Source organism: Bradyrhizobium sp. Gha, from assembly GCF_900113735.1.
Taxonomy (GTDB): Bacteria; Pseudomonadota; Alphaproteobacteria; order Rhizobiales; family Xanthobacteraceae; genus Bradyrhizobium.
In genome coordinates this window covers 1-56,499 of record NZ_FOQM01000013.1, presented here as the reverse complement: position 1 = coordinate 56,499, position 56,499 = coordinate 1, and the positions used below count along the sequence as shown (strand labels likewise).

The 56,499-nt window shown below is 64.4% G+C and carries 52 protein-coding genes and 1 pseudogene (1 of these 53 only partly in view); 22 read left to right on the top strand and 31 right to left on the bottom strand.

From position 1 onward, the window contains the following. Both BM222_RS17575 and BM222_RS17570 read right to left on the bottom strand, forming a co-directional pair. A protein-coding gene (locus tag BM222_RS17575; RefSeq protein ID WP_092229708.1) for a phosphotransferase family protein crosses the window boundary here: on the bottom strand, positions 1-72 show its start. The gene continues 915 nt to the left of window position 1, outside the view; 72 of the gene's 987 nt are visible here — the first part of the coding sequence; its start codon is at positions 70-72; the stop codon falls past the left edge of the window. After that, positions 69-857 (bottom strand): enoyl-CoA hydratase/isomerase, encoded by a 789-nt coding sequence (locus tag BM222_RS17570; protein ID WP_092229861.1) that lies wholly within the window; start codon positions 855-857, stop codon positions 69-71. Before BM222_RS17570 ends, BM222_RS17575 begins: the two co-directional genes overlap by 4 nt. A gap of 179 nt (positions 858-1,036) precedes the next feature. Here BM222_RS17570 and BM222_RS17565 point away from each other — a divergent pair, with 179 nt between their 5' ends. From BM222_RS17565 to BM222_RS17555, 3 genes are all read left to right on the top strand, one after another. Next, complete coding sequence (locus BM222_RS17565) at positions 1,037-1,816, top strand: SDR family NAD(P)-dependent oxidoreductase (RefSeq protein WP_092229706.1); 780 nt, start codon at positions 1,037-1,039, stop codon at positions 1,814-1,816. Positions 1,817-1,848: 32 nt separating this feature from the next. Then, a complete protein-coding gene (locus BM222_RS17560) occupies positions 1,849-2,229 on the top strand; it encodes a VOC family protein (protein WP_092229704.1) in 381 nt (126 codons plus the stop codon). 283 nt (positions 2,230-2,512) lie between these two features. After that, on the top strand, positions 2,513-3,790 hold the full coding sequence (locus BM222_RS17555) for an acyl-CoA dehydrogenase family protein (protein WP_092229703.1): 1,278 nt from the start codon (positions 2,513-2,515) through the stop codon (positions 3,788-3,790). Between the two features lie 65 nt (positions 3,791-3,855). On the opposite strand, the gene yghU is transcribed toward BM222_RS17555, so the two are convergent. Continuing rightward, a complete protein-coding gene (gene yghU, locus BM222_RS17550) occupies positions 3,856-4,728 on the bottom strand; it encodes a glutathione-dependent disulfide-bond oxidoreductase (RefSeq protein WP_092229701.1) in 873 nt (290 codons plus the stop codon). Between the two features lie 292 nt (positions 4,729-5,020). Between yghU and BM222_RS17545 the strand changes: the two genes are divergently transcribed. Both BM222_RS17545 and BM222_RS17540 read left to right on the top strand, forming a co-directional pair. Then, on the top strand, positions 5,021-6,154 hold the full coding sequence (locus BM222_RS17545; protein ID WP_092229859.1) for a nitronate monooxygenase: 1,134 nt from the start codon (positions 5,021-5,023) through the stop codon (positions 6,152-6,154). A gap of 151 nt (positions 6,155-6,305) precedes the next feature. Further along, positions 6,306-7,832, top strand: a complete 1,527-nt coding sequence (locus BM222_RS17540; RefSeq protein ID WP_092229699.1) for an acetyl-CoA acetyltransferase — start codon at positions 6,306-6,308, stop codon at positions 7,830-7,832. Between the two features lie 114 nt (positions 7,833-7,946). Here BM222_RS17540 and BM222_RS17535 read toward each other — a convergent pair whose 3' ends face one another. The 5 genes from BM222_RS17535 to ltnD all read right to left on the bottom strand — a co-directional run bounded on the left by BM222_RS17535 (position 7,947) and on the right by ltnD (position 15,518). Further along, positions 7,947-9,143, bottom strand: coding sequence for an efflux RND transporter periplasmic adaptor subunit (locus BM222_RS17535; RefSeq protein ID WP_092229698.1), 1,197 nt, complete (start codon positions 9,141-9,143; stop codon positions 7,947-7,949). Next, positions 9,130-12,309, bottom strand: coding sequence for an efflux RND transporter permease subunit (locus tag BM222_RS17530; RefSeq protein WP_092229696.1), 3,180 nt, complete (start codon positions 12,307-12,309; stop codon positions 9,130-9,132). Before BM222_RS17530 ends, BM222_RS17535 begins: the two co-directional genes overlap by 14 nt. 221 nt (positions 12,310-12,530) lie before the next feature. After that, positions 12,531-13,808, bottom strand: coding sequence for a 3-oxo-tetronate kinase (otnK, locus tag BM222_RS17525; RefSeq protein WP_092229695.1), 1,278 nt, complete (start codon positions 13,806-13,808; stop codon positions 12,531-12,533). After that, positions 13,805-14,587 carry a 2-oxo-tetronate isomerase gene (gene otnI / locus BM222_RS17520; protein ID WP_092229693.1) on the bottom strand — a complete coding sequence of 261 codons (783 nt, stop codon included), beginning with the start codon at positions 14,585-14,587 and terminating at the stop codon, positions 13,805-13,807. The genes otnK and otnI overlap by 4 nt, the downstream gene beginning before the upstream one ends. Positions 14,588-14,600: 13 nt before the next feature. Next, positions 14,601-15,518: an L-threonate dehydrogenase gene (ltnD, locus tag BM222_RS17515; protein WP_092229692.1), complete on the bottom strand. Its 918-nt coding sequence runs from the start codon at positions 15,516-15,518 to the stop codon at positions 14,601-14,603. A 105-nt stretch (positions 15,519-15,623) separates the two neighbouring features. Here ltnD and otnC point away from each other — a divergent pair, with 105 nt between their 5' ends. Further along, complete coding sequence (otnC, locus tag BM222_RS17510) at positions 15,624-16,310, top strand: 3-oxo-tetronate 4-phosphate decarboxylase (RefSeq protein ID WP_177243283.1); 687 nt, start codon at positions 15,624-15,626, stop codon at positions 16,308-16,310. A gap of 183 nt (positions 16,311-16,493) precedes the next feature. On the opposite strand, the gene BM222_RS17505 is transcribed toward otnC, so the two are convergent. The 6 genes from BM222_RS17505 to BM222_RS17480 all read right to left on the bottom strand — a co-directional run bounded on the left by BM222_RS17505 (position 16,494) and on the right by BM222_RS17480 (position 22,132). Next, positions 16,494-17,198, bottom strand: a complete 705-nt coding sequence (locus BM222_RS17505; RefSeq protein ID WP_092229690.1) for an ABC transporter ATP-binding protein — start codon at positions 17,196-17,198, stop codon at positions 16,494-16,496. Continuing rightward, on the bottom strand, positions 17,182-17,913 hold the full coding sequence (locus BM222_RS17500; RefSeq protein ID WP_092229688.1) for an ABC transporter ATP-binding protein: 732 nt from the start codon (positions 17,911-17,913) through the stop codon (positions 17,182-17,184). The genes BM222_RS17505 and BM222_RS17500 overlap by 17 nt, the downstream gene beginning before the upstream one ends. Beyond that, on the bottom strand, positions 17,910-18,893 hold the full coding sequence (locus BM222_RS17495; RefSeq protein WP_092229686.1) for a branched-chain amino acid ABC transporter permease: 984 nt from the start codon (positions 18,891-18,893) through the stop codon (positions 17,910-17,912). The genes BM222_RS17500 and BM222_RS17495 overlap by 4 nt, the downstream gene beginning before the upstream one ends. After that, positions 18,893-19,771, bottom strand: a complete 879-nt coding sequence (locus BM222_RS17490) for a branched-chain amino acid ABC transporter permease (RefSeq protein ID WP_092229684.1) — start codon at positions 19,769-19,771, stop codon at positions 18,893-18,895. The genes BM222_RS17495 and BM222_RS17490 overlap by 1 nt, the downstream gene beginning before the upstream one ends. Before the next feature lie 210 nt (positions 19,772-19,981). Further along, positions 19,982-21,226 carry an ABC transporter substrate-binding protein gene (locus tag BM222_RS17485; RefSeq protein WP_092229682.1) on the bottom strand — a complete coding sequence of 415 codons (1,245 nt, stop codon included), beginning with the start codon at positions 21,224-21,226 and terminating at the stop codon, positions 19,982-19,984. 90 nt (positions 21,227-21,316) lie between these two features. Further along, positions 21,317-22,132 carry a putative hydro-lyase gene (locus tag BM222_RS17480; protein ID WP_092229680.1) on the bottom strand — a complete coding sequence of 272 codons (816 nt, stop codon included), beginning with the start codon at positions 22,130-22,132 and terminating at the stop codon, positions 21,317-21,319. Between the two features lie 119 nt (positions 22,133-22,251). Here BM222_RS17480 and BM222_RS17475 point away from each other — a divergent pair, with 119 nt between their 5' ends. The 4 genes from BM222_RS17475 to BM222_RS17460 all read left to right on the top strand — a co-directional run bounded on the left by BM222_RS17475 (position 22,252) and on the right by BM222_RS17460 (position 26,686). Further along, entirely contained in the window at positions 22,252-23,169 is a 918-nt protein-coding gene (locus tag BM222_RS17475) for a LysR family transcriptional regulator (protein WP_092229678.1), read from the top strand. 118 nt (positions 23,170-23,287) lie between these two features. Continuing rightward, entirely contained in the window at positions 23,288-24,538 is a 1,251-nt protein-coding gene (locus BM222_RS17470; protein ID WP_092229676.1) for a Zn-dependent hydrolase, read from the top strand. Between the two features lie 12 nt (positions 24,539-24,550). After that, positions 24,551-25,462: an NAD(P)-dependent oxidoreductase gene (locus tag BM222_RS17465; protein WP_092229674.1), complete on the top strand. Its 912-nt coding sequence runs from the start codon at positions 24,551-24,553 to the stop codon at positions 25,460-25,462. A gap of 150 nt (positions 25,463-25,612) precedes the next feature. Further along, a complete protein-coding gene (locus BM222_RS17460; protein ID WP_092229672.1) occupies positions 25,613-26,686 on the top strand; it encodes a malate/lactate/ureidoglycolate dehydrogenase in 1,074 nt (357 codons plus the stop codon). Between the two features lie 65 nt (positions 26,687-26,751). Here the strand turns inward: BM222_RS17460 and BM222_RS17455 are convergent, their stop codons facing one another. Beyond that, complete coding sequence (locus BM222_RS17455; protein ID WP_092229670.1) at positions 26,752-27,825, bottom strand: tartrate dehydrogenase; 1,074 nt, start codon at positions 27,823-27,825, stop codon at positions 26,752-26,754. 155 nt (positions 27,826-27,980) lie between these two features. On the opposite strand from BM222_RS17455, the gene BM222_RS17450 reads away from it, so the two are divergent. Together BM222_RS17450 and BM222_RS17445 are read left to right on the top strand one after the other, a co-directional pair. Beyond that, a complete protein-coding gene (locus BM222_RS17450; protein WP_092229668.1) occupies positions 27,981-28,757 on the top strand; it encodes an SDR family oxidoreductase in 777 nt (258 codons plus the stop codon). Between the two features lie 118 nt (positions 28,758-28,875). Then, complete coding sequence (locus BM222_RS17445; RefSeq protein ID WP_092229666.1) at positions 28,876-30,294, top strand: amidase; 1,419 nt, start codon at positions 28,876-28,878, stop codon at positions 30,292-30,294. A 24-nt stretch (positions 30,295-30,318) separates the two neighbouring features. Here the strand turns inward: BM222_RS17445 and BM222_RS17440 are convergent, their stop codons facing one another. Beyond that, positions 30,319-31,425, bottom strand: a complete 1,107-nt coding sequence (locus BM222_RS17440) for an amino acid ABC transporter permease (protein ID WP_092229664.1) — start codon at positions 31,423-31,425, stop codon at positions 30,319-30,321. A gap of 2 nt (positions 31,426-31,427) precedes the next feature. Continuing rightward, positions 31,428-32,615 carry an amino acid ABC transporter permease gene (locus tag BM222_RS17435; RefSeq protein WP_092229662.1) on the bottom strand — a complete coding sequence of 396 codons (1,188 nt, stop codon included), beginning with the start codon at positions 32,613-32,615 and terminating at the stop codon, positions 31,428-31,430. Between the two features lie 85 nt (positions 32,616-32,700). Between BM222_RS17435 and BM222_RS17430 the strand changes: the two genes are divergently transcribed. From BM222_RS17430 to BM222_RS17415, 4 genes are all read left to right on the top strand, one after another. Beyond that, the gene (locus BM222_RS17430; RefSeq protein ID WP_092229660.1) at positions 32,701-33,573 is read left to right on the top strand and encodes a MurR/RpiR family transcriptional regulator; all 873 of its coding nucleotides are present in this window, start codon (positions 32,701-32,703) and stop codon (positions 33,571-33,573) included. A 3-nt stretch (positions 33,574-33,576) separates the two neighbouring features. Beyond that, complete coding sequence (locus BM222_RS17425; RefSeq protein ID WP_092229658.1) at positions 33,577-34,926, top strand: aspartate aminotransferase family protein; 1,350 nt, start codon at positions 33,577-33,579, stop codon at positions 34,924-34,926. 12 nt (positions 34,927-34,938) lie between these two features. Next, the gene (locus tag BM222_RS17420; RefSeq protein ID WP_092229656.1) at positions 34,939-35,952 is read left to right on the top strand and encodes an amino acid ABC transporter substrate-binding protein; all 1,014 of its coding nucleotides are present in this window, start codon (positions 34,939-34,941) and stop codon (positions 35,950-35,952) included. A gap of 262 nt (positions 35,953-36,214) precedes the next feature. Further along, the gene (locus BM222_RS17415) at positions 36,215-36,853 is read left to right on the top strand and encodes an aspartate/glutamate racemase family protein (RefSeq protein ID WP_092229654.1); all 639 of its coding nucleotides are present in this window, start codon (positions 36,215-36,217) and stop codon (positions 36,851-36,853) included. Here the strand turns inward: BM222_RS17415 and BM222_RS17410 are convergent. Next, positions 36,850-37,497: a TetR/AcrR family transcriptional regulator gene (locus BM222_RS17410; RefSeq protein ID WP_092229652.1), complete on the bottom strand. Its 648-nt coding sequence runs from the start codon at positions 37,495-37,497 to the stop codon at positions 36,850-36,852. The two genes, BM222_RS17415 and BM222_RS17410, sit on opposite strands and share 4 nt — an antisense overlap. A gap of 146 nt (positions 37,498-37,643) precedes the next feature. Here BM222_RS17410 and BM222_RS17405 point away from each other — a divergent pair, with 146 nt between their 5' ends. The 5 genes from BM222_RS17405 to BM222_RS17385 all read left to right on the top strand — a co-directional run bounded on the left by BM222_RS17405 (position 37,644) and on the right by BM222_RS17385 (position 42,426). After that, positions 37,644-37,853 (top strand): ferredoxin, encoded by a 210-nt coding sequence (locus BM222_RS17405; protein ID WP_092229650.1) that lies wholly within the window; start codon positions 37,644-37,646, stop codon positions 37,851-37,853. A gap of 70 nt (positions 37,854-37,923) precedes the next feature. Further along, positions 37,924-39,144, top strand: a complete 1,221-nt coding sequence (locus tag BM222_RS17400) for a cytochrome P450 (RefSeq protein ID WP_092229648.1) — start codon at positions 37,924-37,926, stop codon at positions 39,142-39,144. Positions 39,145-39,176: 32 nt separating this feature from the next. Next, a complete protein-coding gene (locus BM222_RS17395) occupies positions 39,177-40,499 on the top strand; it encodes an MFS transporter (protein ID WP_092229646.1) in 1,323 nt (440 codons plus the stop codon). 18 nt (positions 40,500-40,517) lie between these two features. After that, on the top strand, positions 40,518-41,177 hold the full coding sequence (locus BM222_RS17390) for a sulfite oxidase-like oxidoreductase (protein ID WP_092229644.1): 660 nt from the start codon (positions 40,518-40,520) through the stop codon (positions 41,175-41,177). Positions 41,178-41,202: 25 nt separating this feature from the next. Next, positions 41,203-42,426 (top strand): bifunctional alpha/beta hydrolase/OsmC family protein, encoded by a 1,224-nt coding sequence (locus BM222_RS17385; RefSeq protein WP_092229643.1) that lies wholly within the window; start codon positions 41,203-41,205, stop codon positions 42,424-42,426. A 4-nt stretch (positions 42,427-42,430) separates the two neighbouring features. On the opposite strand, the pseudogene pdxR reads toward BM222_RS17385, so the two are convergent. Next, positions 42,431-43,860: pseudogene (gene pdxR, locus BM222_RS17380) on the bottom strand (MocR-like pyridoxine biosynthesis transcription factor PdxR). Positions 43,861-43,921: 61 nt separating this feature from the next. On the opposite strand from pdxR, the gene BM222_RS17375 reads away from it, so the two are divergent. Beyond that, on the top strand, positions 43,922-44,878 hold the full coding sequence (locus BM222_RS17375; protein ID WP_502690900.1) for a DMT family transporter: 957 nt from the start codon (positions 43,922-43,924) through the stop codon (positions 44,876-44,878). On the opposite strand, the gene BM222_RS17370 is transcribed toward BM222_RS17375, so the two are convergent. From BM222_RS17370 to BM222_RS17315, 12 genes are all read right to left on the bottom strand, one after another. Next, positions 44,857-45,912: a YeeE/YedE family protein gene (locus BM222_RS17370; RefSeq protein ID WP_092229641.1), complete on the bottom strand. Its 1,056-nt coding sequence runs from the start codon at positions 45,910-45,912 to the stop codon at positions 44,857-44,859. The two genes, BM222_RS17375 and BM222_RS17370, sit on opposite strands and share 22 nt — an antisense overlap. A 43-nt stretch (positions 45,913-45,955) precedes the next feature. Next, a complete protein-coding gene (locus BM222_RS17365) occupies positions 45,956-46,960 on the bottom strand; it encodes a quinone oxidoreductase family protein (protein WP_092229853.1) in 1,005 nt (334 codons plus the stop codon). Positions 46,961-47,038: 78 nt separating this feature from the next. Then, the gene (gene paaK / locus BM222_RS17360; RefSeq protein ID WP_092229639.1) at positions 47,039-48,370 is read right to left on the bottom strand and encodes a phenylacetate--CoA ligase PaaK; all 1,332 of its coding nucleotides are present in this window, start codon (positions 48,368-48,370) and stop codon (positions 47,039-47,041) included. Positions 48,371-48,398: 28 nt separating this feature from the next. Beyond that, entirely contained in the window at positions 48,399-48,848 is a 450-nt protein-coding gene (gene paaI, locus BM222_RS17355; protein WP_177243282.1) for a hydroxyphenylacetyl-CoA thioesterase PaaI, read from the bottom strand. 55 nt (positions 48,849-48,903) lie between these two features. Then, entirely contained in the window at positions 48,904-49,986 is a 1,083-nt protein-coding gene (gene paaE, locus BM222_RS17350; RefSeq protein ID WP_092229635.1) for a 1,2-phenylacetyl-CoA epoxidase subunit PaaE, read from the bottom strand. Positions 49,987-50,114: 128 nt separating this feature from the next. Continuing rightward, the gene (gene paaD / locus BM222_RS17345; protein WP_092229634.1) at positions 50,115-50,618 is read right to left on the bottom strand and encodes a 1,2-phenylacetyl-CoA epoxidase subunit PaaD; all 504 of its coding nucleotides are present in this window, start codon (positions 50,616-50,618) and stop codon (positions 50,115-50,117) included. Next, a complete protein-coding gene (gene paaC, locus BM222_RS17340) occupies positions 50,612-51,388 on the bottom strand; it encodes a 1,2-phenylacetyl-CoA epoxidase subunit PaaC (protein ID WP_177243281.1) in 777 nt (258 codons plus the stop codon). The genes paaD and paaC overlap by 7 nt, the downstream gene beginning before the upstream one ends. Further along, entirely contained in the window at positions 51,388-51,675 is a 288-nt protein-coding gene (gene paaB, locus BM222_RS17335) for a 1,2-phenylacetyl-CoA epoxidase subunit PaaB (RefSeq protein WP_008136594.1), read from the bottom strand. The genes paaC and paaB overlap by 1 nt, the downstream gene beginning before the upstream one ends. Positions 51,676-51,684: 9 nt before the next feature. Further along, the gene (paaA, locus tag BM222_RS17330; RefSeq protein ID WP_177243293.1) at positions 51,685-52,677 is read right to left on the bottom strand and encodes a 1,2-phenylacetyl-CoA epoxidase subunit PaaA; all 993 of its coding nucleotides are present in this window, start codon (positions 52,675-52,677) and stop codon (positions 51,685-51,687) included. 76 nt (positions 52,678-52,753) lie between these two features. Beyond that, complete coding sequence (gene paaX / locus BM222_RS17325; protein ID WP_092229629.1) at positions 52,754-53,620, bottom strand: phenylacetic acid degradation operon negative regulatory protein PaaX; 867 nt, start codon at positions 53,618-53,620, stop codon at positions 52,754-52,756. Between the two features lie 214 nt (positions 53,621-53,834). Further along, on the bottom strand, positions 53,835-54,605 hold the full coding sequence (locus BM222_RS17320) for an esterase/lipase family protein (protein WP_092229628.1): 771 nt from the start codon (positions 54,603-54,605) through the stop codon (positions 53,835-53,837). 202 nt (positions 54,606-54,807) lie between these two features. Continuing rightward, complete coding sequence (locus BM222_RS17315; protein ID WP_092229626.1) at positions 54,808-56,094, bottom strand: DUF445 domain-containing protein; 1,287 nt, start codon at positions 56,092-56,094, stop codon at positions 54,808-54,810. Positions 56,095-56,499 lie beyond the last annotated feature (405 nt).

The following is a 56,499-nucleotide window of genomic DNA, read 5'->3' as shown; positions in this document are numbered from 1 at the left end:
TGCGGCGCCGCTGACGCCGGTCGCACCGGGACACCAGCGCTGCACGCTGCGGGAAAGCTCCGCCTCGATCATTTGCCCTTGAACTGCGCGGGCCGCTTCTCCAGGAACGCGCCGACGCCCTCGCGAAAGTCCTGTGTGTCGCCGGCGCGCAGCTGGCACTGGAATTCCAGATTGAGCTGGTCCTCGAAGGAATTTTCGGGGCTGTCCCAATAGAGCTTGCGGATCAGCGACAGCGCCACCGTGGGCCCGCTGGCGAGATCACGCGCGAGCTTCATCGCCTCCTCCATCAACACGCCGTCGTCGTAGACACGGTTGACGAGGCCCCATTCCAGCGCCTTCTCGGCCGGCAGGCGCTCGCCCATCAGCGACAACTCGACCGAGCGCGCCTTGCCGATCAGGCGCGGCAAGAGCCAGGTCGAACCGCAATCCGGCACGAGGCCGATGCGGCGGAACGCCTGCAGGAAATAGGACGAGCGTGCGCACAAGATCATGTCGCCGAGCAGCGCGAAGCTCATGCCGGCGCCGGCGGCCGGGCCGTTGACCGCCGTTACGATCGGGCAATGCAGGTTGCGGACGCGACGCAGGAACGGATGAAAACCGGTCTCGAGCGTCAGGCCGGCCTTGGTCTTCTTCGACTGGTTGTTGCGCCCTTGCAGATTCGCGCCTGTGCAGAACGCACGCCCGGCGCCGGTGAGCACGACGCAGCGCACATCGTCTTTCTTCTCTTCAATCGCATCGAGCGCCTCGGAGAGACCACCCAGCATGTCCACGGAGACCGCGTTCATCACCTCCTGATGGTCGAGTCTGAGGATCGCGACCGAACCATCGAATTCGAGCGTGACGTGTTTGAACTGCATGGTTTCCTCGTCAGTTGCGGCCCGCTGTGTTTCGCAGACCGGAATTTGGTTTTGCCGGGGCGCATATTTGATTTTTGGCGCGGTCTTGTCCATGGTGATCAGCGCATAGCGAGAACTCTTGCGCGCAGCGGCTGATGCTCCGCATGCCCAGTTGTCTTGCCAAATACGGGAAACGCGCCATGAACCTTTTCGACCTTACCGGACGCGTCGCCGTGATCACCGGCGGCAATGGCGGTATCGGGCTCGGCATCGCGCAGGCGCTGGCGGGCCAGGGCTGCAACGTCTCGATCTGGGGCCGCAATGCCGACAAGAACAGGGCTGCTGCCGCGAGCCTGGCAGGACTATCGGGCAAGGTCGACAGCCGCATCTGCGACGTCACCGATCCCGCGTCGGTCAATGCCGCGATGAAGGCGACCCTCGACATTTTCGGCCGGGTCGACGGCTGCTTCGCCAACGCCGGTATCGGCGGAGGCGGCAGGCGCTCCTTCATCGAGCGCACCGAGGAGGAATGGCGCACGATGTTTGCGACCAATCTCGACGGCGTGTTCCACGCGTTCCAGGCCGCCGCAAAACACATGACCGACCGCGCCAATGCGGGCGATCCCTTCGGCCGGCTGGTCGCGACATCGAGCCTCGCCTCGATCTTCGGCACTGCGCGCAACGAGCATTATGCCGCGACCAAAGCCGCCATCAATGCGTTGGTGCGCGCGCTCGGCGTCGAGCTGGCGCGCCACGGCATCACCGCGAACGCGATCCTGCCCGGCTGGATCAAGAGCGACATGACATCGGGGCTCATGGCCAACGAGAAGTTCGTTGCCAACGTGATGCCACGGATTCCGTTGCGCCGCTTCGGCGAGGCCAGCGATTTCGGCGGCATCGCCGTGTATCTCATGAGCAAGGCCTCGTCGTATCACACAGCCGATACTTTCGTGATCGACGGCGGCTATACGGCGTTTTGAACCACAAAAACTGAAATGAGGGAGGAAGAACCATGTTCTCGCACATCATGATCGGCACCAACGACCTCGACAAGGCCAAGTCATTCTACGACAGCCTGCTCAGCACGCTCGAAGTGCGGCCGGCGCGGGTGGACGGCCACCGCATCTTCTACTTCACCAAGACCGGCATATTCTCGGTGACGAAGCCGATCAACGGCGAGCCGGCGACTTGCGCGAATGGCGGCACGATCGGCTTTGCTGCCAACTCGCCCGAGCAGGTCGACAAGTGGCACGCCGCAGGTGTCGCCGCCGGCGGTACACCGATCGAGAATCCGCCCGGCGTCCGCGAGGGCGCGGGAAACAAGCTCTATCTCGCTTATTTGCGCGATCTCGACGGCAACAAGATCTGCGCGATGCATCGGATGCCGGCTTGAGGTCGACCGGACTCTCCTCGTCATTGCGAGCGCAGCGAATCAATCCAGACTGCCGCCGCGGTAAGATTCTGGATTGCTTCGCTGCGCTCGCAATGACGGAGTCCTGGGGATCGGGCGGTGCTCCAGCCCACTTGCTCGCCGGCTCCGCTCAAACAACATTTCAAACGCCGCCTCGAAATTCCATCGCGTGGCATGGCCTGCGTGAGAAAATACGCGCTCGCACTTTCGCGACGCGGCGACTATTCTCCCGGCCAACACGATCTCAGCGCCCCCGGGAGGAACAATGACAAAGCACACCTACATTCCCCGCACCACCAACTACACGCTCAATCCCGGCGACGAGCTCAACGACCTCCGCATGTCGGATCAGGTCCGCCCGCTCTACGACCACGTCAGGAAATTCATCCGCGACACCGTCGAGCCGATGTCGATCGAATTCGCCAAGGCGGGCGAAGGCAAACAGGATCGCTGGAGCTTTACGCCGAAGCAGCTCGAAGTGCTCGAGGTCGCCAAGAACAAGGCCAAGAAGGAAGGTCTCTGGAATTTCTTCCTGCCCGATGACGAGACCGGCCAAGGCCTGAAGAACCTCGATTACGCCTATATCGCCGCCGAGCTCGGCAAGAGCCCGCTGGCATCCGAGACCATGAACTGCTCGGCGCCCGACACCGGCAACATGGAGGTGCTGGAGCGCGTCGGCACCAAGGAGCAGAAGGAGAAGTGGCTGAAGCCGCTGATGAACGGCGAGATCCGCTCGGCCTATGTCATGACCGAGCCGAACGTCGCCTCCTCCGACGCCAAGAACATCTCGACGACGGCAAAGCTCGTCGGCGACGAATGGGTCATCAACGGCGAGAAATATTACATCTCGGGCGTCGGCGATCCACGCTGCAAGATCCTCATCGTGATGGTGAAGACCAATCCGGACGCCGCGCCGAGCAAGCAGCAGTCGCAGATCCTGGTGCCGCGCGACACGCCCGGCGTCGAGGTGCTTGGCCCCATGTATGTGTTCGGCCAGGACCACGCCCCGCGCGGCCACATGCACATGCGCTTCAACAATGTGCGCGTGCCGAAGGAGAACATGCTGCTCGGCGAAGGCCGCGGCTTCGAGATCTCGCAGCTCCGCCTTGGCCCGGGCCGCATCCACCACTGCATGCGCACCATCGGCAAGGCCGAGAAGGCGCTGGATTTGATGGTGCAGCGAGGCCTCACCCGCGAGGCCTTCGGCAAGAAGATCGCCCATCTCGGCGGCAACATGCAGATCATCGCGCAAGCCCGCTGCGAGATCGAGGCGATGCGGCTGATGGTGCTGAAGGCCGCCAAGGCGATGGACGTCCTCGGCAACAAGGAAGCCCGCGTCTGGGTCTCCATGGTCAAGGCCATGGTGCCGGAGCGCGCCTGCAAGATCATCGACCAGTCGATCCAGATGCACGGCGCCACCGGCATCTCGCATTGGACCCCGCTGGCCGAAATGTATCAGGACGTCCGTCACCTGCGTTTCGCCGACGGTCCGGACGAGGTGCACTGGATGGTTGTCGGCCGCCACGAGCTGAGCATGGCGTAGTTGCCTTCTTCCCCTTCTCCCCGCTTGCGGACGGCGCGCGGGGAGAGGCGAAAGAAAGCACCGCGCTACGTCGCCGGCGCGATCTTGTCCTGTGTCTTCGTCTCGAAATCGCTGGCGTCGTGGCGCTCGTGGAGCTGGCTGGCGGGATCGCCGGAGACGCGGTTGACCATGCGGCCGCGCTTCACAGCTGGACGCTTGGCGATCTGGTCGGTCCAGCGCTGCACGTTCTTGTAGTCTTGCACGGAGAGGAATTCACCGGCGCCATAGACCAGCCCCTTGGCAAGGGCGCCGTACCACGGCCACACCGCCATGTCGGCGATCGTGTAGTCCTTGCCCGCGAGATATTCGTTGTCGGCGAGGCGCCGGTCCAGCACGTCGAGCTGGCGCTTGACCTCCATCGCGAAGCGATCGATGGCGTATTCGATCTTGAACGGCGCGTAGGCGTAGAAATGACCGAAGCCGCCACCGAGATAAGGGGCGCTGCCCATCTGCCAGAACAGCCAGGACATCGCCTCGGTACGCGCCTTGATCTCCTTCGGCAGGAAAGCACCGAATTTTTCAGCGAGGTAGAACAGGATCGAGCCGGATTCGAAAATCCTGACAGGTTCGGGGCCGGAACGGTCCATCAGCGCCGGAATTTTCGAGTTCGGGTTGATATCGACAAAGCCGCTGCCGAACTGGTCGCCATTGCCGATCTTGATCAGCCAGGCGTCGTATTCGGCGCCCCTGTGGCCGAGCGCCAGCAGCTCCTCCAGCATCACCGTGACCTTCACTCCGTTCGGCGTCGCCAGCGAATAAAGCTGCAACGGATGCTTGCCGACCGGCAGTTCCTTGTCATGGGTGGCGCCGGCGATCGGGCGGTTGATGCTGGCAAACTGACCGCCATTCTCCTTGTTCCAGGTCCAGACTTTGGGCGGCACGTAAGGGGCGTCGGTCATGCGAAGGGGCTCCGGCGGAAAGATGCGCGTGCATTAATTAGCCTCCGCATGGCGGATGGCAAGCCCTGGCGGCTCTGCGTCCGGCGCGGGCCTCCGGCCCGTGTCATGCAGTCCAGCCCGTCACGAGCCTGCGCTGCTGATGATCCGCCCCATGGTTGTCCAGCACGCAACGCCTGCGCGCAAGATGCTCGCCCAAATCCGGCGTGGCATCACCGGTAACGAAGGGCTGGCGTCGAACGGCGCTCGCAAGGCAAAACAAGAAGAGAACGTGAAGGCCGCGGGGAGAGAAAACATGAAATCGCCGATCTGCGACATGCTGGGCATCGAGTTCCCGCTGCTCGCCTTCAGCCATTGCCGCGATGTCGTTGCGGCCGTCAGCCGCGCCGGCGGATTCGGTGTACTCGGTGCCACCGCGCACACGCCTGACACGCTCGAGCGCGAACTGAAATGGATCGACGACCATATCGACGGCAAGCCCTACGGCATCGACGTGCTGATCCCGGAAAACATCTCGACATCAGGCGAGAAGAACGTCACCTGGAAGAGTCTGGAGGCGCGCGTGCCGGCGGAGCACCGCAAATACACCAGCGATCTCCTCAAGAAATACGATATCGAGCTCACCACCACTGACGTGACCGACGACCGGCCGCAACCGTTCGACGCCGAGACCGCACTGGAGCTGCTCGAGGTCTCCTTCAATCATCCGATCCGGCTGATTGCCAATGCGCTCGGCGTGCCGCCCAAGGCCATGATCGAAATGGGCAAGAGGCACAAAGTGCCGGTCGCAGCGCTCGTCGGCGCCAAGGAGCATGCGCTGCGCCAGGTCGCAGCCGGTGTCGATATCCTCGTGGTGCAGGGCACCGAGGCCGGCGGTCACTGCGGTGAGGTCTCGACGATGGTGCTGGTGCCGGAAGTGATCAAGGCCATCAAGCCGATCCGCGACGTGCCGGTGCTGGCGGCCGGCGGCATCATGACGGGCCGGCAGATGGCGGCCTGCATGGCCATGGGCGCCGCCGGTGCCTGGACGGGCTCGGTGTGGCTGGCGACCGTCGAGTCCGAGACCTCCGAGATCTTTCGCGAGAAGATGATTGCAGCGTCCTCGCGGGATGCGATCCGCTCGAAGGGCCGCACGGGCAAGCCGGCGCGGCAGCTCCGTTCGGTCTGGACCGACGCCTGGGACCGTGCGCCGGAAAGTCCGGGCGCCCTGCCGATGCCGCTGCAGAGCATCATCAGCCGTGACGCCTTCAACTCGATCGACCGCGCCGCCGCGGCCGGCAACACCAGGGCGCGCGACCTCGTCAGCTATTTTGTCGGCCAGGGGGTCGGATTGATCGACAGCGTGAAATCGGCCGGCGCCGTGGTGCAGGAGTTCAAGGAAGAATTCGCCGAAGCCGTCGAGCACATGAATGCGCTGGTGGCGGAGTAGCATCCGCACCGTCATTGCGAGCGAGCGAAGCAATCCAGGCTGCCTCCTCGGATACATTTCTGGATTGCTTCGTCGCCAGCGCAAAATTGCTTCGCAATTTTGTCGCGGGCTCCTCGCAATGACGAAATAACCAACATCGTGAATCGAGATTATGACTGACAAAACTGCCACCCCAGAACACCGCATTCCCGTCATCGTCGGCATCGGCGAGATCGTCGACCGTCCCAAGGAGATCACAGAGGGCCTCGAGCCGCTCGATCTGCTCGAACGGGCCTTGCAGCGCGCCGAGGCTGACGCCGGCGCAAAGCTGCTCAGTGAGGTGCAATCGCTCGACGTCGTCAACTTCCTGAGCTGGCGCTATCGCGATCCGGAGAAGCTCTTGGCGCAGCGGCTCGGCGTCGCGCCGACGCATTGCCATTACGGGCCGGTCGGCGGCGAGAGCCCGATCCGCTTTATTCATGAAGCCGCAAAGCGCATCGCGCGCGGCGAATGCGCGGTCGCGGCGGTGTGCGGCGCCGAGGCGCAATCAACGGCGACGAAAGCCGATCGTGCCGGCGTCGAGCTGCCATGGACGCCCTTCGCGCATGATGTTCCGGAGCCCAAGCGCGGCGCGGCGTTTCAGAAGCCGCTCGCCGTGAAACTCGGCGTGTTCCGCCCGGTCACGGTCTATCCGTTCTACGAAGCCGCCTCCTCCGCGCATTGGGGCCTGACGCCGCGCGAGGCAATGGCGGAATCGGGAACGCTGTGGTCGCGCTATTCCGAAGTTGCCGCGCAAAATCCCAACGCCTGGCTGAAGCGGCGCTATGCGCCTGAGGAGATCACGACACCGACCGCGGACAACCGGCTGATCGCCTGGCCCTACAACAAGCTGATGGTCGCTAATCCCAGCGTCAACATGGGCGGCGCGCTGCTGCTCACCAGCCTTGCCAAAGCGCGCACACTCGGTATCGCCGAAGACAAGCCGGTCTATCCGCTCGGCGGCGCCTCGGCGGAGGAGCCGCGCGATTATCTGTTGCGCGACCAGTTCTACGAAAGCCATCCGCAGAACGCCGTGCTGAAGACGGTGATGGATCTCGCCGGCGGCGATGGCAAAAAATTCGACGCGATCGAGCTCTATAGCTGCTTCCCTTGCGTACCAAAGATGGCGCGGCGGACGCTGGGCCTCGGCGTCGATGTGCAACCGACGGTGAACGGCGGCCTCACCTTCTTTGGCGCGCCGCTCAACACCTACATGACCCATGCAGCCTGCGCGATGGTGCGGCGTGTGCGCGGCGGTGCAAAACTCGGCCTGCTCTACGGACAGGGCGGTTTTGTTACCAAGCACCATGCTTTGGTGCTGGGGAAGATGCAGCCCCGCGACGTGCTGGCGCAAGAGACGAGCGTGCAGGCAGAGGCCGATCGCAACAAGCGCACCGTGCCGGAGTTCGTCACGGAGGCCTCAGGCCTGGGCAAGGTCGAGAGCTTTACGGTGCTCTATGGCCGTGGCGGCGATGTCGAGCACGGCGTGGTTATGCTGCGCACCGAAGACGAGCGGCGTACGCTGGCGCGGATTCCGGCGGGCGAGAGCGCCACGCTGGCCCACCTGCTCAACATGGATCGCACACCTGTGGGCTCGCTCGGCGAGATCACGATGGCCGTGGACGGCGTGCCGGAGTGGCGGGTGGTGCAGCTCTCATAGGGTGGTTAGCCTGCGATTGCGCAAAGCGCAGTCGCTTGGCGTAACCCACCTCTTCGACTTCCATGGAGACAAACAGTGGTGGGTTACGCCTTCGGCTAACCCACCGACGCCGTCCTAGCCCTTCGGCGCCTGCTTCTCTGACGCCGTGGCTGGCTTGCCGCCCGCACCAACCACACGCACCGGATCGCCGTCGGACAGACCATCCGGCGGGGCCGTGATGACGCGGTCATCTGGCGCAATGCCCGAGGCCAGCTCGATCTCCTTGCCGAGGTCGCGGGCGATGCTCACCGTCTTGAACTTGACCTTGTCGTCAGCCCCGACGGTTGCGACACGCAGGCCGCTGCCGTTGAAGATCAGGGCACTGGCGGGAATGCTGAGCGGCGCGGAATCGCGCTGCAGGCTCAGCTTCACGCTGGCGTAGCTGCCGGGCATCAGCTCTGCGTTCGAATTGTCGAGGCCGAGCTGCATCCGCGTGGTGCCTGACGCCACGTCGACGGCCTGCGAGGAGGCTTCCACCGTCGCCAGGAACGTCCGGTTCGGATATTCCGGCAGCGAGATGGTGGCCTTGGCGCCGATCTTGATCGCCGGCACGTAGTTCTGGGGCACGTTGACGTAGACGCGCAGCTTGGTGATGTCGGAGACCACGAACATCGCCGGTCCCGAGCCGCCGCCAGCGTTGATCAGCGCGCCGACGTCGGTGTCACGCGAAGTCACCACACCGTCGAACGGCACCGTGATCTTCTTGTAGCCCGCCAATGCTTCGAGCCGCTCGACATTGGCCTGACCGGACTTCACAGCGGCGTTCTTGTTGGAGAGATCGGCGCTGCGCTCGTCGATCTCCTGCGCGGAGACGAAGTTGGAGGCGACCAGGGTCTTGCGCCGGTTCAGCGTGGCCTCCGACAGCCTGGCGCTGGCCTGCAGGCTGGCGAGGTCGGCGCGGGCCTGCAAGAGCTGCTGGTCGAGGTCGGGCGCCTCGATCTCGGCGATCACCTGCCCGGCCTTGACGCGGGCGCCGATGTCGGCGCTCCAGCTTTTGAGATAGCCGGAGACACGGGCGAAGATCGGGGCACGGGAATAGGCCTCGAGCCGGCCCGGCAGGTCGATGGTGGAATTGAGGGCCTTGGCATTGGGCAAGGTCACTGCAACGCTTGGAACGGCCTGGTCGTCGGTCCATTCCTTCAGCCTGGAGTCCTGGTCCTCGCGGGCCCGGATACCGGTGCCGACCACGAGGCCTGCCGCAATCAGCGCCACCACGCTGAAAATGCCCAGTTTCCGGTGCGACACCGGGGAGCGAGTTTCAGTGGGCGACATCAGGAGTCTCCAATGGGGCGGCGGCTTTGGCGCCTTGCTTCTTGTGTACCATACTGAACACCACGGGAACAAACATCAGCGTGGCGAAGGTCGCAAAGATCAGGCCGCCAATCACGGCGCGGCCAAGTGGTGCATTCTGCTCGCCGCCCTCCCCCAGCCCCAACGCCATCGGCGCCATGCCGATGATCATGGCGAGCGCAGTCATCAGCACGGGCCGGAACCGGACGAAGCCGGCTTCCAGCGCGGCCGTGATGGGATCACCGAGCTCCTCATAGCGCTCGCGGGCGAACGAGATCACCAGCACGCTGTTGGCGGTGGCAACGCCCATGCACATGATGGCGCCCGTCAACGCGGGCACCGACAGCGTTGTCTGGGTCGTGAACAGCATCCAGACGATGCCGGCGAGCGCAGCGGGCAGCGCCGTGATGATCACGAACGGATCGGACCAGGACTGGAAGTTCACGACGATCAGGAAGTAGATCAGCACGACGGCGCCGAGCAGGCCGAATAACAGGCCCGTGAAAGCGCTGTTCATGGTCTGCACCTGGCCGAGCAGCACCACGGACGAGCCCTTCGGCACCTCCCTGGCGGTGTCGGCGATCACCCGGCGAATATCCGTGGCGACCGCGCCCAGATCGCGCCCCGAGGTGGTCGCAAAGATCTGCACCATCGATTGGATGTCGTATTGCGAGACCACCGCGCTCGAGGTCGCACGCTTGATGTCGGCGATGCCGCCGAGGATCGGCGACTGCGACGCGCCGGCCGCGGTGATCGGCAGTGTCTGCAACGCGCTGAGCGAATCGATCTGATATTGCGGCGTCTGCATCACGATCGAATAGGACACGCCGTTATCAGGGTTGAGGTAGTAGGTCGGCGCGACCTGCGAGGAGCCCGCCAGATTGACCACGAGACTGTTGTTGACGTCGCGCTCGGTCAGGCCGACATATTGCGCCCGGGTGCGATCGACGTCGATATTGAAGGTCGGCAGGTTCGGCGATTGCTGGATGCGTGCATCGGCAACGCCGGGGATGCGGCGAACCTTGGCGAGCAGCTTGTTGGCGTAGGCAAAATTGCCTTCGAGATTGGCGCCGCGGACCTGCAGATCGATCGGCGCCGGCGCGCCGAAATTCAGGATCTGGCTGACGATGTCAGCCGGCAGGAAAGCGAAGCTGACGCCCGGGAACAGTCGTGGCAGCTGCTCGCGCAGCACCTTCACGTGCTCTTCGGTCGGCTTGTGACCTTCCTTCAGCTTGATCTGGATATCGCCGTCCTGCGGACCGATCACGCCGGTGTTGTTGTAGGTCATGTTGATGCCCGAGATCGGCATGCCGATGTTGTCGGTCAGCGTCTCGATCTCGCCCGGGATCAGCTTGCGGATCGCCTTCTGCACATCCGCGAGCTGGTTGGCCGTCTCCTCGACGCGAGTGCCGACCTGGGTTCGGACATGCATCAGGATGTTGCCGGCATCGACCGCGGGGAAGAAATTGCGCCCCAGGAACGGCACCAGCGCGAAGGACGCACCGACCACGCAGAGGAATCCGATCACGAACACTGCGCTATGCGCCAGCGCCATGCCGAGCAGGCCACGGTAACCGCCGCGGATGCGCTCGAACCGCGCCTCGAAACCACGCTGGAACCGGACCAAGGGATTGCGCGACTTCGGCGGTTCGCCCTCATGGTGAACATGCGCATGCAGCAGATGGTTCGCCATGGTCGGCACCAGCGTGCGCGACAGGATGAACGACCAGATCATCGCGAACATCACCGCTTCGGCCATCGGCACGAACAGGAAGCGCGCGACGCCGGTAAGGAAGAACATCGGCACGAACACGATGCAGATGCAGAGCAGCGAGACGAAGGCCGGCGTCACGATCTGGTTGGCGCCGTCCAGGATCGACTGCTCGACCGGCTTGCCCTGCTCGAGATGGTAATTGATGTTCTCGATCGTCACCGTAGCGTCGTCGACGAGGATGCCGACCGCGAGCGCTAATCCGCCGAGCGTCATGATGTTCAGCGTCTCGCCGATCGCCGACAGCATGACGATGGCACCCAGCACCGACAGCGGGATCGAGACCGCGATGATGAGTGTCGAGCGCCAGCTGCCGAGGAACAGCAGGATCATGACGCTGGTGAGCAGCGCCGCAATCACGCCTTCGAAGGCGACGCCCTCGATCGCACCGCGCACGAACACCGACTGGTCGCCGATGAAGCCGATCTTCAGCGCATCCGGGAGCTGATCCTTGACGTCGATCACCTTCTGCTTGATGCCGGCGATGATATCGAGCGTCGAGGTCGCGCCCGCCTTCAGCACCATCATCAGCACCGAGCGGTTGCCGTCGACATGGACGATGTTGGTCTGCGGCGGATTGCCATCGCGCACCGTGGCGACGTCACGGACATAGACCATCGCGCCGTTGACGGCCTTGATCGGTAGATCGCCGAGCTCGTCGATCCTGAGCGGCGAATTGTTGAGCTGTATGCTGTATTCAAAGGTGCCGATCTTCTGAGTGCCGACCGGCGTGATCAGGTTCTGGGCTGCGAGCGCATTGGCGACATCCTGGCCGGACAGCCCGCGGGACTGCAGCGCGGTTGGATCGAGATCGATCTGGATTTGGCGCTGCTTGCCGCCGAACGGGTACGGGATCGCGGCGCCCGGCACGGTGACAAGTGGCGTGCGCAGATTGTTGATGCCGATATCGGCGAGGTTCTGCTCGGTGAGTCCGTCGCCCGACAGCGCCACCTGGATGATCGGCACGGTCGAGGCGGAGTAGTTCAGGATCAGCGGCGGAGTCGCGCCCGGCGGCATCTGCTTGATCAGCGTCTGCGAGATCGCCGTGACCTGCGCGTTGGCGGTGCGGATGTCGACATTGGGCTGGAAGAAGATCTTGATGATGCCAAAGCCGTTATAGGAATTGGCAGTGATGTGCTCGATGTCGTTGACGGTCGTCGTCAGCGCTCGCTGGAACGGCGTGGTGATGCGGCCGGACATCTGATCGGGCGGCAGGCCGGTGTATTGCCAGACCACACCGATCACGGGAATCCGGATGTCCGGAAAGATGTCGGTCGGCGTGCGCAGCGCCGCCAGCGGTCCGATGATCAGAAGCAGCAGCGCCAGCACGACAAACGTGTAGGGCCGGCTCAGGGCAATACGAACCAGAGCAATCATGCGCCAGGCTATTCCGGATCGAGCAAGGATGTGGGATCGGCCCCCACGGGGATCCCGTTTTCCCCTTTACCCGAGCGCCACCGGAAACGCCAATCTCCGGCAGCCTGCCTGCATTCACTTCCGTGCTATCGCACTGCGAAATCGGCATCGCAGCCATGCGGCCCGCTACCCTTCCATGGGTACGGGACCCGAGTGATGAACAGGCGCCTGAGAATGCCCGCTCAACGCATGAGCGCAAGCGCATCGGAGAAAAAGTCCGGACCGCCGAAATTTCCGGACTTTAGCGCAAGCAACATGCTGCCTGCACCGGCGCCGACTGCGCGCAAGACCGGTACGCCCGCCGCGATTTCCACTCCTACGAGAAATCCGGGAATTCTCAACCGATCGACGACGGCGCCGGATGTCTCACCGCCCGCGACGACCAATCGTCGTACGCCCGACCTCACAAGGCCTTCTGCAAGATCTGCCATCGTCTGCTCGATGGCGTGACCGGCTGCGTCGCGGCCGTGGCGCGCCTGGACCGCCGCGACCGCCTGAGGCGTGGCGCTTGATGCAATCAGCACGGGACCCTGAGCCAAGTGCTCCTTCGCCCAGTCCAGCGCGCGCTGCGCTTCATGCGCGCCCGCAAGAATACGGTCAGGCTCGAGACGGAGCACCGGCATGACGCGTTCGGCGTTGGCGATCTGCTGCAGGGTGGCCTGCGAGCAGCTTCCGGCGAGACATGCCACGGCTCCGCCGACGGCGGCCCCCTGCTGGCCGGCTGTGGCGGCCGATTTGACCTTGCCGCTGGACACCAGGGCTCGCGCCAGCCCGAGGCCGATGCCGGAGGCGCCGACCGACAGCCGGTGCTCGCCGGCGACAAGGCCGATGGTCTCGAGGTCACGGTCGAACACGGCATCGATGATCGCAGCGCCGATACCCTTGCCCGACAATTCAGCAAGCCGGGCCCGCACGGCCTCCGCGCCACGCGTGAGGGTCGCGAGCTCGACGAGACCGATCGGCGTCTTGCTCTGACGCGCCAGCACGCGCACCAGGTTGGAATCGTGCATCGGATTGAGCGGGTGGTCTTTCAGCGGGCTCTCGCTCAGCGGCACGGCGCCGACGAAGAGATTGCCCTGATAGACGGTTCGGCCCGTCTCGGGAAAAGCTGGCGTCACCAGCACGACGGCCTCGCCGCAATCTGCGCGCAGCGCGTCCATCACCGGCCCGATATTGCCTGCATCGGTGGAATCGAAGGTCGAGCAGATCTTGAACAAGACATGGCTCGCGCCCCGACCGCGCAGCCATTTTTCTGCCGCACGCGAGCGCGACACCGCGAGCCCCGGCTCGATCGACCGGCTCTTCAGCGACACCACGACGGCATCGACCTCGGGCAGCTTCAGATCGTCGGCGGGCACGCCGATGGTCTGCACCGTGCGCAGGCCGGCGCGCGTCAGCGTGTTGGCGAGATCGGAGGCGCCGGTATAGTCGTCGGCGATGCAACCCAACGCAAGGGTCATGGCTTCACTCCCGCGTAGGGCTTGAACCAGGCAAGGCCGTCGTTGGTCTTGCCGCGCGGATTGTATTCACAGCCGACGAAGCCGGCATAGCCGAGCCGGTCGAGCTCTGCGAACAGGAACGGATAGTTCAGCTCCTCGCCATCAGGCTCGTTGCGCGAGGGAATGCTGGCGACCTGGATATGGCCGATGATCGGCATCATCTCGCGCAGCCGCATCGTGACGTCGCCATGAATGATCCCGCAGTGATAGATGTCGAACTGCAGCTTCAGGTTCGGCAGCCGCAGCTCCTGGATCAAATCGCGCGCGAAGCCGAAATCGTTGAGGAAGTAACCGGGCACGTTGCGGGCGTTGATCGGCTCCAGCACGATGTCGATGCCATGCGGCGCAAAGAACTCCGCGGTCCAGGCCACCGATTTGTAGAAGGCCTCGATCGCAACGCGCTCGCTACGGTTGGCGATGCCCGCCATCAAATGCAGCCGCTTCACGCCGGTGGCTTTGGCATAAGGCAGAGCCGTCTCCAGGCTCGCCTTGAGATCGTTGAAGCGCGCCGGCAATGCCGCGAAGCCCTTCTCGCCGGCGTCCCAGTCGCCCGGCGGTAGATTGAACAGCGCCTGGGTCAGGCCGTTGCGCTCGAGCCGCTCGCCGACAGCTTCGACCGGATGCCCATAGGGAAACAGAAATTCGACCGCGGTGAAGCCGGCCTGTGCGGCGGCATCGAAGCGCTCGAGGAACGGCACCTCGGTGAACATCATCGAGAGGTTGGCGGCGAAACGGGGCATTGGCGATCCTCTTTTACCTGTCGCCGGGAAGCTTCACACCGGTGACCTGCGCATACATCCGCGCCACCGAGGCGTCGTCGTCGCGGCCCATGCCGGCGGCTGCCGTCATCAGGAACATCTGGAGCGCAGCTGCCGAGACCGGCACCGGGAATCTGGCGCTGCGCGCCATGTCCTGGATGATGCCGAGGTCCTTGACGAAGATCTCCACTGCGCTGCGCGGCGTGTAGTCACCATCGAGCACGTGCGGCATGCGGTTCTCGAACATCCAGGAATTGCCGGCGGACGCCGTGATCACCTCATAGACTTTGCGGATATCGAGGCCCTGCTTGGCAGCGAACGCCATCGCTTCACTGGCGGCCGCGATGTGCACGCCGGCCAGCAGTTGGTTGATCATCTTGAACGCAGCGCCCTGGCCCGCGGCATCGCCGAGTTCGTAAAGTTTTGCGGCCATCGCATCGAGCGCCGGACGCGCTTTGGCGAAGGCAGCAGCGCTGCCGGAGGCGAGAATTGTCAGCTCACCCTGCGCGGCGCGCTGCGCGCCGCCGGAGATCGGCGCATCCAGGTAATGCCGGCCGGTCGCCTCGAGCTGCTTGGCGAGGCGCCGCGCGACGTCGGGATCCATGGTGGCGGAGGAGATGAAGACGCCATCCTTCGGCAGGGTCTCCGCGATACCATCCTTGCCGAACAGGATTGCTTCGGTCTGGGCGGCGTTGACGACGACGCTGACCACGATGTCGGCGCCCTTGGCGGCCTCGGCCGGCGTTGTCGCGCCGGTGCCGCCATCCTTCACGAAACGCGCGACCGCATCGGCCGACACGTCGCAGCCCGTGACGGCGTGGCCGGCGCGCTTCAGCGAGGTCGCCATGCCGTATCCCATCGAGCCGAGCCCGACGACCGCGATGCGCTGGTTTTGTGACGTGGAGGCAGACATGCAACTAACCCTTGCGAACGTTTCCCGACAAGCCGGCCTTTGCGGCGGCTCCTGACCTCGAATAACACGCCTTGGCCGCGCTGCCAAAGCGTGAGACAAGCAGGCATGACGGCCATGAGAACTGAAACGAGCAACGAGACAAGGCTGCGGGAGGACATCTGCCGGTTCGGACGGTCCCTGTTCGAGCGCGGGCTGACGCCGGGCTCTTCAGGCAATATCAGCGTCCGCCTGGATGGCGGCGGCTGGCTGGTGACGCCGACCAACGCCTCGCTCGGATTCCTCGATCCCGCCAAGCTGTCACGACTGGATGAACAGGGCCGGCTGGTTTCGGGCGATGCGCCGACCAAGGAAGTTCCGCTCCACACCGCGCTCTACGACACGCGCGGAAGCGCGCGGGCGATCGTACATCTGCATTCGACACACTCGGTCGCGCTCTCGATGCTGCCCGAGATCGACCCGCGCGCCGCGCTGCCGCCGATGACGGCCTATTATTTGATGAAGTGCGGCGCCACCGCACTCGTGCCCTATTATCGTCCCGGTGATCCCAAGGTTGCCGATGCCATCAAGGGGCTCGCCGGCAACTATTCATCGGTGCTGCTCGCCAATCACGGCCCGGTCGTCGCCGGAGACACGCTGGAAGCGGCCGTGTTCGCGACCGAGGAACTGGAGGAGACGGCCAAGCTGTACCTGCTGCTGCGCGGCATGAACCCACGTTATCTGTCACCGGAGCAGGTGGCGGATCTGGTGAAGGTGTTCGGGGTGACGTTGCCGGAGCATGGGGACGGGCATTAGCTGCTGCGCCGCCAAGTGCGGACTAGCGACGTCTCGCCCACCACTGTCATTCCCCGCGAAAGCGGGGAATCCAGTACGCCGCGGCTTCTCTGTATATCGCTGACGTCTCGGAGTACTGGATCGCCCGATCAAGTCGGGCGATGACACCGAATATGTTGCTCGAGCGTGCCCAACAGTTCGCCGCTACAGCCCCAGATAAGCCTTCCGCACGTCGGGATTGCCCTTGATCTCCGCCGATGGTCCCTGCATCAGCACACGACCGGTTTGCAGGATGTAGGCGCGGTCGGCGATCTCCAGACACTCGGCCATGCGCTGCTCGACGATCAGCACGGTCATGCCCGAGTCCCGGATCAGCTTCACCGCCTGAAAAATCTCATCGACGAGTTTCGGCATGATGCCCTGCGAGGGCTCATCCAGCATCAACAGCCTCGGTCGCGTCATCAGCGCGCGGCCGATCGCGAGCATCTGCTGCTCACCGCCGGAGAGCGTCTCGGCGCGTTGCTCGAGACGTTCGGACAAGCGCGGGAACAGCCTGAAAACGAGATCGAGCGGCCCCTCGCGATCCGCCTCGCTGCGATAGAGATAGCTGCCGAGGCGAAGATTGTCGCGCACCGACAGGCGCGGGAACAGGCGGCGATTCTCCGGCACATAGGCGATGCCGGTGGCGGTGACGTGATGCTGCGCCATGCCGTCGAGACGCTTGCCATCGAACGTGACCGAGCCCGAACGCGGACGTTCGGCACCGGCGATGGTCTTGAGCAGCGTCGACTTGCCCGCGCCATTGGCGCCGGCGACGCAGACGATCTCGCCCTTCTGGACCTCGATACTGACCGCGGAGATCGCGACCAGGCCCTGATAGGCCGTCGTGACTTCATGCACCGACAGCATGACGATCTCCCAGATATGCCTTGATCACCTTGGGATCGCGGACGACGTCGGCGGGCTTTCCCTCGACCAGCACCTTGCCGAGGTCGAGCACGATGGCGCGATCGACCAGCGGCATCACGATCTCCATGACATGCTCGACCATCAGCACCGTGATGCCGGCATCGCGCACCTTGCGCACCAGTGCCACGCCGGTCTGCGCCTCGGTCGGCGTCAGGCCGGTGAGGACTTCGTCGAGCAGCAGCAGCTTCGGTTCGGTCGCGAGCGCACGGGCCACTTCGAGGCGACGCTTCTCGGCGGGCACGAGATCGCTCGCAAGCACGTCGGCGCGCGCGGCAAGGCCGGTGAACTCCAGCACCTCATGCGCCTTGCGGCGGGCTTCGCGCATCACGGTGTTGCGCACGAGCGCACCGACGATGACGTTGTCGATCACCGTCATCGTCTCGAAGCTCTTGACCACCTGGAAGGTGCGCCCCACCCCGCGCTGGCAGCGCTCGGCGGCAGGCAATCTGGTGACATCCTCGCCGTCGAACCAGATTGATCCCTGCGTCGGCGGCAACACACCGGCGATGAGATTGAACAGCGTCGATTTTCCGGCGCCGTTCGGGCCGATCAGCCCAACGATCTCGCCGCGGCCGACCGAGATCGAGACGTCGCTGTTGGCAACGAGGCCACCAAAGCGCTGCCAGACGCCGCGGGTTTCAAGGAGCGCGGTCATCGCGTGGCCCCTTTCGCTTTCGAGCGGGAGAACAGGCTCACGAGCCCCTGCGGCAGAGCCAGCGAGATGGCCACGATCAGCGCGCCATAGACGATGAGGTCGACGCCGCGGCCGGAGCCGCCGATATAGGATCGCGTCAGCTCCGTCATCGGGATCAGGATGGCAGCCCCTAGCACCGGCCCCCAGAGGGTGCCGATGCCGCCGAGCACGGCCGGCAGCGCCATCAGCAGCGAGAACTGGAAGCCCATCACGCTTTCAGGGTCGATGTAGGCGAGGAACTGTGCGTAGAAGGCGCCGCCGATGGCCACCAGGAAAGCGGACACGGCAGCCGCGCCCATCTTGGAGTTGAACACGACGACGCCCAGGCTCTCGGCCGCTTCCGGATTGTCCTTCACCGCGCGCCACCAAAAGCCCCATTTGGAGTCCTCCAGCCACCAGGTGACGAACCAGGCGACGCAGCACAGCGCCAGTGCGAAATAGAAATACGGCAGCTTGCTGCGCAAGAACTGGAATTTCAGCCAGCTGTCGCCACGCACGGGAATGGTGATGCCCATCGCAGCCCCCGCCCATTCCCAGTTCTGGAACAGCAGCAGCCCGATCTCGGCGATGACGATGGTCGCGATCACGAAGTAATGGCCGCGCAGGCGGAAAAAGGGATAGCCCAGCCCCATCGCGATGACGGCCGCAATGACGCCGCCGGCGAGCATGCCGAACCACGGCAGCACGCCGAACTTCGTGTACAGCAACTCGGTGGCGTAGGCGCCGATGCCGAAATAGAGCGCGTGTCCCAGCGAGATCTGCCCGCAATAGCCGGACAGGATATTCCAGCTCTGCGATAACGCCGCATACATCAGGGTCAGGATCAGGATGTTCTGGACGTATACGTCCTGGACGAATAATGGCGCGAGCGCTGCGAGCCCGGCAAGGACCGCGGCGATGAGGAGGTCGCGGCGGCGCCGCGCGGCAAAACGCTTGTCCATCACATCTGTCCGAACAGGCCGCGCGGCCGGATGAATACGACGAGAAGGTACACGGCATAGATGCCGACCGACTTCAGCGAAGGCGGCAGCACCAGAGCGGTGGTTGCTTCGACGAGACCCACGACGATGCCGCCGGCAAAAGCACCGAACACGCTGCCGAATCCGCCCAACGCCACCGTGACATAGGCGATCAGCGCAAAGGACGCGCCGACATCGGGGTAGATATAGAAGAAGCTTGCCATGATCGCTCCGGCAAGGCCGACCAGGGCGGCACCAAGCCCCCAGCCGAGCGCGAACACGCGATTCCTGTCGATGCCGACGAGAGCCACGGCGCCGGGATCTTCACGCGTGGCCTCGAGGGCGCGACCGAAATCGGTGCGATTGATGAAGACGTAGAGCCCGGCAAAGGCCAAAATCGAGACCAGCGCACCCATCAGCTGCGGCTCGGGCAGGAAGATGCCGGCGATCGAGATCGTCTTGCCGCCGAGCCAGGACTGCGGAATGCTGCGATAATCCGGCGTGAAGAAGAACTGCGCCAGCCCGCGCATCACGATCGCGAGGCCGAAGGTGGAGAAGATCTGCACCATGCCGGCATTGGCCTTGGCCCGCATCGCGAAGCGCACGACCAGCAGATAGACCACGGCCCCGAGCACGAAGAGCGCAGCCGCAACCAGCGGCGCTGACAGCAAGGGATCAATGGCGAAGAACGTGAACAGGAAGAAAGACACGTACATCGCGATCATCAGGAACTCGCCATGGGCGAAGTTCACGACGTCCATCAGGCCGAAGATCAGCGCGAGACCGACCGCGATCAGTCCGTAGAGCAGGCCCATCAGCAGGCCGCTTGCGAGACTCTGGATAATGGCTTGGGCTGTCAAATGTCCGTCCCCCGAGATGATGCGCTCAGAATGAGAGCCGAAGCTATCTCCTCCGTCGTTGCGAGGAGCTCGCGACAAAATTGCGTAGCAATTTTGCGCTGATGCGACGAAGCAATCCAGAGTGTCCCCGCGGATTGCTTCGCTTCGCTCGCAATGACGGTGCAATGAGGCAGCTCGATTGGCCGCCAAGTTGCGCGGTCACCGCGCCGCTTACCTCATCGGCCAGGTCGCCTCCGCGATCGCGGCCTGCGGCGGGAAGATGGTGACGAACTTGCCGCCGACATATTGCAGCAGCACCGGGTTGGCGTCGTTGTTCTGGCCCATCTCGTCGAACTTCACGCGCTTCCACGGCATGATGGTCTGCTCGCCCGGGATGTCGGTCGCAGCCAGCGCATCGCGGATCTTCTCGCCGTCGGTCGACTTGGCGCGGTTGATGGCATCAGCGAGGATGATCAGGCCCATGAACTGACGGGAGGTGAGGTCGTTCAAATCCTTGCCCGACTTCGCCTTGAACATCTCGTTGACCTTGCCCACCATCGGGCGCTTCTGGGCGAGGTCGAGCGAGAACGTGCCGCGCGAGATCACGCCTTCGAGCTTGTCGCCGACGGCGTCATAGAGCGCCTTCTCGGAGAAGCCGGCATCCTGCGCCACGATTGCGTTTGGCTTATAGCCGAGTTCGGCCATGGTCTTGACCAGAAGAATGCCGTCGGTGGTGTAGCTCGAGGGCATCAACACGTCGGCATTGGCAATCTTGAGCTGCTGCACCTCGGCCGATAGCGACGGCGAGTTGGCGCGGTACTTGATGTCGGAGACGATCTTGTAGCCGCGCTCGCCGGCGATCTTGGCCTGGGCGTTGCCGGAGTCGGTTCCGAAGATGGTGTCCTCGTGGAACAGCGACAGCGTCTCGATCTTGGTCCCCTTCTTCTTCATGGCGTCGAAGAAGTCGAACATCGCGGCCGAGTACATCTCGTCGTGCGGCGCGGCGCGGAAGTAATATTTGAGACCGCGGCGATGCAGGCTCGGCGAGGAATTATCGGCCGAGACGAACGGGATCTGGTAGCGCTCGCAGATCTGGCTGACGGTGACCGCGACCGCGCTCTGATAGGTGCCGATGATGGCGCAGACCTTCTCCTGCGTGATCAGGCGCTCGGCTTCCGCACGGCCCTTCTGCGGATCGGCCTGGTGATCGGCGAACACGAGACGAACCTTGGCGCCGCCGAGGCTCGGCAGGCCCTCGCCCTTCGCCAGCGGCAGATCGAAATCACTGTCCTTGTTGATGACCTCGAGCGCGGTCTCGTAGGCCTTTTGGGCATCGACGCCCTGCTGCGCGCTGCCGCCGGAGAACGGATAGATCACGCCGATCACGACTTCAGAGGTCTGGGCTCTTGCGGCAATCGGCACCAGCGCGGCAGTGGCGGTGGCACCGAGCAGAACGTCGCGGCGAGAGATCGTCATGGCAGAGTCCCCTGTTACTGTATTTTGCGCGTATCGAATGAAGCGATTGGTCGAGAGCGTAAAGCCCGAAGAAGCAGCAAACACTGCCTGCTAAATCACGGCCATGTGCCTGTTCTTCAGATCCGTCACCAGCATCAGGCCGGGCGAATGCGTGATTGCGAATGGTACCTTGGCGGCGTTGATCACTGATTGCGGCGTCACGCCGCAGGCCCAGAATACCGGGATCTCGTCATCGGCGACAGCCACGGCATCACCATAGTCGGGCTTGGCAATGTCCTTGATGCCGATCAGGTGCGGATGGCCGAGATGAACGGGCGCGCCGTGAACGGCGGGATAGCGCGAGGTGATCTGCACCGCCCGGATCGCATCGGCCGGCTTGAACGGACGCATCGAGACCACCATGGGGCCGGCAAATGGTCCTGAAGCGCCGCAGGCAATGTTGGTGCGGTACATCGGCACACGCACGTTCTGCTCGATGTGACGGATCGGCATGCCTTCCTCCAGCAACGCCTCCTCGAATGAGAACGAGCAGCCGAGCACGAAGGTGACGAGGTCGTCGCGCCAATGCTTCTTCACATCGGTCGGCTCATCGACGACTTCGCCGTCGCGCCAGACGCGGTAGCGTGGCACATCGGTGCGAATGTCGAGATCGGCGCCGAGCGCAGGGATGTGCGGGCTCCCGACGTCGGACATGCCGATGATCGGGCACGGCTTCGGATTGAGCTGGCAGAAGCGGTGGAAGGCGCTGGCGTATTCCGCCGGCAGGATCGCCAGATTGCCCTGGACGAAGCCCGGAGCCACCCCCGCGGTGGAACCAACCTCGCCACCGCGATAGGCGAGGCGCGCCCGGCGGCTCGGGAGCGTGTCGGCCGTTTCAGTTTGCTGCGCTGCCACAAAAACAATCATGCGATCGACCTGCCTATGAACTCGACAAGCCTAGCCAACATCAAGCATACTATAAAGTCTAATCGTCCTTTTTAATCGATATCGATAAAGTTGCTTTATCGATCGGGAAAATCCTTCCAATGCTGGACTTCAGATCGATCGAAACATTCCTTTGGGTCGTGAAGCTCGGCAGCTTCCGTGGCGCCGCGGCGCGGCTCAATACGACCCAACCGGCGATCTCCCAGCGCATCGCCCAGCTCGAGCGCGAGATCGGTGTGAAGCTCCTGAACCGCGATCATCGCGTGGCCTCTCCGACTCCGAGCGGCCGGCAGATGATGGTCTATGCGGAGAAGCTGATCGGCCTGCGCGCTCAGATGATGGCCGAGATCGGCGATCGCTCGGCGATGCGCGGCGTCATGCGTCTCGGCGTCGCCGAGACCATCGTGCACACCTGGCTGCCGCAGCTGGTGAAGAGCATGAACGAGGTCTATCCGAACCTGTCGCTGGAGATCGAGGTCGACATCACACCGAACCTCACCGCGCGCCTGCTCGCGCAGGAGATCGAGCTCGCCTTCGTGGTCGGACCGCTGTCGGTCTCGGGCGTGCACAACCGCCTGCTCGCCGATTATCCGATCGGCTTTCTCGCCAGCCCGTCTCTCGGGCTCGGCCACGGTCCTGTGACGCAAGTGGATCTCGCCCGCTTTCCGATCATCACCTTTCCGCGCAAGACGAGGCCCTATGAGGTGGTGCGCGAGGTATTCGACCGGCCGGACTTGCCGCCGATCCGGCTGCATGCTTCCGCGTCGCTTGCGACCGTGATCCACATGGCGGTGGAAGGTCTCGGCATCGCCGTAATCCCCGACGCCATCGTGGAGAAAGAACTCGCCGACGGACGGCTGCAATTGCTCGACACCGATCTGGAAATTGCGCCACTGACGTTCACCGCGAGCTGGCTGGCCTCGCCTGATGTCGTGGCGGTGGAGCGCGTCGCCGCGCTTGCCTGTCAGATTGCGCAGAGCAGACTCGCGGTTGACGCGCCCGCGCTGGCGCGTCATTGAACGAAGGCCGGACTTTCTTCCGTCATTCCGGGGCTCGCGAAGCGAGAACCCGGAATCTCGAGATTCCGGGTTCGCCCTTTGGGCGCCCCGGAATGACAGCGACAAATGGAAAAAACGCATGAGCCGAGCCGCGAGCAACCTGCAAATCGATTCCGCCCGCCTCTGGGGATCCATCCACGAGACCGCGCAATTCGGCGCGACGGCCAAAGGCGGCGTGCGGCGGCTGACGCTGAGCAGCGAAGACAAGCAGGTTCGCGACTGGTTCCGCAAGGCCTGCGAGGACGCCGGCCTCGAAGTGCACACCGACGCGCTCGGCTCGCAATTCGCGCTCCGCAAGGGCCGCGACATGTCGAAGCTGCCCGTCGGCATCGGCTCGCATCTCGATACCCAGCCGACCGGCGGCAAGTATGATGGCATTCTGGGAACGCTCGGCGCGCTCGAAGTGATCCGCACACTCAACGACGCCGGCATCGAGACCGAAGCGCCGATCTGCATCGTCAACTGGACCAACGAGGAAGGCTCGCGCTTCGCGCCGGCGATGATGGCCTCCGCCGCTTACGTCGGCGATTTCACCACCGACGACATCCTCTCGCGCAAGGACATCGAGGGCACCTCCGTCGGCCAGGCGCTCGACAGCATCGGCTATCGCGGCGACAAGCCGGTCGGCTTCCAGAAGCTCGGCTGTTTTGTCGAACTCCACATTGAGCAAGGCCCGATCCTGGAGGCCGAGGGCAAGACCATCGGCGTGGTCGATTCCGGTCAGGGCGTGCTGTGGTACGACGGAAACATTTCCGGCTTCGAGAGCCATGCGGGATCGACGCCGATGCCGCTGCGGCGCGACGCGCTGGCGACGCTGTCCGAGATCGTGCTGGCGATGGAAGCCATCGCCAGGAAGAACGGGCCGAACGCGGTCGGCACCATCGGCGAGGCCGTGATCGCAAATCCCTCGCGCAACGTCATTCCCGGCGAGGTCGCCTTCACCATGGATTGCCGCAGCGCGGACGGCGCGATCATGGATGCACTCGATCGCGACCTGCGGGCGGCCATCGCCGAGATCGCCGCACGCCGCAAGGTCGATGTCAAGGTCGATCTCGTGTGGCGCAAGCCGCCGACGCATTTCGATCCCAAGCTGATCGCAGCAGTCGAGAACGCCGCGAAGACGCTCGGCTACTCCTCCCGTCGCATCACCTCCGGGGCCGGCCACGACGCCTGCAATCTCAACACCATCATGCCGGCCGCCATGGTGTTCGTGCCCTGCAAGGACGGCATCAGCCATAACGAGTTGGAGGATGCCACGCAGGGCGACTGCGCCGCGGGAACCAACGTGCTGATGCACACCGTGCTGGCGATCGCCGGCGTCGCATCCTGATTGGAGACAGACATGCACGGAGTTTTCGTCGACGCTAACGAAGCGCTCGCCGCGATCATGGAAAGGCTGGAGAAGCCAGGCGATCCCAAGGTGCGGATCCACAGGGACCCAGACATCAAGCCCGAGCAATATCCTGAGATTCTCGACGGTGCGGAGATCGCGATCGTCGACCACACCGCGCTGCCGACCGAAATCGCCAGGAAGTGCGCGGGGCTCAAGCACGTCGTGTTCCTCGGCACCGGGGCGCGCAGCTACATGAATCCGGAGGAGCTCGCAGAGCTCGGCATTTCCGTACATCTGATCAAGGGCTATGGCGACACGGCGGTGGCCGAATCCGCGATTGCGCTGATGTGGGCCTCGGCCCGCGTCATCGCCATGATGGACCGCGAGATGCGTGCCGGGAACTGGCTGCGCGAGGACGGCATGCAGCTCACCGGCAAGACGCTCGGGCTGATCGGCTTCGGCGGCATCGCCGCCGAGGTCGCGCGCATCGCATCCGGCAGCGGCATGAAGGTGATCGCCTGGAACCGGTCGCCGAAGAGCCATCCGGGCGTCGCGTTCGTCGACCTCGACACGCTGCTGGCACGGAGCGACGTGGTGTCCTTGCATCTGCTGCTCAACGACGAGACGCGCGGCATGATCACCCGCGAAACAATCGCGAAAATGAAGCCGGGCGTCGTTTTCATCAACACTGCACGCGGCGCCATCGTCGACGAGCAGGCCATGATCGACGCGCTGAAATCAGGCCACATCCGCCATGCCGGCCTCGACGTCTTCAACATCGAACCGCTGCCGGCAGATCATCCGCTGACCAGGATTCCGAACGTGACGCTGTCGGCGCATTCCGCCTTCCGCACGCCGGAAGCCAGCGAAAACCTGATCGAGGCGGCATGGGTTCATTGCCGCCGGATCGTGAATTCGTAGGGTGGGTTAGCAGCCCTGCAGATGCGCGAAGCGTATCTGCAGGGCGTAACCCACCACTATCTGTTTCCGCGGAGACAGAAGAGGTGGGTTACGGCTTCGCCTAACCCACGCTACGCTCCCCGCCATCGTAAGAGGACAAGAAGAACAACAATGGCCGACTATCGCACCATCAAGGCAGAGCCGCTCACCGACGTTGTCGGCGCCATCGTCAAAGCGGGCGGTTCGACGGACCGCGAGGCCGAGCTCGTGTCTACCAATCTCGTCGAGGCCAATCTCAAGGGACATGACTCCCATGGCGTCGGCATGATCCCGCGCTATGTCCAGAGCGTCGTCAATGGCGGCCTCGCCGTGAACCAGCACGTCAAGATCGTGCTCGACACCGGCCCGCTTCTCACCCTCGATGGCCTCACCGGCTACGGCCAGGTGATCGGCCACGAAGCGATGGAACTGGCGGCCGAGCGCGCCAAGCGCAACGGCGTGTGCCTCGTCGGCCTTTCCAACGCGCACCATATCGGCCGCATCGGCCATTGGGCCGAGCAATGCATCGACCATGGTCTCGTCTCTATTCACTTCGTCAACGTGATCTCGCGCCCGATCGTGGCGCCTTGGGGCGGCAGCGATGCGCGCCACGGCACCAACCCGTTCTGCGTCGGCATCCCGCGCCGGGGCAAGGAGCCGATCGTGCTCGACTTCGCCACCAGCAGGATCGCGCAGGGCAAGACCCGAGTCGCCCACAACAAGGGCGTCGAACTCGCGCCCGGCACCATCATCGACAATGAAGGCAGGCCCACCGTCAATCCACGCTACACCGTCATTCCGCCGCACGGCGCTATCCTGCCATTCGGCGAGCACAAGGGTTCGGGGCTTGCGCTGGTGTGCGAAATCCTCGGCGGCGCGCTCTCCGGCGGACAGGTGGTCAAGGGGCCGTCCGACGGCAAGTACAACGTCCTCAACGGCATGCTCTCGATCATCATCGATCCGGACAAGCTCGGCACCGGCGAAAACCTCGCGCGCGAAGTCGAGAGCTTTGTTGCCTGGCACACCGGCTCGCCGCCCGGCCCCGACGTCGACAAGGTCAGGATCGCGGGTGAACCAGAGCGCGAGACGAAGAAGAAGCGGCTCGCCGAAGGCATTCCGGTCGACCCGACGACCTGGCAGGAGATACTGGAAGCCGGGAAGAAGTTCGGGCTGGATCCGGCGGCGATCGAGAAGATCGCGGGGTGAACGGGGGCCAGAGGCGCTCCTCTTCCCTTCTCCCCTTGTCAAGGGGAGAGGGTGAAAGATGCACCTTAATCCACCATATCCGCAACGGCCTTGCCGCAAGCCGTCGTGTCGGCATTGCCGCCGAGATCCTTGGTCCGCAGCGTGCGCTCAGCGAGCGTGCGCTCGATCGCTTCGACGATCGACCTGCCGGCTTCCTTCTCGCCGAGATGATCGAGCATCATCGCGCCCGACCAGATCGCGCCGATCGGGTTGGCGATGCCCTGCCCTGCAATGTCGGGGGCAGAGCCGTGCACCGGCTCGAACACCGACGGGAAATTCCCTTCGGGATTGATATTGCCCGACGGCGCAATGCCGATCGTGCCGGTGCAGGCTGGGCCGAGATCGGACAGGATGTCACCGAACAGGTTCGAGCCGACGACGACGTCGAACCAGTCAGGATGCAGCACGAAGTTCGCGGTGAGAATGTCGATGTGGTACTTGTCCCACTTCACGCCCGGAAACGTCTTCGCCATCGCCTCCACGCGCTCGTCCCAATAGGGCATGGTGATGGAGATGCCGTTCGACTTCGTCGCCGAGGTCAGATGCTTCTTCGGCCGCGACTGGGCGAGTTCGAACGCGAATTTCAGGATGCGGTCGACACCAGTGCGGGTCATCACCGTCTGCTGCGTGACGAATTCGCGGTCGGTGTCGGGGAACATGCGGCCGCCGACCGAGGAATATTCACCTTCGGTGTTCTCGCGCACCACCCAGAAATCGATATCGCCGGGCTTGCGGTTCGCCAGCGGCGACGGCACGCCGGGCATCAGGCGCACCGGGCGCAAATTCACGTATTGGTCGAACTCGCGGCGGAACTTGATCAGGGAGCCCCACAGCGAGACGTGATCCGGAATTTTCGCCGGCCAGCCGACCGCGCCGAAATAGATCGCATCGTGCTTGCCGATTTTCTCCTTCCAATCGTCCGGCATCATCTGGCCGTGCTTCTCGTAATAGTCCCAGGACGAGAAGTCGAAATGATCGAAATGCAGGGACACCCCGTGCTTCTTCGCCGCGGCCTCCAGAACGCGCATGCCTTCCGGCACCACTTCCTTACCGATGCCGTCGCCGGGAATGACAGCGATCCGGTATTGTTTCTTGCTCATCGAGAACGTCCCTGGTTGATCCGGCAGCCGCCGCCGTTTGATTGCACTGCAATGGACCAAAGTCGGCGGCAGTGCAACGCTGCACTGCAATGTTGACCGTGGCGTAACCGAGCGCCTACTGATTTCATTCTGTTCCCATCCTGCGAGTAGCTCTCATGGATCTGCATCTGCATGGCAAGCGCGTCCTGATCACAGGCGCGTCCAAGGGCATTGGCGCCGCCGCTGCCGAGGCGTTTGCCGAGGAGGGCGCAAACCTCCTGCTCGCCGCTCGCAGCGGCGACCAGCTCAACGCGCTGGCCGACCGTCTGCGCTCGGCGCACCAGATCGATGCGACGACGAGCGTCGTGGATTTGCGCAAGGCCGATGACGTCGCCCGGCTCGCCAAGCAAGCCGCCGAGATCGACGTGCTCGTCAACAATGCCGGCGACATCCCCGGCGGCTCGATCGACAAGATCGACGAGACGACCTGGCGGCACGCTTGGGAATTGAAGGTGTTCGGCTACATCAACCTCACGCGGCAGATTTACGCGCAGATGAAGGCGAAGGGCGGCGGCGTCATCGTCAACGACATTGGTGCCGCCGGCGAAAAGTTCGACGCGAATTACATCTGCGGCAGCACCGGCAACGCCGCCTTGATGGCTTTTACCCGCGCGCTCGGCGGCAAAAGCCTCGCCGACAACATCCGCGTGGTCGGCATCAATCCCGGCCCCGTCGGCACCGACCGTCACGTCACGCTGCTGAAGACGCGGGCCATGCACCAGTTCGGCGACGAGAACCGCTACAAGGAATTCCAGAAGGGCCTGCCGCTCGGCCGCCCCGCGCATGCGCGCGAGATCGGCGACCTCATGGCCTTCCTCGCGTCGGATCGTGCTGGTTACACGTCGGGCGTGATCTACACGGTGGACGGCGGCATCAGTGCCGGCTGGGGCTAAGTCTATCCACGTCATTGCGAGCGAAGCGAAGCAACCCAGAATCTTTCCAGGTAGGCAGTCTGGATTGCTTCGTCGCTTCACTCCTCGCAATGAACACATGATCTTAGGAGTAAGATAGTTGTCTCAAGACCTGATCCGCGAAACCGCCTGCACCGTCGTCGATTTCTTGCGCTCCGGCGACGTCTCGCCGCTTGAACTGCTTGACGTGCTGGAGAAGCGTGTCACGGAGGTCGATGGCAGGGTCAACGCACTGCCGACGCTGTGCTTCGATCGCGCGCGGGATAGCGCCAAGGCGCTGATGCGGAAGCCGGCAGGCGCCCGGGGGTTGCTCGCCGGCCTGCCGGTGCCGATCAAGGACCTGACCGATGTCGCCGGCGTGCTGAACACGCAGGGCTCGCCGATCTTCAAAGATACCATTTCCGCGACATCCGACCTCATGGTCGAGAACCTCGAAGCCAATGGCGCGGTGGTCTACGCCAAATCCAACACGCCGGAATTCGGCGCCGGCGCCAACACCTTCAACGAAGTGTTCGGCGCGACGCTGAATCCCTGGGATGTCTCGAAGTCGGCGGCCGGCTCCTCCGGTGGCGCGGCGGTGGCGCTTGCGACCGGCATGGCCTGGCTTGCACAGGGCTCCGACATGGGCGGCTCCTTGCGCAGTCCCGCCGCCTTCTGCGGAATCGTCGGCATGCGGCCGAGCATCGGCCGCGTCGCGCATACGCCCAAATCGGGCATCGACCGCAATCTCGGCGTCGTGGGGCCGATGGCGCGCAACGTCGAGGACCTTGCGCTGCTGCTCGATGCCATGAGCGGCGACTATGCGGACGATCCGCTGTCGCTGCCGGCGCCGACCACCTCGTTCCTGTCCGCGGCGCAGTCGGGCAGGAAGCCGAAGCGCATCGCCTATTCACCCGATCTCGGCATCACCCCCGTCGATCCCGAGGTCAAAGCCATCACCCGCAAGGCGGCCGAACGTTTCGCCGAGGCCGGCGTCATCGTCGAGGAGGCGCATCCGGACTGGCGCGAGGCGCATGAATGCTTCCACGTGCTGCGGGCCTTCGATTTCGCAATCACCAAGGCCAATCTGCTGCGCACCAGGCGCGACCTGCTCAAGCCCGAGGTGATCTGGAATATCGAAGAGGGCCTCAAGCTCACCGTCGATCAGCTCGCACGCGCCGAAGCCCAGCGCGTCGGCATGACCGCGCGCGCGATCGAGTTCTTCAAGACCTATGATCTGCTGTTGACGCCAACGACGATCGTGCCGCCCTTCCCGATCGAGAACCGCTATGTCGCAGAATGTGCCGGCAAGAGGTTCGAGAACTACATCGAATGGCTCGGCATCGTCTATGCCGTCACGCTGGCCTGCTGCCCGTCGCTTTCGCTGCCCTGCGGCTTCACGGCGTCCGGCCTGCCGATCGGCGTGCAGGTCGTCGGCGCGCCACGCACGGATGCGCAGGTGATCGCCGGCGCGAAAGTGCTGGAGGACATTTTGGGTCTGCGCGGCACGACGCCGATCGATCCGCGGGTGAAGAAGTAACTGCTCTCGGGTCCGGACGCGCGCTCACCTCGCGCGCGTCGCCTCCAGGCTCCGGCTGTAACGCGACATCGCGAAGCAGAACACGAAATAGATCGCGGCCACGAAGATATAGACTTCGACCGAAAACTGCTGCCAGGCCGGATCGATGATCGCGGTCTTGGCTGTCGTCAGAAGGTCGAAGATGCCGATGATCAACACGAGGCTGGTATCCTTGAAGAAGGCAATGAAGGTGTTGACCAGCGGTGGGATGACGTGGCGGATCGCCTGCGGGAGCACGACCAGCCGGTGCTTGCGCCAATAAGATAGCCCGAGCGCATCGGCGGCCTCATATTGCCCACGTGGCACCGCCTGGAGACCGCCGCGGATCACCTCGGCCAGATAAGCGCCCGCGAACAGGATGATCGCGATCTGCGCGCGCAGCAGCTTGTCGATGTTGAATCCGGCCGGCATGAACAACGGGAACATCACGCTTGCCATGAACAGCAGGCTGACCAGGGGCACGCCGCGGATCAGCTCGACATACAGCACCGAGACCGAACGGATCGCCGGCAGCTTTGAGCGCCGGCCGAGTGCAACCAGGATGCCGAGCGGGAAACCAAATGCCAGCCCTGATGTCGCCAGGATCAGCGTCACCGGCAAGCCACCCCAGCGGTCCTGCGAGACAAAGGAGAGCCCGAACACGCCGCCCCACATCAGCACGCTGATCAGCGCCAGCGCACCGACCCAGATGTAACCGAGCTCGCGCCGCCACAGCGCGCGGCGGGTGGAGAGAAAGTACAGCGCGATGAACAGCAGCACCGAGAGTCCAGGCCGCCATTGCTCGTCGAACGGATAGGTCCCGAACAGGATGAAGCGGTACTTCTCCGGGATGATGGCCCAGCAGGCGCCGAGACCGCGCACCGCCTTGCAGGCGCCGGAATCATTGGCCGGCGTCAGCCAGACCGCGTTGGCAATGCCCCACTGCACGAAGCTGATCACGCCTTTCGTCAGCACCGCCAGCAGAACGACCGTGAGGATGCCGTTCGGAATCGACGAGAACAGATTGCTGCGCAGCCAGCGCAGCACCGGATTGCCGATTTGCGGGCGTCGGGCGGCTCGGGGCACGTCGGGGATGTCTGCGATCGCGCTCATGCTCAGCGCTCCGCCAGCGCGATGCGCGCATTGTACCAGTTCATGAAGAAGCTGATGCCAAGGCTGATGGTGAGGAAGACGGCCATGATCAGCGTGATCGCCTCGATCGCCTGCCCGGTCTGGTTCAGCGTGGTGTTGGCGATCGAGACCACGTCCTGGTAGCCGATCGCGACCGCGAGCGAGGAATTCTTGGTCAGATTGAGATACTGGCTCGTCATCGGCGGCACGATCACCCGCAACGCCTGCGGCAGGATGATCTGCCGCAGCATGAAGCTGCGGCGCAGGCCGAGCGCGCTGGCGGCATCCCACTGCCCGCGCGGTACGGATTGAATGCCGCTGCGCACGATCTCGGCGATGAAGGCCGAGGTGTAGGTCACGAGCGCGATCAGCAGCGCGAAATATTCCGGCGCGAGCGTCAGCCCGCATACGAAGTTGAAGCCGCGCAGCTGCGGCCATTCGATGGTCCAGGACACGCCGAGCAACAGCGACACCGCTGCCGGCAGCGCGACAATGAGGCCGAGCGCAAAGGGCCAGGCCGGCCGCGGCCTGCCGTCGCGCATTTGCTGGGCGAGCAGCCGGCGCCGAATGGCATAAAACGCGACGGAGCCCAGCACGGCCGTGCCGAGGACCCAGAGTTGCGGCGAGCCAACCGGGATTGCCGGCAGGATCAAGCCGCGATTGGACAGGAACACACCCTCGACCGGCCGCCACGCCGCACGCGCCGCCGGCAGCGCCTGCATCAGCACGTACCAGAACAGCAGCTGAAGCAGCAGCGGGATGTCGCGCAGCACTTCCACATAGACGGCGGCGAGCCGCGACAGCAGCCAGTTGGCCGACAGCCGGGAAATTCCGATCAGCGTGCCCAGAATGGTCGCAAGCACGATGCCGATCACGGCGACACGCAGCGTGTTGGCAACGCCGACGACGAAGGCCCAGAGGTAGCTGTCTCTCGGATTGTACGCGAGCAGGCTGTCGGCAATCGGCATGCCCGCCTCGCGGCCAAGGAAGGCAAAGCCGGTGGTGATGCGGCGGGCCGAGAGATTGGTGACGGTGTTGGACCAGAGGAAAACGATGACCGCGACGGCGATGCCGACCACCAGCACCTGCCAGAACAGGCCCTTCAATTCATTCGGCCCGAGCGCGCCGAAAAGGCTGCGGCGCGGCGGCGGCCTCGGATGATCTGATGTCACGGCACAAAAATCCTTCCTGAAACAGCGATTTCGGCGGCGCACGTCAACTGTTGCACCAATCCCTAAATCGTGCAACAAATGTTTCATGGCCCTGTCAGCGAAATCCTCGCCTTTGAGCGAACTGCGCATTGCGTTGCCATCGCTGCCCCTGCGCTTGCAGGAGGTCGGGCGTTTCGTCGCGGCCAATGATTACGACGCCACCACGCGATCGATGCGCGATCTCGCGGCGGAAGCCGGCGCCGATCCGGCCGCGTTCACGCGCCTTGCCAAGGCGATCGGCTATTCCGGCTGGGACGAATTGCGCGCCGCGCTGACCGAGGCACGACGGCCATCGCAGATCTCACCCTTCTCCGTCCGCGCCAAGAACCGTCGTCACGGTCCGAATTCCGATGTCGCGCTCGTCACGGACAAGCTCGAGGCCGAAGCCGCCGGCCTGCCGCGCATCTCCGCCCACGCGATTGCGGACGCGGCTCGTGCGCTGCACGATGCAAAACGGATCTGGATCACCGGGTACCGCAGCTGTCGCAGCGTCGCGGAATTGCTCAATTACGAGCTCCGGCTGTTTCGCCCCGAACAGGTGCAGATCGTCGGCGCCTCCGGCCCTGATGATCTTGATCTCGGCGCGTTCCGTCCCGGCGAGGCCGTGATCGTCATCGGCTTTACGCCCTATACCAATGCCAGCGTCCGGGTCGCACAGGCAGCCTACCGCGCAGGCGCGACGCTGATCGCGATCGCTGACAGCGTGGCCGCGCCGATGGCTGAAGGCGCCGACCACGTGCTGCTGTTCGAGGCGGCCTCCTCGCCCGGCTTCTTTCCCAGCCTCACCGGCGCGCTCGCAATCGCGCAGTCGCTTGCCGCTGTCACGTTCTCGCTCGGCGGCGCAGCCGCCAAGAAGCGCTTAGAGGACACCGAGGCGCGGCTCGCCGCGGCCTCCACTTATGTTTCAGAGAAAGGTTGATCCATGGGCACCCGCACCAGCCGCGTGCTGCATCGCTCGTTGCGCGAGACGCCCCCCAGGGCGATCGGCGGCGAAGGAATCTATCTCTTTGCCGAGGACGGCCGCCGCGTGATCGACGCCTCCGGCGGCGCGGCGGTCTCCTGCCTGGGCCATCAGCATCCCCGCGTGATCGCGGCCATGGCGAAGCAGGCTTCGACGCTCGCTTATGCGCACACCGCCTTCTTCTCCTCCGAGCCGGCCGAGGCGCTGGCCGAGGCGCTGGTCGGTCACGAGCCCGGAGGGCTCGCCTACGCCTATTTCGTCAGCGGCGGATCGGAAGCGATCGAGGCCAGCATCAAGCTGGCGCGGCAATATTTCATCGAGCGCGGAGAGCCGCAACGGCAGCATTTCATCGCGCGGCGGCAGAGCTATCACGGCAACACGCTCGGCGCGCTCGCCGCCGGCGGCAACGCCTGGCGCCGCGCGCCCTATGCGCCGCTGCTCTCGGCCGCCTTCAGCCATGTAACGCCCGCCTTTGCCTATCACGAGAAGCACGACGGTGAATCCGATGCGCAGTTCGCGGCGCGGCTGGCCTCGGAGCTGGAAGCCGAGTTCCAGCGTCTCGGCCCAAGCACCGTTGCGGCGTTCCTCGCCGAGCCAGTCGTTGGCGCCACGGCCGGCGCCGTGACCGCGCCCGACGGTTACTTCAAGGCGGTGCGCGAGATCTGCGACCGGCATGGTGCGCTGCTCATCCTCGACGAGGTCATGTGCGGCATGGGCCGCACCGGCACGACGCATGCCTGGGAGCAGGAGGGCGTCGCGCCCGATATCCAGGCGATCGCCAAGGGGCTCGGCGGCGGCTATCAACCGATCGGCGCGATGCTCGCGAGCAGAGAGATCGTCGATACCATCCGCTCTGGCTCGGGCGCCTTCCAGCACGGCCACACTTATCTCGCACATCCCCTGGCCTGTGCGGCTGCGCTCGCCGTGCAGGACGTGATCCGGGAGGACAAGCTGCTCGAGCAAGTGAAGCGGCACGGCAAGTTGCTCGAGCAGCGGCTCACCGAGCGCTTCGGCAATCACCGCCATGTCGGCGACATCAGGGGCCGCGGCCTGTTCTGGGCGATCGAGCTGGTCGCCGACCGCGCCACCCGTGCTTCGTTCGATCCGGCGCTCAAGTTAAACCAGAAGATCAAGGCGGAGGCCTTTGCTATTGGGCTCGGCTGCTATCCCGGCGGGGGCACCGTGGACGGCGTCCGCGGCGACCATGTGCTGCTGGCACCGCCCTATATCGCGTCGGCAGGCGAGATCGATCAGATCGTCGACAAGCTCGGCACGGCCGTCGACATCGTGTTGCGTAGTGTCAATCACTGAGGGGAGAGTAGCATGATGAGGAAAGTGGTTATCGCAGCCGGCGTGCTCGCGGCATCGACCGTGATTGCGTCAGCGGCGACGCTCGATCAGGTCAAGAGCCGCGGCACGCTGGTATGCGGCGTCAGCGCCGGCTTTGCCGGTTTCTCGGCGCCGGACTCACAGGGCAACTACAAGGGCCTCGATGTCGATTACTGCCGCGCCCTCGCGGCCGGCGTGTTGGGTGATCCCGACAAGGTGCGCTACGTCTCGCTGACCGCGCAGAACCGCTTCACGGCGCTGCAATCGGGCGAGATCGACGTGCTCTACCGCAACTCCACGCAGACATACCTGCGCGGCGTGACGCTGGGCCTGCGCCAGGGTCCGATCAACTTCTACGATGGCCAGGGCTTCGTCGTGAAGAAGGACCTCGGCGTGAAGGAGCTGAAGGACCTCAAGGGCGCGACCGTCTGCGTCGCGCAAGGCACCACGCACGAAGTCACGCTCGGCGATTACGGCCGCGCCAACGGCATCGACTGGAAGCCGCTGGTGTTCGACCGCGTCGACACCATGTACCAGACCTTCTTCGGCGGCCGCTGCGATGCCATGACGCAGGACGCGTCCGCGCTCGCCGGTGCCGTCACCACCGCGGCGCCGAACCCGGCCGATTACGTCGTGCTGCCGCAGACCATCAGCAAGGAGCCGCTCGGCCCCTTCACCCGCAACGGCGACGAGGTCTGGAGCGACATCATCACCTGGCTGCATTACGGCCTGATCGAGGCCGAAGAGCTCGGCGTAACCCAGGCCAATGTCGACGAGATGGCGAAGTCGCAGACACCCGCGATCCAGCGTCTGCTCGGCGCTTCCGGCGATCTCGGCTCGCGGCTTGGCCTCGACAACAAATGGCTGGTCACGGCGATCAAGGCCACCGGCAATTACGGCGAGATCTACGAGCGCAACGTCGGCAAGGCGAGCCCGCTCAAGCTCGAGCGCGGCCTTAACGGCCTCTGGAGCAAGGGCGGCTTGATGTACGCGATTCCGTTCAAGTAACAGTTCACCCCTCCCGCGTGCAACAGGCGATCGCATATGGGAAGCACGATGCGGCGGCATTGGCGGTGGGCCCCTCCCTCGCTTGCGGGGGAGGGTTGGGGAGAGGGTGTCTCCGCAACGGGACAATCCCTAAGAGGAAAGAACCCTCACCCGCCACGCTCTGCGACTCCCGCAAGCGGGAGAGGCGGAGCAAGCCGGCGACAATCCTCAAATCCATATGCGATTGCCCTGCCGCAAGCGGGGCGAGGCAGAAGAGACTCCCATGCGCATCGCCCTGATCCACGCCCTCAAGCATTCCATCGCCCCGATCGAGGCGGCGTTCGCGCAGGCGTGGCCGGAGGCGCGGCTGATGAACCTGCTGGACGACAGCCTCTCGGCGGATCTCGCCCGCGACGGCAAGCTCAACGATGCCATGACCGATCGCTTCCTCGCGCTCGGTGATTATGCCGCAGCGACCGGAGCGAATGGCATCCTGTTCACATGCTCGGCCTTCGGCCCCTGCATCGAGGCCGTTGCGCGGGCGCATGCGCCGATGCCGGTGCTGAAGCCGAACGAGGCGATGATCGAACGTGCCGTGACCATGGGCAAAAAGATCGGCCTGCTCTCGACCTTCCCGCCGACGCTGGCCTCGATGCCGCCGGAGTTTCCGGCCTCCGTCCAGATCGTGCCGAAGCTTGCCGAGGGCGCGCTGGCGGCGCTCGACCGCGGCGACCGCGCCACGCATGACCGGCTGATCGTCGAAGCCTCAAACGATCTGCGCGATTGCGACGTCATTGCGCTGGCCCAGTTCAGCATCGCATCATCGGCGCCGCTGGTCGCGGAGGCGACGGGCCGTCCGGTTTTGACGACGCCCGACAGTGCGGTCGAGAAGCTGATGAAGCTGCTGAAAGCGAAGGTCTAGGCGCCGGCCTTTTTCTGACGGCGCGCGTCCTTGATCGCGACTGCGAGCGCAGCTTTCGTCTCGTTCACAAAATCCTCGACCAATTCCTCGCGCGAGGCATGTGCCGCCTCGCCGGTGAACAGGCCCTGCTCGGCCAGCATCACCACGCCGTGCAGCGCCGCCCAGATCTTGAGTGCCTGCCGTTCGCGCAAATAGGCGACGGCCGGCGCTTCCAGCGCTTCAATCACGAGCTCGAACGTCTCGCGCGTCGCCTCGTGCAGCTCGCTGCCCTTGGCCGCGCAGGACACGGTGCGGGACGCAAACATCAAGCGGTAGACGCCGTTGCGACGCAGACCGAAGTCGAGCGTTGTCTGCGCCAATCGCGACAGTTTCGATTGCTTCGACGGCTTCGCCATTGCATCGCGCAGCATCGCGGTGAACTGCCGGAACGCCTCCGCGGTCACCGCGGCAAGCAGTGCCTCGCGATCGGCGAAATGGCGGTACGGCGCCGGCTGCGAGACTCCGAGCTGCTTTGCCAGCGCTTTGATGCTGATCGCTTCCGCCCCGCCCTGCTCCGCCTCGCGCAATGCGGCCTTGATCAGGGCGTCGCGGAGATCGCCGTGGTGGTAGGTGTTCTCAGGCTTACGAGCGAAATGTGACCGCATGTTACGGCGGAGCCTATAAGTTTGCACTTGACAGGGAAAGCCTGTCGATAATGTAATAACATATAACTTAAAACAGACGGCAATTGCCGCAGAGAAGAGGAACGCGCCGCCCTTCGGGCCACGCGCATACGACCGAGGGAGGCGCAATGGCAGAGCGACTGAAAGTTCGGGTCGATCCCGACAAATGCCAGGGCCACGCACGCTGCAAGGCGCTGGCGCCTGAATTGTTCGAGCTCGACGAATACGGCAACGCCCACGCGGCCGGAGACGGCACGGTTCCGCCAGGGCTCGAAGACAAGGCCTGGCTTGCCAAATCCAACTGCCCGGAAATCGCGATCGATGTGGTCGAGGAGTAGCGCGGCTGCCCGCGTCCTCGCGTGCCTTCAGCGAACACCAGCCCCAAGGAATTCGGAGGGATTGTAAGAGATGTCCGACGTGAGCCAGCCTGCCGCCCATCCGCCCGTGACCGACTGGGTCAACGATTTCGACCACACCGATCCGCAATGGACCGACGATCCCTTCCCGATCTGGGAGGAGCTGCGCGCCGCGAGCCCGGTCGTGCATACCGAGCGCTTTCTCGGCTGCTATATGCCGACGACCTATGAAGCGGTGCGCGAAATCGCCAACGACACCGAGCATTTTTCGTCGCGCCGCATCATCGTCCGCAACGTCCGGCCCGAAATCGCGCGAAACGCGGCACCGCCGATCACATCCGATCCACCCGTGCACAAACCGGCCAAGCAATTGCTGCTGCCGCCTTTCACGCCGGACGCGATGAAGAAGCTGGAACCGCGGATGCGCGCGATCTGCAACGAGCTGATCGACGGGTTCATCGCCGACGGCAAGGTCGACGCCGCCGCGCGCTATAGCAAATACATCCCGGTTCAGGCCATCGCGCACATGCTCGGCATTCCCGAGAGCGACAGCGATCTCTTCATCAACTGGATCCACATGATCCTGGAGCTCGGCATCAAGGACGAGAACATGCTGCTCCAGGCCGTGCAGGAGATGAGCGACTATTTCAGGGGCCATATCGAGGAGCGCAGATCGAAGCCGACTGACGATCTCATCTCCTATCTGATGAATGCCAGGGACCGGGATGGCCAGCCGCTGGAAGAGTCGCATGTGCTGGGCTCGTTGCGGCTGCTCCTGATCGCCGGCATCGACACCACCTGGAGCGCGATCGGGTCGTCGCTGTGGCATCTCGCCCGCACGCCTGTAGACCGCGAGCGGCTGATCGCCGAGCCGGAGCTGATTCCCACCGCCGTCGAGGAACTGCTGCGCGCCTATTCGCCGGTGACGATGGCCCGCGAAGTGGTCAAGGACACCACGGTGTCGGGCTGTCCGGTCAAGGCGGGCAACATGGTGCTGCTGTCCTTCCCGGCCGCCAATCGGGACCCAAAAATGTTTCCGGATGCCGATAAGGTCGTGATCGATCGCCGGGAGAACCGCCACGCCGCCTTCGGCCTCGGTATCCACCGCTGCGTCGGTTCCAACCTGGCGCGCATGGAGATGCAGGTCGCGTTGGAGGAATGGCTCAAGCGGATCCCGGATTTCCGGCTTGATCCTGCGGGGACCGTGACATGGTCGCAGGGCACGGTACGGGGACCCCGCCAGTTGCCATTTCTGCTGGGAAAGGCGATGTAGGCCTTTCCTGGGACCACGGAGAGAGGCCGAACGTGACAGAGCTAGCAACCCAACCGGCCTCCGACCATATCGACATTGCCGACGCCAAGCGGCGGATCAAGGCGATCTTCATCGGCTCGATCGGCAATCTCGTCGAGTGGTACGATTTCTACGCCTATACGGCGTTCGCGCTGTATTTCGCCCCGGCCTTCTTCCCCGGCAACGATCCCGTGGTGCAGCAATTGAACGCCGCCGTGGTCTTCGCCGCAACCTTCCTGATGCGGCCGCTGGGCGGCTGGTTCTTCGGCTACCTCGCCGACCATTTCGGCCGACGCATCTCGCTGACCCTGTCAGTGGTGTTCATGTGCTTCGGCTCGCTAATCATCGCACTGACGCCGACCTTTGCCACGATCGGCTATGCCGCACCGGTGATCCTGGCGCTCGCCCGCGTCATCGAGGGCCTGAGCCTCGGCGGCGAATATGGTGCCAGCGCCACTTACCTCAGCGAGGTCGCCGATCCCAGGCATCGCGGCTTTTATTCGAGCTTCCAGTACGTCACGCTGATCGGCGGCCAGCTCACCGCGATCATCGTGCTGCTGCTCCTGCAAAAGGTCTTCCTCACGCCCGAGGAACTGAAGGCCTGGGGCTGGCGCATCCCGTTCGCGATCGGCGCGGCGCTCGCGATTTTCGCAGCCGTGATGCGGCGCGGCCTGCATGAGACCGAGGCGTTCGAGGAAGCCAAGAAGGTGGTGAAGCCGACGGGCTCCCTCACCAATCTGTTGCGTTATCCGCGCGAGCTGTTGCTCGTGGTCGGCCTGACCGCCGGCGGCACCGCGGCGTTCTACACCTTCACCACCTACATGCAGACCTTCGTCAAGCTCTCGGTCGGGCTCACGGAGGACCAGACCACCTTCGTGATCTTCGGAACGCTGATCTTCGCGACCATCCTGCAGCCGATCTACGGCGCGATCTCCGACAAGATCGGCCGCAAGCCGCTCTTGATCTTCTTCGGCATCGCCGGCACGCTCGCAACCGTGCCGCTGCTGATGACACTGAAAGAGACCAAGTCGCCATTCACAGCGTTCATCCTGATCTGCTGCGCCTGGCTGTTCGTTGCCGGCTACACCTCCATCAACGCGGTGGTGAAGGCCGAGCTGTTCCCGACCAATGTCCGCGCGCTCGGCGTCGGTTTGCCCTATGCGATCACCGTCTCGATCTTCGGCGGCACGGCGCCTGCGATCGCGCTCTATTTCAAGACCATCGGACACGAGCAGTGGTTCTACTACTATCTCGCCGGAATCATCTTCCTGTCGCTGATCATCTATTCCAGCATGCGGGACACCAAGCACGCCTCCGCGATGCACCGCCACGAGTAGCCGATTCACGAGTAGCATATGGCCGACGAGACGCCATCCGACAGCAAGCTGACGCGCACCAAGGAGAAATGGGCGCGCGAGGGCCGCTTCCTCACTGGCAGGATCACGCGACCTGAGGACCAGCGGCTACCGCCCGGCCAGCATCTGACCAAGGACTGGCCGGTGCTCGATCTCGGCGTCTTGCCGCCGGTCTCGCGCGAGCGCTGGCGGCTCGACGTCTACGGCGCGATCGAGAAGCCGGTGTTCTGGACTTTTGCCGAGTTTGCCGCGCAGAAGCAGGATCAATTCGTCTCCGACATCCATTGCGTCACGACTTGGTCGCGCTACGACAATGAATGGGAAGGGCTCGCCACGCGCGGGCTGCTGGCGGCCTGTCAGCCCCGCGACGATGCGCACTTCGTCGTGCTGCATTGCTATGACGGCTACACCACCAACCTCGCGCTGGAGGATTTCGCCGCCGAGGACGCGCTGCTCGCCCATAGCTGGTCCGGCCAGAAGCTGTCGGACGAGCATGGCGGCCCTGTCAGGCTCGTCGTTCCCCATCTCTATTTCTGGAAGAGCGCGAAGTGGCTCCAGGCCATCGAATTCGTGACCGACGACGCACCCGGCTTCTGGGAAGTCCGCGGCTACCATAACCGCGGCGATCCCTGGGCCGAACAGCGCTACTCGAGCGATTAGGTCCACGCAAACACGGGGAAGGCCCATGCCGACGGAACGCTTTCAATTCACCGGCGAAGGCGGCCATCAGCTCGCGGCCGCGCTGGAGCTGCCGGACGGAGAGCCCGCGGCCTATGCGCTGTTCGCGCACTGTTTCACCTGCGGCAAGGACACGCTGGCAGCCAAGCGCATCTCGGTCGCGCTCGCCGCCAAGGGCATCGCGGTGCTGCGTTTCGACTTCACCGGGTTAGGCTCGAGTGAAGGTGATTTTGCCAATTCGACATTCTCCTCGAATGTCGCCGACCTCGTGCGCGCCGCCGATCATCTGCGTGCGACCCGCAAGGCGCCGTCGATCCTGATCGGTCACAGCCTCGGCGGCGCTGCGATCCTGGCAGCCGCCGGGAAGATTCCGGAGACCAGGGCGGTCGTGACCATCGCCGCCCCCTCCGATCCCGCCCACGTCACCGGCCTGTTCAGCGAGCATCTCGACAACATCCGCACGCAGGGCGAGGTCGAAGTCTCGCTCGCGGGTCGCCCGTTCCGGATCAAGCGCGGATTCCTCGACGACATCGTCGAGCAGGCGCTGATGAAGGACGTCACCGACCTTCATAAAGCAATGCTGATCATGCACTCTCCAGTCGACGATACCGTCGGCATCGATAATGCGACCAGGATCTTCGTTGCGGCGAAGCACCCCAAGAGCTTCGTCTCGCTCGATCACGCCGATCATCTCCTGACGAAACCGGCGGATGCGCTCTACGCGGCGGACGTGATCGTAGCCTGGGCGAGCCGCTACATCGAGAGCGCAAAACCGGTCAAAGCGGTGGATCTCCCGGAAGAACCCCGCAAGGTGGTGGTTCGGGAGACCCGCAAGAGCAAGTTCAACCAGATCGTCACGGTCGGGCCGCATCATCTCGTTGCGGACGAGCCGGTGGCTGCCGGCGGCGAGGATGCGGGCCCGGGGCCCTATGATTTCCTGCTTGCCGGCCTCGGCGCCTGCACCTCCATGACCATGCGCCTCTATGCGGACCGCAAATCGCTGCCGCTCGATCGCGTCACGGTCACGCTGAAGCATTCGAAAATCTACGCCAAGGACTGCGCGGAGTGCGAGACGCGCGACGGCATGCTCGACCAGATCGAGCGCGACATCGCGATCGACGGCGCGCTCGATGCCGAGCAACGCAAGAAGCTGATGGAGATCGCCGACAAGTGCCCGGTGCACCGCACCTTGACCTCGGAGATCCGGATCGTGACCAGGGCCGTGGACTAGCGCGCTAGAAGCACGACGCCATCGTCCGCAGCGCTGCGCTGATCTCGCTCTCGCGCCAGGCCGCAAAGCCAAGCAGCAGGCCATGATCGCGCGGCCGTCCCAGCGCCAGGCTGGATAGTGCCCGGGTTTCGACGCCTGCCTCGACCAACCGCTTGACCACCGCTTGATCGGCGCGACCGCGCCTGAGACGCGCGACGAGCTGGATGCCGCCCGAAGGCACCTCGACCGAGAGCACCTCGCCGAGATAGCGCTCCAGCCCCGCGACGAGATGATCGCGCCTGAGGTGATAGAGCCGGCGCATCCGGCGCAGATGCGCGAGGAAATGCCCGTCGGCGATGAACTCGGCGAGCGCCTCCTGGATGTGGCTGGACGCGATCAACCCGATGTGCCGCTGCGCGATCTCCAGGGCACTGACCAGCGCCGGCGGCGCGACGAGATAGCCAAGCCGGATATCCGACGTCATCGCCTTCGAGAATGTGCCGACATAGAACACGCGGCCATGGGCATCGAGTCCCTGCAGGGCCGGCACCGGACGGCTGTCATAATGGAATTCGCCATCGTAGTCGTCCTCGATGATCCACCCTTGCCGGGCCTGCTCGATCTCAAGAACTCGCTCCGGCGCGCCAGCGACATCAACCGCCCGGTCGGATGCTGGTGCGAGGGCGTCATGAAGACGAGCTTGGGCGCCGTCATGCCCGGCATTCGCTGCATGCCCTGCTCGTCGAGCCCGATGCCGGTCACCCGCGCGCCCGACGCACGGAAGGCGGCTGCAGCGCCGGGATAGCCGGGATCCTCGACCCAGACCTCATCGCCTGGTGTGATGAGCACGGCCGCGATCAGCGTCAGTGCGGCCTGCGCACTCGGCAGGACCATGATCTGGTCCACCGTCGCGCGAACGCCTCTGCCGGCCGCCAGATAATGCGCCAGCGCTTCACGCAAGCGCGTTCGGTTGACCGGGCCAAGCTCTCGTTTGGCAGCGCGCACGGCGCTGCGGCGCAGGCAGCGCGCCCAGACCTCGTTCGGAAACTCCCGCGCATCGCCATGCCCCGGACGCAACGGCTTGAGCGGCGCCTGATAGGACATCGGCCAATCGGTCTGCGTGAGCTTCGATGCCCAGGGTGATAGCCGCGGTTTGCCGGGACGGAGGCTCGAGCCGCCCCCGCCCGCGGCTTCAAAGCGCTCTCCGCCATCGACGGTCACCACGGGACGACGTCCGTGCGACGCCTCGAGATACCCTTCGGCGGCAAGCTGCTCGAATGCATAAGTGACGGTGTTGCGGGAGACGCCGAGGTCGCTCGCAAACCGGCGGCTCGACGGCAGCGCGCGGCCTTTGGCGAGGCGGCCGGCCGCAATCAGCCTTCGGAGCTGGCCGGTCAATTGTGCCACCAGCCCCTCTTCGTCCGCCCGGTCGAGCTCGACCAGGCCAGCGATCATGCTCTCCGAAACTGGCACCTCCATCTTCTCCGATCTGGCACTTTTTCGGGTGCCAGGCGAGATGCTATCCACCGGATCTGACGGCTTCAAGGATTTTGCGATGAACTCTTCCCTGTCACCCCGTGCAGCGATCGGCCTGTTTCTCATCGTCGTGCTGGCCTGGGGCGTGAACTGGTCGATGACGAAGCAGATCGTTCAATTCCTTCCGCCGCTGTGGACGTCGGCGATCCGCAGCTGGATCGCGCTGGCCGGGCTGTTCGTCATCCTCGCATTGAGCGACAATCTGGTGATCCCGGAGCGGCGCGATATTCCCGTGGTGCTCAGCGTCGCTTTGCTGCACATGACGATATTCTCCGTGCTGGTTGCGGCCGGTGTGCGTTTCCTGCCGGCGAGCAAGGCCGTCGTGCTCGGCTACACCACGCCGCTCTGGGTCGCGATCGCGGCGCCTCTGCTCGGAAAGGATACGCTGAGCGTGGCGAAGCTTGCCGGCGCCCTGTTGGGATTGATCGGGCTCGCCGTGATCCTGAACCCGGCGTCGATCGACTGGACCAACACCAACGTCGTGCTCGGCGCCGGCATGGTCATTCTGGCCGCGATCTCCTGGGCTGCGAACATCATCTATATCCGCGCGCACCGCTGGATCGCATCCCCGCTCCAGCTCCTGATCTGGCAGGTGCTCGTGGCGACGATCGTGCTGACAGTGTCAGCGGTTATCGCGGATGGCCTGCCGCACGCGCAATGGTCGTGGAAGCTGGTCCTGCTGTTGCTGTATTCCGGCCTGATCGGGACTGCGCTGGCCTATTGGGCGATGTCGATGGTCAACAAGAGCATCTCGGCGCTGACGACGGCGCTCGGCACCACCGGGACGCCGCTCGTCGGCATCGCCAGCGCGGCGATCCTCCTGGGTGAGCCGATCGACAGGAGCCTTGTCGTCGCGGCGGCACTGATCGTCACCGGCATCGGCCTTGCGACGCTGGGCGACCGGCTGCTGCGCCGTCAGGCGACCGCGAGCGGCTGAACGCGCAAGCTGCCGCGCAGACCTGCCGCGGTGCCGAGCACGATGCCGGCGACCGCAATGAAGGAGCCCAGCGCGAGCGTCGACACGCCGGTGAGTCCCTGCCCGATCGAGCAGCCAAAGGCCATCACGCCGCCGATGCCCATGAGCGCGGCGCCGCCGGCCGAGCGCAGCATGTGGCGCGGCGACGAATAGCCTTCGAGCTTGAAGCGGCCGGTGACGAGCGCAGTGACCAGGCTGCCGGCAAAAACCCCACCAACCGTCGCGATGCCAAAGTTCAGCGTCAGCCCGGTCGAGAGCATGGCGTATTGCAGGCTGTCGGCGATCGGCGCGACGAAGGTGAGCGAGGTGACCGGGACAGGATTGAAATCGTCGGCGCCGACATAGCCGGTCACGAACCATCCGCCGGCGACGAGCAGCCCGACAATGACCCCGGCCGCGATCTGGCCCGGAGAGCGGCGGAACGCCGTATGCGCGAAGGCAAACAGGATCAGCGCCAAGGCGATCGCGGCTGCGGCCAAAGCTCGCGAAGCACCCTCAGCGAGACCGAGCGTCGCCAGCACTGAGGGCAACGAATTGACGTTCACGGTTGTTTGCGAAGCCTGAACCAGCGCAATGCGCGCCGGCGCGATCAGGCCCTTGAGCGTCATCTGCGCGGCAATGGCAAGCACGGTCACGACGACGAAGGAGCGGAGATTGCCGCGGCCCAGCAGCACCAGCGCCCGCGAGCCGCAGCCGTTCGACAGCACCATGCCATAACCAAACAGCAGGCCCCCGAGGAACAGCACGGGCAGTGAAAAAGTCTGCTGCAGGTAGATCGACTTGCCGAGATCGATCATGCCGGTGCCGGCGAGGAACTGGCTCGCCGCAATCGCCACCGCAATCGCCAGCGCATAAGACCGGACCAACCGCCCGTCTCCCTCCGCCAACCAGCCGCGCATGCTGCTCATCAGGCAGAAGCCGCTGAGCAGGCCGACGGAGCCATAGACGAGGCCGATAACGAGGCCGGCGAGGATCACGAGTGGGGTGGATTCCATTGATCGTTCTCAGACCTCTCGCCATTCTCCGTCTTTGCGAGCTTCATGGCCGCAGGATTACCCTATCGCGCGACGACCCGGCAACGGCGGCATAAGCCTCCTTCGCCCGCTCCAACGGATAGATCGCATTCGCCCGGATCGGAAACGGCTTCAGGTGGCTGCTGGCGAAGCCGGGGCCGAGCTCACGCAGCACCGCGCCGGTCGCAGCCGAGGACAGCCCAAGCGTGTCGATGCCGACATAGGTGTGTTGCCCGCGATAGAATTCGAGGATGTTGAACTGCACGATGCGGTCGATCGCGGCGATCAGGATCTGGCGGCCGCGCAACGCGAGCGACCTGTGCGCAGCCTGGAAGTAGGGATCGCCAACCGTATTGAAAACGATGTCGGCACCCTTGCCACCGGTCAATTCGCGCACGCGCACGGCGGCGTCGACCGCAGAGGCGTCGATCACCTCGATCGGCGCATTGCTGTGGCCATCATAGGCTTCGGCCTTGCGCACCACGCCGATCACGCGTGCGCCCTGCCAGGTTGCGATCTGCACCGCGGCCTGACCGACCTTGCCATTGACCCCGAACACGAGGACCGTCTCGCCACTCTTCGGCACGCCGGCACGGCGAAAGCCCTCCATCGCGGTGACGAAGGGCACGCCGATCCCGGCAGCTTCTTCCCACGACAGCGCCTTCGGCTTCTCCACCACCGCATCCGCCTCGACCACGAGATGGCTGGCATGGGTGCCATCGCGGCGGATGCCGAGATCGCCGGAAGAGCCGAACACCTCGCGCCCCCTTGTGCCGGCCGGGCCGTCGATCACCACGCCGGCATAGTCACGGCCGGGTGTGCGCGGGAACACCGCATAGGGCATCAGGCCAGTTGCGGCCTTGACGTCGGACGGATTGACCGCGGCCGCCTTCAGTTCGATCAGCAGGTCGTTCGGGCCGCGGCTCAGCGTATGTTGCTCGACCACGGGCGTAACCGCCGCGGCGTTCTCTGCCTTGGCATTGAGGCGCACGCAACGCGCTTCGACGGTCTTGCTATCGGCTGGCGACATGAAAGAGACCCGCGATTTCTCGCGGGCCTTGTCGCCTCTGGAGGCGGTCAAGTCAATCGGTCAAGTCAGTCGTTCAGGTCAGTCCTTGGGCCGCTTGTCATAGAGGCGCTTGGCCTTGCCGAGCGAGCGTTCCAGCGTGGCGGGCGCTACCACCTGCACCCTGGAACTGATGCCGATCGTGTTCTTGATATGGGTCGAGATCCGGTCGGCGTGGTCGACCAGACCACGGCCGTCCCAGCTTTCGGGTCGCGCCTCGGCGATGATGGTCAGCTCGTCCATGCGGCCTTCGCGGGTCAGTTCGAGGATGAAGTGTCCACCGCACCAGTCGGTCGCGAGCAGCACCTCTTCGATCTGGGTCGGGAACAAGTTTACGCCGCGCAAGATGATCATGTCGTCCGAGCGGCCCGTCACCTTCTCCATGCGCCGCATGCCGGGCCGCGCCGTGCCCGGCAGCAGCCGCGTCAGATCGCGGGTGCGATAGCGAACAACCGGGAACGCTTCCTTGGTCAGCGAGGTGAAGACCAGTTCGCCTTGCTCGCCATCCGGCAGCACCGCGCCCGTTACCGGGTCGATCACTTCAGGGTAGAAATGGTCCTCCCAGATGTGCAGCCCATCCTTGGTCTCGATGCATTCCTGCGCCACGCCGGGACCGATCACCTCGGAGAGGCCGTAGATGTCGGTCGCGTCCATGTCAAAAGCGTCCTCGATCTCGCTGCGCATCGCATTGGTCCAGGGCTCGGCCCCGAAGATGCCGACCTTGAGCGAGCATTGGCGCGGATCGAGCTTCTGGCGCTTGAACTCGTCGAGGATCGCCAGCATGTAGCTCGGCGTCACCGTGATGATATCAGGCCTGAAGTCGTTGATGAGCTGCACCTGCCGCTCGGTCATGCCGCCGGAGATCGGCACCACCGTGCAGCCGAGCTTTTCGGCGCCGTAATGGACGCCGAGCCCGCCGGTGAAGAGACCGTAGCCGTAGGCATTGTGGATGATCATGCCGGTGCGGCCGCCGGCAGCACGGATGGAGCGCGCCATCACCTCCGACCAGGTGTCGATGTCGCGTTGCGTATAGCCGACCACGATCGGCTTTCCCGTCGTACCCGAAGAGGCATGCACGCGCACCAGCTTTTCACGCGGTACGGCGAACATGTTGAAGGGATAGTTATCGCGCAGATCCGTCTTCACCGTGAACGGAAACTTCGCAAGATCGGAGAGCTCGTGAAAATCGGCTGGATGCACGCCCGCCTTGTCGAAGGCTGTGCGATAATGCGCGACGTTGTCGTAGGCGTGTTTGAGCGACCAGGCCAGCCGCTGCTTCTGCAGCGCCATGATCTCGTCGCGCGACGCGCGCTCCTGCGCATCCATCTCGGCACGATAGGTGTTACCACCTTCCTTGCGCCTGGTCAGAGCCATTCTCGTTTCCCCACATCGGTTCGTTCTTTTATTCGTCTTGCTGCGGCAGCCATGTGCCGGGAATGACACGCGAATGCCCGCGGAATTCTGCAATGACGGTATCGCCTGATGTGACGCGCACGTCATAGATGCCGGACCGGCCGCCGCGCGTAACCTCCCGCGCCTTCGCCACCAGGCGATCGCCGAGCTTGCCCGGCTTGATGAAACTGATCTGGCCCTGCGCCGCAACAACGCGATCGTTGTGCGAGTTGCAGGCAAAGGCGAAAGCGGAGTCGGCGAGCGTGAAGATGAAGCCGCCATGGGCGATGCGCTGGCCGTTGACCATGTCCGGCCGCACCGTCATGGCGAGCGTCGCAAAGCCCGGGCCGATCTCGACGATCTCCATGCCGAGACCCTTGGAGGCATCGTCCTCCGCCCACATTGCCTCAGCGCAGGCACGGGCAACATCCTCGGACGACAGGGCGGCTTTGACGTTCACGCGCTTCTCCCGGCGAACTGCTTGCACATGATGTTCTGCCTGATGCTCAACACTGTCAAACGTGGTCGTAGTCGACCACGACGCGCTGGGATGATGGCTTGGCCTGGCAGGTGAGGATAAATCCGGCGTTCAGCTCCCACGGTTCCAGCGAATAGTTCAGGTCCATCGGCGCCTCGCCCTCGACCAGCTTGGCGCGACAGGTCGAGCACATGCCGCCCTTGCAGGCGAAGGGCAAATCCATGCCGGCGCGCAGCGCGGCATCGAGAATCGCCTCGTCCTCGGCGACCGGAACGTCCCGGCGCTTGCCGTCGATGATCAGGGAGGCGATCGCCTTCGGGGGCGCGTCGGGCGCAACGGCCTTCTTCGGCCGCGGCTTGCCGCCAAACTCCGAGACGAAGCGTTCGACGTGAATGCGGTCGTCGGCGATGCCGAGATCGCGGCAGGTCGCCTCAACGTCTTCGCTCATGCCCGATGGACCACAGACGAAGACGTGGTCGACGCTTGCGGCCGGCACCAGCGAGCGCAGCAGCACCCTCACCTTGTCGCCGTCGAGCCGTCCGTGCAGGATCGGGATGTCCTGCTCCTCGCCGGAGATGACGTGGAAGATCGAGAGGCGGTCGATGAAGCGATCTTTCAGCTCCTCGAGCGCCTCGAGAAACATGATGTTGTCGGTCGTACGGTTGCCGTAGAACAGAAAGAAGCGGCTGTCCGGCTCGCGCGCCAGGATGCCCTTGACGATCGACAGGATCGGCGTGATGCCGGAGCCCGCGGCAAAGCCGACATGGATGCGCCCGGCATCAGCAGGCGGGACCACGCCAAAGCGGCCGGTCGGCGTCATCACGTCGAGCTCGTCGCCGCATTTCAGCTCGTCCGCCGCCCAGCTCGAGAACGCGCCGCCGTCGACCTTCTTCACGGCGATACGGATCTCGCCATCATCCGGGCCGGAGCAGATCGAATAGGAGCGACGCACCTCTTCGCCGTCCAGCATGGTGCGGAGCGTGAGATACTGGCCGGGCGTGAAGGCGTAGTCGCCCGCGAGTTCGCCGGGAATGGTAAAGGTCATCGAGACAGCATCCGATGCCTCGCGGCGGAGGTCGTTGACGGCCAGACGATGGAAGCGCGGTGCGGCTGCCGACATCTCGAATACCCTAGATTTGAGTCACAGCCGTCATTGCGAGCGCAGCGAAGCAATCCAGAATCCCTCCGTGGAGTAGTCTGGATTGCTTCGCTGCGCTCGCAACGACGGTCGGGTTGGCATCGTGCGCCTCAATGACACTTGAAGTAATCGAACGGTTCGCGGCAGGCCTTGCAGCGCCACAGCGCTTTGCAGGAGGTCGAGCCGAATTCGGACAGCAGCTCGGTATTCCCCGAGCCACATTGCGGGCACACGATGGCTTGTTCGCCGAATAGCGCGCGGCGCGAGCGTGAGGCTAGCGGCGGCGCGATGCCGTAGGCGCGCAGCTTGCGGCGGCCCTCCTCGCTCATCCAATCGGTGGTCCAGGCCGGCGACAGCACGGTGCGTACCTTCGGGTGACGGAAGCCGGCGCGCTCCAGCGCGACCTCGATTTCGAGCGCGATCATGTTCATCGCCGGGCAGCCCGAATAGGTCGGCGTGATCGCGACCTCGACATGATCGCCGTCGACGATGACATCGCGGAGCACGCCGAGATCGGCGATGGTCAGCACGGGGATCTCAGGATCGACCACGCTCGCCGCAGCCTCCCAAGCTCGCTGGCGCAGCTCGCTGTCTCGATCGGGCACCGTCACCATGTCTGCCCCGGAAAAGTTCGCTGCATCGATTGCAGCTCGGACAGGAGATGGCCGAGATGTTCGCTGTGTCGACCGGAGCGGCCGCCCTGCTGCATCCAGTCGTTCTGCGGCAGCGTCAGGGTTGCCTCGCTCACGACATCGGACAGCGTCGTCATCCAACCGCCGCGCAGCGTGCCTGGATCGATGGCAATGCCGGCATGGATCAGGGCGCGCTCGCCATCATCGACGGCAAACATCTCGCCGGTGAAGGCCCAGAGGTGGTCGATCGCTCCTTGCGCGCGAACATGGCTCCCTTCCGTGCCGTCGCCGAGGCGGATGATCCATTCCGAGGCGTGGCGCAAATGATAGGCGCTCTCCTTCTCCGACTTCGCGCCAATGGCTGCGAGCGTCGCGTCGCGCGAATTCATCATCGCGCGCCAGTAAAGATCGGCGAAGGCGGAGTAAAAGAACTGCCGCACCAGGGTCTGGGCGAAGTCGCCATTGGGCTGCTCGACCAGCAGCAGATTGCGGTACTGCCTGACATCGCGCAAATACGCGAGCTTGTCCTCGTCGTTATCCCCGCCTTCGGCCTTGGCGGCGTAGGTGTACAGTTCACGTGCCTGGCCGATCAGATCGAGGGCGATGTTGGAGAGCGCCATGTCCTCCTCCATCATCGGCGCATGCCCGCACCATTCCGACAGGCGGTGACCGAGGATCAGCGCATCATCGGCACGACGCACCGCGTAGAGCACCAGGGGCGTTTCGGAGACCTCGACGTTGGCAACGGGCATCACATATGCCCCACTTCTTCCGGCACCTCGTAGAACGTCGGATGCCGGTAGATCTTCGATTCGGCCGGCTCGAACATCATGCCCTTCTCGGCGGGATCGCTGGCGGTGATCGCGGTCGACGGCACGACCCAGATCGAGAGGCCCTCGCCGCGGCGCGTGTAAATGTCGCGGGCGGCCTGCAGCGCCATGGTGGCGTCGCTCGCGTGCAGCGAGCCGACATGCTTGTGCGCGAGCCCGTTGCGGCTGCGAATGAAGACTTCCCACAGCGGCGTGTTCGGCGTGGCCATATCGATCTCCTATTCCGCGGCTTGTGCGGTCTGACGCTGTGCGCGCTTGGTAGCGTAGGCGGCAGCGGCTTCGCGCACCCAGGCCCCCTCATCGTGCGCTTTGCGGCGTGCCGCCATGCGGTCGCGATTGCAAGGGCCGTTGCCGGCGAGCACCTGCTTGAATTCGGTCCAGTCGATCTCGCTGTACCGCCAATGGCCCTCGGCATCCTGTGTCATGCCTGGATCGGGAATGGTGAGGCCGAGATATTGCGCCTGCGGCACCGTGGCATCGACGAACTTCTGGCGCAGCTCGTCATTGGAGAAGCGCTTGATCTTCCACTTCGTCGACGTGTCGCTGTGCTGGCTCGTGGCGTCAGGCGGGCCGAACATCATCAGCACCGGCCACCACCACCTGTTCAGCGCATCCTGCGCCATCGCCTTCTGCTCGTCCGAGCCGCGGCACAGCGTCAGCATGATCTCGTAGCCCTGGCGCTGATGAAACGACTCCTCCTTGCAGACGCGGATCATCGCGCGTGCATAGGGGCCGTAGGAGCAGCGGCACAGCGGGATCTGGTTCATGATCGCGGCGCCGTCGACCAGCCAGCCGATGGTGCCGATGTCGGCCCAGGTCAGCGTCGGGTAGTTGAAGATGGAGGAGTATTTGGCCTTGCCCGCAAGCATGGCATCGACGAGCTCCTCGCGCGAGGTGCCGAGCGTCTCGGCCGCGGCGTAGAGATAGAGCCCGTGGCCGCACTCGTCCTGCACCTTGGCGAGCAGCGCGGCCTTGCGGCGCAGCGTCGGCGCGCGCGTGATCCAGTTGCCTTCGGGCAGCATGCCGACGATTTCGGAATGCGCGTGCTGGGAGATCTGGCGGGTGAGCGTCTTGCGATAGGCCGCCGGCATCCAGTCGTTCGGCTCGATGCGCTCTTCGGCATCGATACGGGCCTGGAACTGCGCAGCCTTCGCCGCATCTTCGAGACCGCGATCATCGGTCTCGGCCGTGTTCAGCGCCTGGGTATACATGCGCATTCCTCCCGTCTTGTTGGGAGGCAATATATAACAGAATTTGCGTCATGCAAGATATTTCTGTAACATAAAATCAGGCGCCAAATCTCCGTTCCAAGAGCTTTCGCGCCGCCGGCAACGGGCCCTTCTCATTGGTTCCATGGCTATCAAGCCATTGTTCGGACGGGACAAGCAGCGCGCGATAGATCTCGCCGCAGAGTTCGCGGGCCGCCCTGCCCGGCCAATCCGCCGGCAGCAGGCTCTCGGGCAGCAGCGGATCGCGCAGCACGACGCGGCGGTAATAGTGGATCAGCAGAATGCGCGCGGTGAACGCATCGGCCTCGGACAAATCCGTGCCGCGCGCGATCGCGGCGCGTAACGGCTCGAACGTCTTCATGAATTTCAGATAGGCATCGGCGGTGCGCTCGAGCGGCCAGCTCGCGCTGAGCAGGCGGCGGCCGCTGTCATCCTCGGCCGAGACCTCGAGACGGATGGCACCTGCGGCCTCCTCCGGCACCGGCACGCCTGACGGTGCCACCCACACGCCCGGCAGCGGGCTGCCGAAACCGGCATTGCGCAGCGCCTCGCGTGAGACATCACGATCCCAGCCATTGCCGATCAGCAGCAGCTCGAAGCGACCGGTCCAGTTCGGCGGCGGCGGATCGTAGATGTGGCGTGTCGCCGCTTCGAATGTCTCGCGGCCCTTCTCGGCGAGCCGATAAAAGCTGTTGCGGCCGACCTTTTCGCGCGTCAGCCAGCCGTCGGCCGCAAGGCGCGACATCGCCGTTCGCACCACGCTGCCATCGATATCGAGGCCCTCGAAGAATTCCAGCAGCGTGCCGAGCCACACCGACCCGCCGCGTGGCACGATGGCATCGCCGAACATGGTGATGACGATGGAGCCGGTGCGTGAGGGCTCACGCTTGAGCTGATCGATGATGCGGGAGAGCGGATGCGCCATGGGCGAGGGATAGCGCGTTTGGTGCAGGCGCGACAATGAGGGAGCGATGCTTGCCTTGCACGATGCGACGGCATCGGCACTGGGCTCCCTCTCCCGCTTGCGGGAGAGGGTTGGGGAGAGGGTGTCTCCGCAACGGGACAATCGCCAAGAGGAAAGAACCCTCACCCGCCACGCTTCGCGTGTCGGCCTCTGCCGCGAGCGGGAGAGGCGAAGATCACCTCTGCGGATCGGGATAGACCACGCTCCGCCAGCCGCTGCGGTCGAACGGGCGCCACTGGCCTTCCTTCTGCGCGAGGCGGTCGGCCACCGCGTAGACGACGGCGGGGTGATGACCCATGCCGCAATGGCTGCTCTCGACCTCGATGCTCTCGGTCTGCGCGCCCGTCTTCTCCATGCAGCCCTGCCAGGCGCAGACGCCGTCGGTGCGGCTGAAGATGGCCGTCGTCGGCACCGGCGGCGGGGCGGCGAGCTCGCCGCCGAAGCGCGGATCGACCTCGTCGGACTTCCGCCCGCTCACCCATTCATAGACGCGCCAGGCATTGGTCGAATGGGGATTACCCGCGAAGGGGCTGCCGAGCGTGATCACCTGGCGGACGCGCTCTGGCATCATCTTGGCGAGCTGGCGCGCGTAGAGGCCACCGAGGCTCCAGCCGACCAGGCTGATCTTGCGGCCATGCTTGTCGTTGAGCTCCTCGACCAGATCGACCATGGCATGCTGCACGCCCTCGCGGAGGCCGTAGTTGCGCCCCTGGCGCCAGCCGCTCACCGCATAGCCCTTGCTGGTCAGAAAGGTTCGCAGCGCGCGCGTGGAGACGTCGGAGGCGACGAGGCCGGGAAGCACCAGCACCGGCTGCCCGTCGCCACGCGGCGCCAGGCTCAGCAGCGGCAGCGCGCCGAGGAATGCGCCGAACTCGTGGATCGCACGTCCTTCAAGAAGCATCAGAGTACGGGACGGCGGGCGCAGCGTCTGGGCAGTAGCGGTCATCAATCGATCCCCTTGGGAAGAATTCTGAAGCGGCCCGCCGGCTGGGATGCCGGCAATGGGCATGAATTCCAATACGCCGGCTTCTTGATCGTTCCGCAGCGCAACATGAATCAGCTAGGCGGCCGGTTCCACACATTCAAGCGCGCGAGAGGCGAAGCGACAATAGGCTCGCGCGTTAATGCTAACGTCCGTCACGCAAAAGTCACAACCTCAGGAGCAGGAATTCGACGGAGTAGAGCGCAAAACCAGCCAGCCCGCCGATCAGCGAACCGTTGAAGCGGATGTATTGCAGGTCGCGCCCGATGTTGATTTCGATCAGCGAAATCAGCTGTGCCATGTCCCATGCCTTCACCTGGTCGGAGATGAAGGTCGAGACGCCGCTCTTCTGGTCGGCCACGAAGCTGCGCAGCACCGTCACGAGGCCCATGTTGATCTCGCCGCGCAGCTCGGCATCGCCGGCGAGCACATCGCCCGCCGAAACGAACATGCCGGCGAGATGATGCTGCAGCACCTGCGTCTCGCCGGACGCGCTGCGCTCGATAAAGGAGCGCGTGTTGGCCCAGACGGTCCGGGCGAGATCGGCAAGCTCGGGCCGCGCCAGCAGATCGCGCTTCAAGCCGTCGATGCGGTCGATATAGGCCTGGTCGGTGCCGAGCCGGTCGACGAAGCTCAACACCATGCGGTCGAACTCGGCGCGGAACGGATGCTTGGGATCGCTGCGCACCTCATTGAAGAAGGCGGTCGCGGACGAGACGATCTTGTTCACCAGAAACTTGTCGGCGCGGTAGAGCTTGAGCAGGGTCGGCAACTCCGCGCGGACCTTCTCGCGGATCATGGCCATCGTCTCTTTCTGATTCAACGTCTCGTGCATCACGCGCAGGAGATCGTCGAACAGGATCTGGTGCCTCCCCTCAGCAACAAACCCGCGCAGCGTGCCGGCGGCGAGCGGCGCGAGGTCGATCGCCTGAAGCTGCGAGGACATGCGGCGGATGATGAAGGTCATCAGGCCGGAGCTTTCGGTCGCGGACACCGCTTCCGGCAGCAGACGCAGCGCAAAGCGCGCGAGGTCGTCGCTGCGCTTGCGGTCGCGCAGCCAGTCGGCGACGAAAGAGCCGAAATCGATCTCCTTCAGCTTGGCCTCGACCGGACCTGCCTCGAGGAAATGGACCTGGATGAATTCGCCGAGCTTGTCGGCGATCCGGGCCTGGTTGCTCTGGATGATCGCGGTATGCGGGATCGGCAGGCCGAGTGGCCGCCTGAACAGCGCGACCACGGCGTACCAGTCGGCGAGCCCGCCGATGGTCGCGGCCTCCGCGAAGGCCGCGATGAAGCCGAACACGGGATGCACGGGCAGCAGCAATTTCGCGACGACGAACAGCGTCAACGTCGAGGCCAGCACAAGCGTCGCCAGCGCCTTTACGCGGCGCAGCTCAGCCGCCCGTTCGGCATCGCCGGGGGAATCAAATGAGAAGCGGCCTGATGGAGTCATCACTGCATCACCCTACTCCGTCATTGCGAGCGAAGCGAAGCAATCCAGAGTCTTTCCACGGAGACAGACTGGATTGCTCACATGGGGAGTTTGCGTGTCAAGGTGTTTGATCAGCTCTTTGTTCGATTGCAGGCCAGCTCTTCGTCCCGACCGTGGAAGTGTGAAGATGGCGCGCGCAGGTCAAGTCAAGGTCGGCCCGGAGGGCCGCCGCGCAGCGGCTTGACCTTGACTTGACCGAGCACGCCATCAGGCTGGTGTGGTCGGGCGTAGCGGCGGAAGCTCCTTTCGGTTTGCGATCCAAGGGTCGAGCCGGTTTTGGCAATCTGGTTTGCATGCCAGATCAAACTCACATTCGGTCGTCGCGAGGGTCACGACTGCACCAACATTCCGCTTGCGGCGGGCAGG

What these genes read in the sequence shown, in the direction of transcription:
- BM222_RS17570 (WP_092229861.1), bottom strand. Translation starts at nt 857, where the DNA reads ATGCAGTTCAAACACGTCACGCTCGAATTCGATGGTTCGGTCGCGATC.
- BM222_RS17565 (WP_092229706.1), top strand. Translation starts at nt 1,037, where the DNA reads ATGAACCTTTTCGACCTTACCGGACGCGTCGCCGTGATCACCGGCGGC.
- BM222_RS17560 (WP_092229704.1), top strand. Translation starts at nt 1,849, where the DNA reads ATGTTCTCGCACATCATGATCGGCACCAACGACCTCGACAAGGCCAAG.
- BM222_RS17555 (WP_092229703.1), top strand. Translation starts at nt 2,513, where the DNA reads ATGACAAAGCACACCTACATTCCCCGCACCACCAACTACACGCTCAAT.
- yghU (WP_092229701.1), bottom strand. Translation starts at nt 4,728, where the DNA reads ATGACCGACGCCCCTTACGTGCCGCCCAAAGTCTGGACCTGGAACAAG.
- BM222_RS17545 (WP_092229859.1), top strand. Translation starts at nt 5,021, where the DNA reads ATGAAATCGCCGATCTGCGACATGCTGGGCATCGAGTTCCCGCTGCTC.
- BM222_RS17540 (WP_092229699.1), top strand. Translation starts at nt 6,306, where the DNA reads ATGACTGACAAAACTGCCACCCCAGAACACCGCATTCCCGTCATCGTC.
- BM222_RS17535 (WP_092229698.1), bottom strand. Translation starts at nt 9,143, where the DNA reads ATGTCGCCCACTGAAACTCGCTCCCCGGTGTCGCACCGGAAACTGGGC.
- BM222_RS17530 (WP_092229696.1), bottom strand. Translation starts at nt 12,309, where the DNA reads ATGATTGCTCTGGTTCGTATTGCCCTGAGCCGGCCCTACACGTTTGTC.
- otnK (WP_092229695.1), bottom strand. Translation starts at nt 13,808, where the DNA reads ATGACCCTTGCGTTGGGTTGCATCGCCGACGACTATACCGGCGCCTCC.
- otnI (WP_092229693.1), bottom strand. Translation starts at nt 14,587, where the DNA reads ATGCCCCGTTTCGCCGCCAACCTCTCGATGATGTTCACCGAGGTGCCG.
- ltnD (WP_092229692.1), bottom strand. Translation starts at nt 15,518, where the DNA reads ATGTCTGCCTCCACGTCACAAAACCAGCGCATCGCGGTCGTCGGGCTC.
- otnC (WP_177243283.1), top strand. Translation starts at nt 15,624, where the DNA reads ATGACGGCCATGAGAACTGAAACGAGCAACGAGACAAGGCTGCGGGAG.
- BM222_RS17505 (WP_092229690.1), bottom strand. Translation starts at nt 17,198, where the DNA reads ATGCTGTCGGTGCATGAAGTCACGACGGCCTATCAGGGCCTGGTCGCG.
- BM222_RS17500 (WP_092229688.1), bottom strand. Translation starts at nt 17,913, where the DNA reads ATGACCGCGCTCCTTGAAACCCGCGGCGTCTGGCAGCGCTTTGGTGGC.
- BM222_RS17495 (WP_092229686.1), bottom strand. Translation starts at nt 18,893, where the DNA reads ATGGACAAGCGTTTTGCCGCGCGGCGCCGCCGCGACCTCCTCATCGCC.
- BM222_RS17485 (WP_092229682.1), bottom strand. Translation starts at nt 21,226, where the DNA reads ATGACGATCTCTCGCCGCGACGTTCTGCTCGGTGCCACCGCCACTGCC.
- BM222_RS17480 (WP_092229680.1), bottom strand. Translation starts at nt 22,132, where the DNA reads ATGATTGTTTTTGTGGCAGCGCAGCAAACTGAAACGGCCGACACGCTC.
- BM222_RS17475 (WP_092229678.1), top strand. Translation starts at nt 22,252, where the DNA reads ATGCTGGACTTCAGATCGATCGAAACATTCCTTTGGGTCGTGAAGCTC.
- BM222_RS17470 (WP_092229676.1), top strand. Translation starts at nt 23,288, where the DNA reads ATGAGCCGAGCCGCGAGCAACCTGCAAATCGATTCCGCCCGCCTCTGG.
- BM222_RS17465 (WP_092229674.1), top strand. Translation starts at nt 24,551, where the DNA reads ATGCACGGAGTTTTCGTCGACGCTAACGAAGCGCTCGCCGCGATCATG.
- BM222_RS17460 (WP_092229672.1), top strand. Translation starts at nt 25,613, where the DNA reads ATGGCCGACTATCGCACCATCAAGGCAGAGCCGCTCACCGACGTTGTC.
- BM222_RS17455 (WP_092229670.1), bottom strand. Translation starts at nt 27,825, where the DNA reads ATGAGCAAGAAACAATACCGGATCGCTGTCATTCCCGGCGACGGCATC.
- BM222_RS17450 (WP_092229668.1), top strand. Translation starts at nt 27,981, where the DNA reads ATGGATCTGCATCTGCATGGCAAGCGCGTCCTGATCACAGGCGCGTCC.
- BM222_RS17440 (WP_092229664.1), bottom strand. Translation starts at nt 31,425, where the DNA reads ATGAGCGCGATCGCAGACATCCCCGACGTGCCCCGAGCCGCCCGACGC.
- BM222_RS17430 (WP_092229660.1), top strand. Translation starts at nt 32,701, where the DNA reads ATGGCCCTGTCAGCGAAATCCTCGCCTTTGAGCGAACTGCGCATTGCG.
- BM222_RS17425 (WP_092229658.1), top strand. Translation starts at nt 33,577, where the DNA reads ATGGGCACCCGCACCAGCCGCGTGCTGCATCGCTCGTTGCGCGAGACG.
- BM222_RS17420 (WP_092229656.1), top strand. Translation starts at nt 34,939, where the DNA reads ATGATGAGGAAAGTGGTTATCGCAGCCGGCGTGCTCGCGGCATCGACC.
- BM222_RS17415 (WP_092229654.1), top strand. Translation starts at nt 36,215, where the DNA reads ATGCGCATCGCCCTGATCCACGCCCTCAAGCATTCCATCGCCCCGATC.
- BM222_RS17410 (WP_092229652.1), bottom strand. Translation starts at nt 37,497, where the DNA reads ATGCGGTCACATTTCGCTCGTAAGCCTGAGAACACCTACCACCACGGC.
- BM222_RS17405 (WP_092229650.1), top strand. Translation starts at nt 37,644, where the DNA reads ATGGCAGAGCGACTGAAAGTTCGGGTCGATCCCGACAAATGCCAGGGC.
- BM222_RS17400 (WP_092229648.1), top strand. Translation starts at nt 37,924, where the DNA reads ATGTCCGACGTGAGCCAGCCTGCCGCCCATCCGCCCGTGACCGACTGG.
- BM222_RS17390 (WP_092229644.1), top strand. Translation starts at nt 40,518, where the DNA reads ATGGCCGACGAGACGCCATCCGACAGCAAGCTGACGCGCACCAAGGAG.
- BM222_RS17385 (WP_092229643.1), top strand. Translation starts at nt 41,203, where the DNA reads ATGCCGACGGAACGCTTTCAATTCACCGGCGAAGGCGGCCATCAGCTC.
- BM222_RS17375 (WP_502690900.1), top strand. Translation starts at nt 43,922, where the DNA reads ATGCTATCCACCGGATCTGACGGCTTCAAGGATTTTGCGATGAACTCT.
- BM222_RS17370 (WP_092229641.1), bottom strand. Translation starts at nt 45,912, where the DNA reads ATGGAATCCACCCCACTCGTGATCCTCGCCGGCCTCGTTATCGGCCTC.
- BM222_RS17365 (WP_092229853.1), bottom strand. Translation starts at nt 46,960, where the DNA reads ATGTCGCCAGCCGATAGCAAGACCGTCGAAGCGCGTTGCGTGCGCCTC.
- paaK (WP_092229639.1), bottom strand. Translation starts at nt 48,370, where the DNA reads ATGGCTCTGACCAGGCGCAAGGAAGGTGGTAACACCTATCGTGCCGAG.
- paaE (WP_092229635.1), bottom strand. Translation starts at nt 49,986, where the DNA reads ATGTCGGCAGCCGCACCGCGCTTCCATCGTCTGGCCGTCAACGACCTC.
- paaD (WP_092229634.1), bottom strand. Translation starts at nt 50,618, where the DNA reads ATGGTGACGGTGCCCGATCGAGACAGCGAGCTGCGCCAGCGAGCTTGG.
- paaC (WP_177243281.1), bottom strand. Translation starts at nt 51,388, where the DNA reads ATGCCCGTTGCCAACGTCGAGGTCTCCGAAACGCCCCTGGTGCTCTAC.
- paaB (WP_008136594.1), bottom strand. Translation starts at nt 51,675, where the DNA reads ATGGCCACGCCGAACACGCCGCTGTGGGAAGTCTTCATTCGCAGCCGC.
- paaA (WP_177243293.1), bottom strand. Translation starts at nt 52,677, where the DNA reads ATGTATACCCAGGCGCTGAACACGGCCGAGACCGATGATCGCGGTCTC.
- paaX (WP_092229629.1), bottom strand. Translation starts at nt 53,620, where the DNA reads ATGGCGCATCCGCTCTCCCGCATCATCGATCAGCTCAAGCGTGAGCCC.
- BM222_RS17320 (WP_092229628.1), bottom strand. Translation starts at nt 54,605, where the DNA reads ATGACCGCTACTGCCCAGACGCTGCGCCCGCCGTCCCGTACTCTGATG.
- BM222_RS17315 (WP_092229626.1), bottom strand. Translation starts at nt 56,094, where the DNA reads ATGACTCCATCAGGCCGCTTCTCATTTGATTCCCCCGGCGATGCCGAA.